Consider the following 56451-nt stretch of genomic DNA (forward strand, 5'->3'; position numbering starts at 1 on the left):
GACCAGAAGACGATCCAAACCATTATCAGCCGTCAGGCGACCTGTCCGATATGCACCCTGGCGGCCATGGGAACACGAGCGGCCACGACCTCTTCGACGGGCTCGCGATCGACACCAGCCACCTAGGTCAGCGTACTGTCCGCGCATGAGCGGCGCTTAGGACAATCTGGCAGGCGGCCGAGCGCGCGCCGCGACCTCGACCGTCGGGCACCTTCGCCACGCCCCCCGGGGGGCACTCCTCCAGGGGGGGCCGCGCGAACGAAACTCTATTGGCGCGCTATCGCAGCCAACAGCTTGCCGACCGCCGCGTGTGCGTCGTGCGCAGCCTCGATCGAGGGATTTCCAACGGGCATCCCTTGGAGCAATGGCGTCGCCGCATCGTGCGCGACGACTGCCACGTCATGAGCGGAGGCGGAGGCGGAGGCGGAGGCGGGGGCGGAGGCGGAAGCGGCAACAGGAATCTGTTTGTGTACCGTTCTTGAGGAAGGCGGGGGCAGGTCGAGCGTCAGGTGGGCGGTGGACCTTGCCAGGTGTGGCGACCGCCATGGCGGAGGGGGGCGGCCGCCAGGGAAGATCGGGGAAGTGCTCGGTAATCGGCGTCCCTTTCTTTTGGCATGGCGCGCGCGATGGGGACGCGCGTGGGGCCTTCCGGTTCGCTTTCTGCACTGCATGGCGACGGCGACCGCTACGAGCGGCATCGACCTGAGGAGACGGTTCTCTACCGAGTCGTGCGTTCGTATTGGGACTCGTTTCGGGAGCGCGTGGAGCCGATTGGGAGTTTGCCGCGATTCGTCGTGCGCGAGGTCGAGGAGTATCTGCGCTGCGGGATTCTCGAATACGGCTTCATGCGCGTGGAATGCGAAGGGTGCGGATTCGAGCGACTGGTCGCATTTTCGTGCAAGCGACGTGGGTTCTGTCCATCATGCCTCGGACGGCGGATGAGCGATGGCGCTGTGCATCTGACCGAGGAGGTATTGCCGGAGGTACAACTTCGCCAATGGGGCTCGACTTTCCGCGCGAGGCCCACGCGTGGTGGCGTCATGCCGTAGTCGGGGATACGGCCGCGGCGGGGGGCGGCGGGGCGACGGTTCCTGCTCGAGGGTGAAATTGGCTGGTTATTTGCCCTAAGCGCTGATTGGTTGCCCTAAGCGCTCGAGTTTGCCGCCGCGCATTGCGCGCTCGCCGCGGCGAAGCTCCTTCCGAGCTCAATACCGCGAAGTGCAGACTCCGTCTTTACAAATGGGCACGAGCATAGGGCACGAGGGAATCGGAATGGGTACGAGCTTGTCGCAGCCGCTCTTGGTCCAAGATTCACAAGCTGGCTCCGTGATACGTTTTCGGTCCGCCTCGTACGTGGCCCGCGCGGCTTTGGCGATGCTGACGCCGCAGCTCGCGGCCATGCAGATGCCATCCGAAAGAATCTCGCAATCGGCTTCGGTCTTGCAAGCGGCGGATTTGGCTTGCGCTTTGCCCAAAGCGTCGCGGACCTCGGCACGAAGCGTATCGCATGCTGCGGTGGAGGGCGGCGCAGCGGCCGGCGGTGAGGAGCCTGCTTTTGTTTCGGCGGACGGCGTCACGGGGGCGTTTTCCGAAGGCGGCTTGGCGCCTGCTTTTGTTTCGGTGGACGGCGTCACGGGGGCGTTTCCCGAAGGCGGCTCGGCGCAGGCTACCCAAACGAGGGGCGTAAGCACGGCGAGCCCGACGAACATGAGGGGGGACAACGATCGCATCGGCGAGAGATAGCCGGTCGGGACGGCAAAGTCGAGCCGCCCGCTTACGGTTTGGTCGCCTCCGCAAACGCCTTCCAAGTCACCTCGGCGGGGCCCACGGCCGCGCGGGCGCCGTCGCGTACGATGGGCGTGCGAAGCAACATCGCATCCTCCAAAAATAGCTCCGCGAGGCGTGTTTCGCTCGGGTCGAGGTATTGAAGGCCGCGTTCTTTCACGCGAGGCCTGTCTTCGGCATAAAGCGCGCGCATGCCGCCCACGGCGGGCGGCGCGTCTTGCGCAGGCCGTGGAAGCGCCCCTTGGGATCGACCTCGTTAAAGGAAGCGGAGGCGGGAGCGGAGGCGGAGGCGGGGGCGGAGGCGGAGGCGGAGGCGGAGGCGCAAACGTAAAACGCAAACGCAAACGCAAACGCGAGTGGGACGGGTTTGCATGGATTCCGCTCGGGGACGGCGATCGTACCGTCGTGCTCGGCCTCTTCAAGGCCAAGCCGTGCTCGCCGTCCTCGCGCTTCGCGCTCCGGGCGGCTCCGCGCGGTGCTGCGCAGCCTTGAAGAGGCCTGCGCGCGACGGAATGGGGCAGAACAGGATCCTGACGATCGGCGTCGCAACACAGTGGATCGCAGAGCTCGGCGGCTACACGGGTAAGTCCTCTGGTGGCCCGCCAGGATCCATCACCATCGGTCGAGGGCTCGAACGCTTGGCTCCCGCAGCAGAAACGCTGCGACAGCTCGATGAGGCAGGGCTGTTGCGATGAGATGAATGGTCAGGGCCAACGAGAAGTGCGATGTCAAGCCATCGCCTATCATCAAGGCCGGAGGAACGAAGATCACGGAATGGGAGACTGGCGCGCTCGCCTGCCGGTCGAGCCTCGACACGTCGCTCTGTGGCTCGGGGGATAAGCTCTGCGTTCCGAAGGTGCTCTACCCCTACCGTCAATGCATCTGGCAGAAGGGGAAGCATACGAAATGCCCCAAGCCCTACAATTGGGAGCTTCCCCGGACCATGTACCCGTTTCAGCCGAAGGACTCGCGCGAATGCACGGCATGCACGTGCGGCGCGCCGCAAGGGGGTGCGTGTGTTGCCACGTTGCGGCTGTTCGATGATGGGGCGTGCGCTTCGGAGTTCCTGAAGCAGCCGATTTCCTCGCTCGGTGGAGACTGCGATCCGATCTTCCCCGCGGGCCGTGCGATGGGCGGAAAGTCGGTCACGGATCACGCGTACGTCGCGGGGACATGCGAGGCCGGCGGGGGGGAGCCCATCGGGGAGGCGGTCGAAGACGACGAGAACGCAGTGACGGTTTGTTGTCGACAATCGTACATTTTTGATTTCTGACGAGTAGGCACCGCGTTGCATGGCGCCCAGCCGACGCTCCCTCGTTCATGTTCTCGATGCAAGCAGCCTGCCGTATACTGAGCTTATGAGCGGCCGGAAGATCGTCCTCGACAGTACAGGTCTCGGGCCAAACCCACAGGCGGCATGTCCCCAGTGCGGCGCGGCTCTGTCTTCCGTGAGCCCCGCGACGCTGCGGCCAATCGCGCACAATCTCTTTCGGTGCGCTTCGGGCCAGCATCCTCGCCTATTCGAGGCCCGCTGCGGGGGCTGTGGTCGCATCCTCATTGTACAGAGGAGCGATGGCAGCCTCGTCCTGGTTCCCGGGGACCAAGACGGACTCTTGCGTCAGATCCGTGAACTCGATCGCGAAGACGTTCCACTCGGCCGTCGTGGCGGTCACGACGACTGACGGAGGCTTGGCGCCGCGCGTCGCGAGCGCCCCGACGACCATGCCTGCCGTGCGCCCTGCGTCCGCGCCGAGTGCCGAGCGCCCCGAGGGCTGCGCCAAGCGCCCGCAAGGCTTCCGCCCGTGACCGGATGGATCATGCAAATCTTGTTGAAGATCGCGTCCTTAGTCCTCGCTCTGGCCTCCGAAACGGTACACAAACAGATTTCGCTTGCCGCCTCCGCTTCCGCTCCCGCTTCCGCTTCCGTCGAGGTCGCGCCGGAGCCTGCGCCCGCGATCGATCCGGAGACCGTCACGATCGAGCGTTACGCCACCATCTCGGCCGAGATTGGGGCCCATCACGCACTTCGAGATCCGGCACCACGACGGCTCGGATGCGGGGACTACGTTCGCGCCTTCACGAGAAGTACGTGCTGTGCGACACGTCCTTCCAGGCTTGGTACTCCGCGCGCTGGGCGTCTAGCTTCGCCATGATGCCTGTCCAGCTGTCAGCGCCGAGGCTGAGCCGCTGCGGCATCTCTCCAGAATCCACGAGTTTGACGAGGATGTCGGCCATGCGAGCCGGATCGCCTGGCGCGAGAGAGCCGTCCTTGTCGTTCACCAGCATATCCATGACGGCATGGGCCGTGGCGCCATATGCATCGATCCTCGGGCTCCGGAGATTCCGTTCGACGATGCCCGTTCGGAAGCCGCCCGGTTCGACCAACATGACCTTGAGACCAAGCGGCGCGACCTCTTGCGACAGGGCTTCCGTGAGTCCTTCGAGTGCGAACTTCGAAGCGCTGTAATAGCCGAGGGCAGGCATGGCGACGACGCCGTTCATGGACGAGATGTTCATGATCGTGCCGCGCCCCCGAGCGCGCATGCCGGCGAGAGCTGCCCGTAGGGTCGACGCGACGCCGAAGAAGTTCGTCTCGAAGACCGTCCGAATCTTCTGGTCTTCTCCCTCTTCAATCGCGGCGAGGTAGCCGAGTGCGGCGTTGTTCACGAGCACGTCGATGCCGCCACGCCACGCCTCGGCGGTAGCCACCGCAGCCTCGATCTCGGATGGTCTGGTGAGGTCCATCGAGAGGGGGAGCACAGCGTCGGGATAGGCCTCCACCAGCGCGTTGAGGCGGGAGCTATCGCGCGCGGTGACGGCCACATGATGACCAGAGCGAAGGGCGGCGCTCGCGATTGCGGCTCCCAGCCCGCTTGATGCTCCGGTGATGAACCACGTCTGGATGCTCATCTTTCTGTTCCTTTCGATTGCGGCGTTTTCGCCTAGGCTCGGACGCGCACGACGACCTTCCCGAAGGCGCCGGCCTGCAGATGGTTCATGGCCGCCTGGAGATCGGCGAAGTCATAGGTCGCCGCCACCGCAGGGCGGATCTCGAGGCTGTCGATCGCCCGGATCATGTCCTCGAGCGCTCGCCGCGGTCCGACGCCGATGGCGTTGATCGTCGCACGACGCAGAAGCAGGGGGCCGACCGGGGTCGAGACGCGGTCACTGTCCAGCAGCCCGACCAGCAAGATCCTTCCGCCGTAGGCCAGGGCCTCGACGGACGTCGCGAGGTTCTCGCCCGCCGCCATCTCGATCACCGCGTCGGCTCCGCGCCCCCTCGTGAGCGCCATCACTTCTCGATCCCAATCGGGATGGGTGCGGTAGTTGACGCCGGCGCGCGCGCCGAGGGTCAAGCCGAGGGCCAATTTCTCGTCGCTGCTGGAGGTCAGGATCACCGTCGCCCCGTGCGCCGCCGCGAACTGGAGCGCGAAGAGCGAAACCCCGCCCGTGCCCTGGACGACCCAGGTCTGCCCCGCCCGGACGCGACCCGTTTCGACCACAGCCATCCAGGCGGTCAGCCCCGCGGTCGGAAGCGTGCTCGCCTCCTCCGGGCTGAGGGTTTGGGGCGCCGCGACCAGCATGTCTTCGCTGACGACCACGAACTCCGAAAGGCGGCCGGAGACGGCGATGGTGTTGGTGTGGCGCCCGGGCGCCGCGCCGTCGATCCAGTCTTCGATGTCGACGCCGATCACCCGCTCGCCGATGGAAAACCGCGTCGCAAACGGCCCGAGCTCCACGACCTCTCCAGCAAAGTCGCTTCCGGGGACGAACGGTTGGGCCAACTCGCCCATGCGTCCTTCCCACATCAGGATATCGCGGTAGTTCAGCGACACCGCCTGGATTCTCACCAGGACCTCGCGAAGCCCAGGCCGCGGCCTGGGAACATCGCGGAGCGCCAGGTTTCGCACGCCTGGGGCGTCGAGCTCCCAGCGCCGCATAGGGGGATCGAGCGGTGCCTGGGCGTTTTCAGAATACATGGGCGTCGCAAGGACTGTACTCGTCATGTCGCGCCTCCTGCGCATCGATGAGCCTTTGTCGTCGCCAGATGTAGCTGTCGGAGCTGCGGCGCGGCAGTGGGCTAGATTGTGATGCTCCCTCTCGAAATGTGAGAGGCTGGGGTGGCCTCGACGAGCCGCCAGGCGCCTAGCGTCTCGGCGGCCCCGCGGGCGCCCCGACACCTTCAGCGGTCAATCGGCCGCGCAGCCGGGGCGCCATCCAGTCCAAAAAGGCGCGCACCTTGAGCGGTAGGCGGCCCTGACCGGAGAAGACGAGGTGGATCGGAAGAGGAGCCACTTCGAAGGCTTCCAGGAGCGGCGTGAGCGCTCCGGTCCGCAGCTCCGGCGTGATCTGGTAGTCCAGGGCTCTCGTGATCCCGAGGCCGGCCTTTGCCGCCACCAGCGCCGCGGCGGGCGAATTGACGGCGACCCGCGCGCGGGGTTCCGCGACCACCTCCGCGGCGTCCCGCACGTACCGCCAGCGTGAGGGCACGAATCCGCGATAGGTCACCCCATCGCGCTCCGTCAGGTCCTCCGGCGTCTGGGGCTCGCCGAACGCGCGCAGGTAGCTCGGGCTCGCACAGGTGATGGAGCGCGTGGCCCCGACACGTCTCGCCATCAATGAATTGTCCTCGATCTCTCCGATCCGGACCGCCACATGCACGTGCTCCTCGACGACGTTCACGATGACGTCCGTCAGGAAGAGGCGCAGATCGATCCTCGGGTGCGCCGCAAGAAACTCGCTGGCGATCGGCAGTACGTACAACTCGCCGAACATGGTCGGTGCCGTGACGGTCAGCTCCCCTCGGGGCTCCTGATATTCGCCTGCGGCGGCCTGCTCGGCTTCTTGCAATTGCTCGAGTATGTGCCGCACCGCAATGGCGTACTCGCGCCCGGCCTCGGTCAACTCCACGCGGCGGCTGGTGCGGATCAGAAGCTGCGTGCCGAGATGACGTTCGAGTTCCGCGACCTTACGGCTGACGGTAGGCAGCGGCGCCCGCAGCCGCCGCCCCGCCGCCGACAGGCTGCCAGTTTCGACCACGGCCAGGAAAACGAACATGGCGTCGAGCCGGTCCATGGCCTCTCATAGCACGGAAGGGCGGTGCCGGACTGAGGGTTCGCGATGGGTCGGCCGAACCTTTCGCGCAGGCGAGAGTCAGGAGCGGTCATCGGCTCCGATCGGAAGAATCGCAAGAACGACGCTCCTTCGACCGGCGGACCTTCGCACGTGCTCGCACGTGGCCGATGCGCTGGCTTTCGGTAAAGACGTCCCGACCCTTTCCATATGGCCACAATTCAACCGTAAGTTGATTGGTAGGCATTTTTCGCCCGCGCCGCTATGGTGACGTTGAACGCCGTTCGGCGGCCCTCCCGGGCGGTGCTCGAACGGGTGTCGGCAAACGATGCGAATCTCGGGGATCAACCGCGCAGGGGGCCTGCCTGCAGGTCGCCGAGGCGCTCGGGTACGTGGACGCGCTCGATGACGAGATCATGGGCTCGCTCGACCGCGCCCGCCTCCGCTTCCGCTATCCCAGCCACAGCATAACCTGCTGGTGCAATGTTATTCGCAGCCGCAGGCATTGGAGAAGAAGTTCTGCGGCGGCTCGCAGCGATACTTGATGAGCATGCACTTTTCCCTGTCGCCGAGGTATCTGCGGTGCGGTTCTTTGGCTGGATCGCACCCGCTGGCCGCGGGGACCTGCGTGCCTGCTGTATTCGTGGGTGCGGTCTGCTGCTCGCCGACCGTCGCGGTGGGCTGCGGCTCAGGCGCCTGGGTTGGCTGCGGGTCGAATGCGTGCTGCACGGGGAAAGGCCCCCGCGCGCGCACCGACGCGCCGTGCGTGGTGTCGTTCGCCGCGCACCCCGCTGCCGCTGCCGCATCCGCTGCCGCTTCCACTCCCGCATCCGCGTCCGCTTTCTCCGGTCGATGCCGCTCGTACGGTCGCCGTCGTTATGCACTGCGGGACGCGCGGCTTATGTTGTTCGAATGATGGGCCGTCTCTGTTGGTGCTGCCTGCTCTTGGCGCTCCCGTCGTGCGGCCAAGCTTCCACCCCGCCTGCCCCCGAGGACGAGCCGCCGGACGCCCGCATCGAGAGCGTCTCTGCGCCGCCGCCCGCCGTCCGCGACGACTCTGCCGAGGCGCGCACCCTGCGCGAGGACCTCGTCCGCGAGATCCTCCGCAGCTCGCCCTGGAGCGGCGCCACGTGGGACGGGCGCGTGCTCGGCGCCTTGCAAGCGACCCCCCGCCACCTGTTCGTGCCGGACGCACCCCTCGCCCTTGCGTACGAGGACCGCCCGCTGCCCATTGGCCATGGCCAGACGATCTCCCAGCCGACCGTCGTCGCGATCACGACGAACGCCCTCGAGCTCCGGAGTACGGAGCGCGTGCTGGAGATCGGCACGGGTTCGGGATACCAGACGGCCGTGCTCGCGCTCCTGGCGCGGCGGGTCTTCACGATCGAGCTCGTCGCGCCCCTCGGCGAGGTCGCGCGAGAGCGTCTCGAAGAGCTCGGTTACTCCAATGTCGAGGTCTGCATCGGCGATGGATACGCAGGCTGGCCCGAGCAAGCGCCGTTCGATCGGATCCTGCTCACGGCCGCGCCACCGGAGATCCCGCGCGCCCTCCTCGACCAGCTCGCAGAGGGCGGGATTCTGGTGGCGCCGGTGGGCGGGGAGGACGAGCCACAGGAGCTCGTGCGGTTGACGAAGCGCAGCGGGCGAATCGCGAAGGAAAACCTGGCGCTGGTGAGGTTCGTGCCGATGGTGCCGGGCAACGCGAAGCCGAACCCCTGAGCTGCCCGGACCGAGGAAGAGGCGGAGGAAAGGGCATCACGCACGCGGCGGGGGCCGGGACGTCAATCCCCGCTGGATCCGCGTCCTGCTGACGGCGGATCGGCGCCTCTGTCCCGTTCACCAGGGGGCTCATCATGCGCTCGGGAACCGAGCGTCCAATGACGGTGGCCGGGGCGGGGGGAGCCGCGGGAGCGGTACACAATCAGATTTCGCTTGCCGCCTCCGTTCCCGTAGAGGTTGAGCGGCCATGCGCGGGGCTGTCGAGGGACGGGGCCTCGAGAGGCGACCTCAGGAAGGCGCTTTTTTCTCGTCGCGATAGGCCGCCGTCGCGACGTACCGAAGGATTCTTCCGCAATCGTGCGTGCTGGACCGTCCCGGGCAAGACCGCTCGCCTTCGAAGACGGTGCGGCGATATGCGAGCGCAGCGAGGAACTCGGCCGTCACGTCATAACCGCCATTTTCGCACCGCGGATCGGAGCACGGCAGCTCGAAGAGGGCGGGCGCCGATGCGATGACGACGCGCCGGATGTAGCGCGTGCCGCCGACGGCGGTGCCGCTCCTCGGCGTCTCGTCGATCGAAATGTAGAAGTCTTTCAAATCGGGAGCGTGCACGGAGAGCTTGCCTGCCGCGTCTTCGCGAGCCAGCCGCTCTGCATGACGGGCTTTGCGCTCGAGGTTCTTGCGGTAATTCATCATCCCCCCTCCATCGACGCGGGTTCGACACTCATCGAGCGAGCGGCCGAAGCTGTTTCCTCATCTTTTGATGAAGGTCTCGGGGCATTTCAGCCATGGGTCACTTCTCGGCCGCGGACATGGAAAACGGCGCGGGCGCGGCTGCTCTTGCGAGCTGCCGCGGCCCGCGCCGCACGTCATGCTTTTTCGATCAGTATCGGCCGCCGCCGCGACCACCGCGACCACCGCCGCCGCCGTAGCCGCCGCCACCGCGACCACCGCCGCCACCGTAGCCGCCGCCACCGCCGCCGCCGCCCGTGCGCGGGGGACGCTCTTGCGCCTCGTTGACCTTGAGCGCGCGCCCGTCGAGCATGAGCCCGTTGAGCTGAGAGATCGCGTTGAGCGCCTCGTGCGCGTTCCCCATCGTGACGAAGGCGAAGCCGCGGGGTTGCCCGGTCTCGCGATCGATCGGCATCGCGACCTCGCGAACCTGGCCGGCCGCGGCAAAGGCGCTCTCGAGCGAGGTCTGGGTGGTGCTGTACGAGAGGTTTCCGACGTAGAGACGATTTCCCATGGTGTTTTCCTGTGGCTTCTCAAAGCGTCCAGGGAGACGCCTTCACACCGACCGTTCGAAGAAGCCGCATCAAAGCCGAACGGGGTGTGCAGAGACGCGCGAAGCACCCAACTTGGGAACGTCACTCGCCTCGGCGCACGTTTGCGTCATCCAGTCTTCCGAGCGAGCCGCATTCTGGAAGAGGAGCGACGTGCCGAGAGCGAGCCAGAAACGTTTGCGTGTCGGCCGACAACTTACCTCATCGGCCGACCTTTGGCAAGGTGAAAGATGCTCGTCGCCCAAGATCATCCAGAGCGGCGTGCGTTCGCCCCGAGCAGGCGGGCGAGACGGAAGGGCGCGGGCCGCGTGTCGAGGGCTTCACGACACACCCAATGCCGCCGGGCCCGCGCTCCTGCAGAATCCTCGTCGCTTGCACGAAAACGCGACCGAACGATTACATTCCACGTGCATGAAGCCGTACTCGAGGATCCCGCCATGCAATGCGGAAAGCGCGTTGGAAGAACCCACGCGCGGTGCCATCGCGAGCCCGCTTGCCACCTCCGCCTCCGCCTCCGCCCCCGCGGCGAGCGGAAGCGGAGGCAGAAGCGTCAGCACCTAGCCCACCGGCATCTCGGCCGTCGGCTCTTCCGCCTTCTTCTTCGACCGTCGCGTCGCGCGGGTGGCAGCGACCGCCTTGGCGTGCGCCATCGCGTCCGTCAGCGGAGCGAGGAGCGTCCGACCTTCGAGGGACCGCTCGACCTCCCCCGCGGACGCGCGGCTCTCCACGTACTTGCGCAGCCGACCCACCACATCGAGCCAATCGGCCTCCGCGTCTTTCCCGAGATTCACGTGATGACCGGCCGTCCCTCGCGCCGAAGCCCGCTCGGCATAGGCCAGGTCGCTCTCGCCGACCGCGAATTCGAGGCGGTCGATCCACTCCATCGGGAACGAGATCCCGGCGAGCGTCGCCGCGTGCTCCGGGGCGCGCAGGATGGCGAGGATCCGGCGGATCTCGGCGTTTTCCTCGGGGACGCGCGCGTCGAGGAACGCGCGACCCGCGGGGAATGCGGCGGCGTGAATCGCTCGGACCGCGGCGACGTGGGGCCCCTGGCGGCGACGGCTTTCGTTGCCGAGGTAACTTTCGATGTGGCAGGCCACGGTATCGACCTCGTCGTCGGCCTTCTCGACGCGGTCGGCATGCGCGGCGCGCGCGGCGCTGGCGGCGTGTTTGCCGGCCACGTGGGCGTCGAGCCGCGTGGCGGTGGCGTCGAGCTGCGGGATGAACGCGTCGAGCGCGGGCTCGGCGGGGCCCATCTGGGCGCGGGCGACGAGGTTGTCGTGCAGCTTGCGGCAGATGGCGGCTTTTTCGGCGCGGGAGAGCTTGGCGGTAGAGGGATGACTGGCCATGGGAAACACCTCGCTGGTTCCGGCGCGACGGGATGTCGCGCGGCGGGTTCGGGAGGTGTCATGGCAAGAGCCGTGCCCCTCCGGAATCCACGGAAATCCAGGTCGATGCTCCAAAACGGAGCGGGGAGGTGCTCCAAAACGGAGCGCGGGGTGCTCCAAAACGGAGCGGGGAGGCCCCAAAGTGAGGTCCCGGCGGTGGGAGTGCATCATGGGGAGCCCCCAAAGCGAGGTCCCCGCGCTCGGAGTGCGTCATGGGGAGGCCCCAAAGCGAGGTCCCGGCGTTGGGAGTGCGTCATGGGGAGGCCCCGAAGCGAGGTCCCGGCGGTCGGAGTGCGTCATGGGGAGGCCCCAAAGCGAGGTCCCAGCGTTCGGAGTGCGTCATGGGGAGGCCCCGAAGCGAGGTCCCGGCGCTGGGAGTGCATCATGGGGAGGCCCCGAAGCGAGGTCCCGGCGCTGGGAGTGCATCATGGGGAGGCCCCAAAGCGAGGTCCCGGCGGCGGGAGTGCATCATGGGGAGGCCCCAAAGCGGAGTGACCCTACGCAACCGGAATTTGGGGTGACACTTTGCCGTGGCGAAAGGTCGCGCTCACACCGGGTGCGATTCGCGAAGGCTTGGCGCGTGCAGGGCGTTTCTCCCGAGCGCCGGTCGTCGGTGTACGATGGGCAATGGTCCGGATGCCGGGGGAGTCCTTCGACGACAGCATCTACAGCATCGAGCGGCAGCGGCACGAGGGCTTCGTTCTGTTTTTGGCCGCCACCCCGGGGGGACCGTCCGGATCGCGCTCGACGAGGAGGCGCGCGCGATCCAGGAGGCGCTGGAGCGCAGCCGGTTCCGGGACCGCTTCGAGCTGGTGACGCGCTGGGCGACGCAGCCCGACGATCTGCTCCGCGAGCTCGTCAACCTCCAGCCAACGGTGGTCCACTTCAGCGGTCACGGCGGCGGGGACGCCGGCGGCGAGCACCGGACCGGTCCGCGCAGAGAGTTCGTCGCAGAGCCCGCGACGGCCGGCGGCCGGGAGCAGGGTCTGGTCTTCCATCACGGCGAGGGCCGCGCCCAGCTCGTCTCGAGCGACGCACTCGCGAAGGCGTTCAGCGCAGCGGGGGCCTCGGTGCGGCTGGTGCTCCTCAACGCCTGTCACAGCGAGGACCACGTCGAGGTGCTGCGAGCGCACGTCGACTGCGTCATCGGGATGAGCGGTTCAATCCACGACGTCGCCGCGCGGCGATACGCGAGCAGCTTCTACACCGGCCTCGACGCGCGTCAGTCGGTCGCGGCGGCACACGCCCAGGGGTGCGCCGCGATCAGTCTGGCAGGGCTGCCCGACGCAGACCTCCCGCGCCTCTGCGTGCGCGCCGGCGTCTCGGCAGAGCGGCTCGTTCTCGCCGAGGGTTGTCCGTAGGCGCGTGCAGCGTCTCTTCTGGGAGGCGCTTCGCCGGGGCTCTGCCCCGGGCCCCGCGGGGGCTGTCCGCCCCTCGACCCGGACCAGCGCAAGCGCTGGACCTCAGGGGGAAGAACTGCGCGATGCGCAGTTCTTCCCACAGGTCGGTGGCAAGACCAGGGACGGCGTTGCCGGTCACGGCGGTCTTGGTTGGGTAGTGGCGGGATATCAGCAAGAGTGGCTGGATACCGTCGCGGGTCCTAGAGCCGGCTATCGGCTGGCAAGCGCTCGGAATGACCGAAAGTGCATGATTCCTATGGCGATGGTGTGCTGAGCGGAGCCACACGAAGGGGCACGAGTCTTGCGGCCTGTCCTTTTCGAGGAGGTCTCTATGGGCATCTCGATACAGGCGAATAAGATCTGCATGAGCGCTGTGGCAAGTCTCGTCATGGCGTTTGCGTCTGGATCAGCCAGCGCCGCCGATCTAACCGGCTGCTGGTCTGTCAACGGAGGTGGCACCTACTATATCGCCCAGCATGGCTCATCTTTGTTTTGGATGGGGATGAGCGATGATGGAGGGCGTCAATGGACGAACGTCTATTACGGCACCATCTCTGGCAACGCGATCACGGGGAACTGGTCCGACGTCCCGCGTGGCCGCAACGCCCTCTGGGGGACGCTCTCGCTTCACATCGACAATGATTCTAGTTTCTCCACGACAAGCCAGACGGGAGGGTTTGGAGGACTATCATGGAGGAAGATCACCTGCCCGTAAGCCGTGGATGGCAATGCCTCACGCCGCGTCGGCGCCGAGGCGTATGTCGATGAGTGGGGGCACGGCCGAGCACTCGTAGACAAAGCCGCGTGGGGGTCGTGGTCAAGGTGCGCCGAGTGGTCATCCTCCACCCTCCCGCTCCCCTTGCCTCGACCTGCTCGATGAACTGCGCATCGCGCAGTTCATCGACCCCGGGTCCAGCGCTTGCGCTGGTCCGGGTCCAGGGGTGGACAACCCCTGGTGGGGCCTGGGGCAACGCCCCAGCGCAGCGGCCCCAATGGGCGCCGCCGCAGCTCGTTTGCTCTCGGCTGGACGCGGTCTCGAGAGTCCGATACGGGGGGCCATGCGAGCCATCCGTCCTCCTCGGATCGTGGCCTGGCGCAGCGGTCGACGCCCTGTTGGGCCCTCGCTGCTCGGGGTGGCGCTCGCGCTGACGACGGGCTTCGCCCTCGGTGACGAGCTGAAGAGCACAGGCCCCGCGGTCGAGGACGCGGCGGCGCGGCCCGTGCTCGTCCTGCTCGTCGCGAAAGGCGTGCGCTCGCCGCTCGAGGAGCGGGCTGTGACGCTCGTCGCTGCGCATGTCCGCTCCGCCGGCGTGACGTTGAAGCGGGTCGAGCGCCCCGTGAGCTCCCCCGATACGGGCGACCGTATCGCCGACGCGCGCGCGGTCGCGGATGACGAGGGCGCGAAGGGGGTGCTCTGGGTGGGGATCGGGAAAGGGGACGAGCTCGTCCTCCATCTCCTCGAAAAGGAAGGCGGGCGCGTGTTTCGCCGCGGCGTCCCCGCGCCCGCCGGCCAGACCTCCGCGGCGCTCGAGGCGCTCGCGAACATCGCCGGCTCGGCCGCGGCGGAGCTGGTCGTCGAAGGGCACGTCGTCACGATGACGTCCCTGGAGGTCGCCGACCCCGCGTCCTCTCCCGCGCCCGCCGCCGAGGCAGCCCCGGTCTCCGCGCCGCCTCCGCCTCCGCCACCCCCTCCGCCACCCCCTGCCACGACGGCGCCTGCGCCTCGGGTGATGCCTCCGCCGGAGGCTCCCGCGCGGCCGAGCTTTCGGCGGCTGCTCCTCTCCGCGGGATATACGGGCGGCACCTTCGCGCGCGAGGCCTCCTGGCAGAGCGCCCTCGCGCTCTCCGCGTGGTGGGCGCCCGCGCCGAACGCGCGCGTCGGCCTCGGCTACGAGATGATCTTCGAAGAGTACGTCAAGGGCTCGAGCTCCGCGCTCGACGTCGACCTGTCCCGTCACCCCATCGTCTTCGGCGGCGGATATCGCTTCCTCTTCGGCGGCCGCTGGGACGTCGATCTGGGCGCGCGTAGCACGGTCGACATCGTCGTTCGCGACCCGCACCCCGTTTCTTCTTCGGCTCCTCCTGCTCCCACGCCGCCGCCGCCGACCCCGCTGCGGCACGCGGTCGACGCGCTCGTGAGCATCGCCCCCACGGTGGGCCTCGGCTTCCGGATCGTCGACCGGCTCCGCGTCGGCGCCTGGGCCGGCGTGGACGTGCCGCTGAACCGGCTCTCCACGACGAATCAGCCCCCGGTCGACCTCCAGACCGACCCGGCGAGGTTCCTCGGCGGCCTCGAGCTCCAGGTGGATCTGATCGAGCCCACGATCCCGCGTCCTGCCCGGGCGGGACGATGACGAAAAAAAATGACCCGCTCCCGGGGGCGCGCGGAACCATGCGCCCGTGCCTGCGGGTGGAAAGTCGAGCTTGATGAGCGCGAGCGTCCTCGGGCGGTCACAGGCCGGCCGAGACGAGGCCGCGGTCGTGGCCTCGCCCCTGGATCTCGATCGGGCTCGCCGCGCCGGCGCGGGCGAGCCCGCGGCCCAGGCGTGGCTCGTGATGGAGCTGCTCCCGAGCGTCCGGCGGATCGCGCGGGCCTTCCTGCAGAGCCCCGCCGACGCGGACGACGTCGCCCAGCTCGCGCTGCTCGCGATCCTGAGGAGCGCCGCGACCTACCGCGGCGAGGCCAGCCTCGCGACCTGGGGGCGGCGCATCGCCGTGAGGACCGCGCTCAAGTACGTCCGCGCGGGGCGGCAGCGCGAGGCCTTGATCGCCGGTGACGAGTCGGCCGCCGACGACGTGCCCGCGTCGTCGCCCGGTCGCGACGCCGAGGCCCTGCCTCGCCATGTGCGCGAGTACCTGGACGAGCTGCCCGAGGCGCAGCGCGAAGTGATCATCCTCCACGTCGCGCTGGAGCACACGGTGGACGAGGTCGCCGAGATGACGGAGGCCAGCCGCGATACCGTGAAGAGCCGGCTGCGCCTCGGGATCGAGGCGCTGCGAAAGCAGGTCCGACAGGATATCGCCGTCGGCCGCAGGAGGTCCGCATGAAGCCGATGAAGCGTGCCTCGGACGAGGAGCGCTGGATCTCCCTCGTGGCGGCCCGGGGCCGTGGGCAGCCGCTCACGCCCGAGGAGGTCGAGTTCGTCCGTCATCAGGAAGAGGCCGATCCGGAGCTCGCCGACGAAGCGGCGTTGTGGGCCGAGATCGGCCGGCTGGGGTCGCCGCGCGGGGAAGGCGCCGAGGTCGACGACGGCGTGATGGCCTCACGGGTCCTCGCGAAGATGCAGGAGGAGCGTGCCCCGTCGTCCGTGGAGCTCTTTCCGGAGCCGCGCCCGCGATCCCTCACGCGCCCCATGACGAGGCGCGGGGTCGCGGGGCTCGCCGCCGCGGTCGCCTTCGCGGCGGCGCTGGGCGCCTTCGCGGCCACGTGGGTGAACACGCGCTTCGGGGGGCCGGAGCCGCGCCCGATCGAGGGCACCGACGCCGGACCGCCTCCGTCTGCTCACACGACCGCGCCGCCGAAGCCGGTCGAGGTCGTGGCGCCGATGCCTTCCTCGGTCGAGGCGCCCGTCGCGAGCGTGGCCGAGGCGCCCGTCGCGGCGGCCCCGCCCCGGGTGGCGGATCAGGACGGGAAGCGCGGCAAGGTGAGCGCAGGATCGAGCGCCGACGAGCTCCTGGGCGAAGCGCAGGCCGCGCTCGCCGCGGGCCGGACCCGGGACGCGATCACGACGTATCAAACGCTGCTCGCGCGTTACCCCGAGAGCTCCGAGGCGCGGGCCGCGCTGGTATCGCTCGGGCGCCTCTCACTCGCGGGCGGGAGCGCAACCTCCGCGCTCGGCTATTTCGATCGTTACCTGGCGAGCGGGGGCGGCGCGCTCGTGATCGAGGCCCACTACGGTCGCATCCAGGCGCTCCAGCAGCTCGGGCGCGCCGGCGAGGCGCAGGCGGCGATCGACGATTTCCTCACTCGTCACGGCGACAGCGTGTACGCGACCCGGCTGCGCGAGCAGCGCAAAGGGCATTAGAGCTCTCGACGAGATTCGAGCGCCCTCGGTTCTTTTTTTGACCCGCTCTCGCGCCCCCCGGGCACGAGGGCGGCACAGAGCGGCGGGGGCATGTCCGAACACGCCTGTCGAGCGTCACGCTCCAAAGGACCCGAGGAAGCATGGTCATGTTCAACAAGTTCACGATGCAGGGGATTTTCGCATTGGCGCTGGGTTCGTCGCTCGCCGCGTGCGGCGCCGAGGAGACGGGTGTAGGGGACACCGAGAACGTCGGAGAGAATGCCCAAAAGCTCCAGTCCTTCGCCGCGCCGTTCCGGGACGGGTCGACGATGCGCGGCAGCTCCGCGGATTGGGATCCCCAACACGGCAAGGCTTCTTGCGCCCCCGGCGAGGTGGTGAGCGGCATCAGCGTGTCGCCCACGGATCACCAAGGCCGGAGCGCGCTCTGCAAGGAGGGCGACGCCGCGAAATTCACGGGGAACGTGGTGGAGACGATGGTGCTCGCCGACGCGGACGAGCGCCGGGCGTCGCGCCTCGGCGACTGGGCGCCCGGGTTCTACAAGCTCGAGTGCGGCTACGGCGAGTACGTGAGCGGCGTCAGCGAGAACGCCGCGCAGTACCAGGGCAACAACAAGTTCCACGGGCTCCAGTGCGCGCAGGGGGTGGGGTTCACCGAGGACACGGCCTGCACCGTGCGGACCTTCGACACCCGCGACGATCGCGGAGACTGGACGCGCTTGGAATGGGACTACGGCGGGTACAAGGGCGAGTGCGCGATCAATGAGCACGTGGCCGGCGTGAGCATTTCGCCCTCGAGTGGTGGCCCGCATTCGATCCTGTGCTGCCAGAGCTCCGGGCCCGCGCCCACGATGTCGCCCGGCGCGACGTTCTGGGGAACGGGCCCGCTCATGACGTTCACCGCGCAGACGGCGACGGAGTGTTACACCCCCTGCCTCGAAGACGCGTCGTGCACGGGCGGTACCTTCAATCCGGACAAGCAGGCCTGCTGGCTCCGCACGGGGAGCGCGACCGTCGGCGACGGGCTCGTGTCGGACAACGCGTTCACGGTGTCGTCGAGCCTGCGCGACGCGTATTACCTGTCGCTGATGCACGCGGGTCGGACCTTCTGGGGGGCGGGGGGGACGGCGAGCCCGGGGCTCCGCACCTTCTCCACGCCGAGCGCGGCGGTGTGTTATCAGGCCTGTCTCGTGGACCCGTCGTGCGCGGGCGGTACCTTCAATCCGGACAAGCAGGCCTGCTGGCTCCGCGCGGGGCAGGCGGACATCGGCGACGGGCTCGTGTCGGACTTCGCGTTCGTGATGCCCTCCGCCCAGCGCGACGAGGCGCTGCGCTTCTTGGGTGAAAAGTTCGCGCCGCGGCTGCGCTTCGACGGGGCGGCCAACGGTTACCCCATGTCCGCGCAGGCGTTCTACGACAAGGCCATCACCCAGAACGCGGGCATCAGCGTGAACGACGACGCCGCCTCGCTGTCCACGGGCGCCATCCCGACGTATTACCAGACCATCACTTGCGGCGCGCAGGTGCGGCTCATGTACTGGTTCTTCTACGGCTACCAGGAGGACTGCGACGGGAGCTCCGGCTCCCACCCCGGCGACTGGGAGCGGGTCATGGTGACCCTGAGCGAGGATCGGAGCCGGATCGCCGCCGTCACCTACTGGATGCACGGCAAGTCCTACACGCGGCTCCCGGCGCGCGGCTCGGTCGCCATCGAAGATGTCACCCACCCCGTCATCTACATAGGCAAAGACTCGCACGCGGCCTTCTACAACCAGGGCGGGAGCAGCAACACCTGCCTGCCCTGGGAGGAGTTCCGCAACAACAGCACCGGCGTTCACCTCGATACATGGAACAAGCTCGTCAGTCTCGACGGGAACGAGGAGCCCTGGATGCTCCACGACCGGCAGGGCGGCTTCTCCTGGGGCAACGGCGGCGTGGGCACCCACCCGACCCAGGCCGGACCGAGCTGCAACATGGCCGCGGCCACCTGGGACGACGCTATCCCCACCTGGTGGCACGCCGACTGCGAGTACGGGGATACGGAGGCATTGGGCACCTGCTGGACGTCGGGTTGGGACTCGTACACCAAAGCCTGGACCATCGGCATCACGGACCGAGGCCTCATCGTGGGGAACTGAGCGACCACGCGCCCACGGTTCGTATGGGCGAAATCGGCGGGCGTCAGGGCAAACGCGCCGTCGCCTTGGCAGCCAGGCGCTCGAGTGCGTCGAACACGCACGTCTGCTGCCGCGCATTGAGGGTCACGACCATGCTGACGCGGCCCTTCGCCACCGCCACACGGCACAACGAGCCCGTCACGAGATGTTGTGCCGCGTCGCCCAGGCCGGACACGAGTTTCACCTGCGTCGCCTGCTCGTGAGGACCTGTCACCATGGCCGTGGCTTCCGTCGCGGTCCGGTGCGATCGAAGATAAACGATCACGAATCGCCCATCCTCCGCGTGGAAGTCTCGACTGCAGTTGTTTTCCGTCGAGGGCGGCTCTTCGTCGGCTGACGGCCTCACGGAAATGCCGAGGTCCGCTTGGATGTCCTCCGGCGTGAGCAATCGATCGCAATCGAGGGGAACGCTCGCAAAGGGGTGGCTTTCTTCGCAGGCGAGGACGGCGTCGCCTGTCTTCGCGGCGAGGAAGCAGGCGGCACGGCCTGCCCAGCGGTCCTTGTCATCAGCCCGTCCAGCCGACTCCTCCTCCAGACACTCCCGAATGAACTCTTGCTCTTTGCCTTCGTTCTCCGGGCGCCCGGCGGTCGAGAGCTCCTGCGAAATGACGGAACGCAGGTGCTCACATACCTCCCGCGGGCCCGGCGGTTGGGCTGTGGGAGCGCCCGTCGCATCCGTGGCGTCCGCGGGGGGAGGGGGCGCAGCGCCGCCGCACGCACTGAAAGCCGCGGGGAGCACGAGGACACACGCCAGGAGCCTCACGAGTGTTCGCCGACAGACCGTGTCAATGCATTCGGAGGAGCGATGAAAGAAGCCGTATGAAAGGCTGTTCGTCATGGCGGCGCCATGGGTAGCACGGCACACGCAAAAAGGACACGCATATCGCCCCCCAAGAAGAGACCAAGGGCGACGGCTCGGGCCGATCCTCGCGCGCCCATGCTATAGGTTCGCGCATGCAGGTGTACATCAGCGTCGACATGGAAGGGGTCGCCGGGGTGGTCCACGTGGACCAGACGCGGCGGACGGGGGCCGATTACGAGCGGGCGCGCCGGTGGATGACGGACGAGGCCAACGCTGCCGTGATGGGGGCATTCGAGGGCGGCGCGACGAGCGTGCTCGTGAATGATTCGCATGGCGACATGCGGAATCTCCTGCTCGACGAGCTCGATCCGCGGGCGGAGATCGTCACGGGATCGCTGAAGCCGCTCTCGATGGTGCAGGGCATCGCGCCCGGCTTCGGTTGCGCGCTCTTCGTCGGGTACCACGCGGGCGCTGGGAGTCGCGCGGGCATCCTCGACCATACGTTTTTTGGTCGGGTGGTGGCGCGCTGTCGCGTCGGCGGACGCGATTTCAACGAGACGGCCATCAATGCGGCCGTGTGCGGCGCGCTGGGGATCCCCGTGGCGCTCGTGACGGGGGATCAGACGGTATGCGCGCAGGCGCGGGACATCCTGGGCGAGGTGGAGACGGTGCAGGTGAAGGAGGCGATCACCCGGTATGCGGCGCGGAGCCTGTCCCCGATTGCCGCGCGGAAGCGCATTCGTGATGGAGCGTCGCGGGCCGTGCAGCGTGCGGGCGAAGGGGCGTTTTCGCCGTTCCGTCCGGCTTTGCCGCTCGATCTGGAGATCGACTTCGTCAATTCGGCGTGCGCGGACGTGGCGGAGCTCGTGCCGTTCACGGAACGGCGGTCCGGTACGGCGTGCGGGTATCGGGCGCCGGATGCGGCGACGGTGGTGCAGGTGATCGAGGCGTGGACGATTCTGGCGGCGTCGACGATGATTTGACGGGTGGGATCGACGCGCGACGTCGGAAGTCAAGCTGCAAGCAGCCTTCGTTTTTGCATTCCACCTCCGCTGCCGGAGGACGACGGTGGTGCAATGCGTAGGCGACCTTTTCGGCGGATTCTCCACCTCGAGCCACTTCACGTCGCGCGCCGCGGTTGACCCGCCTCTCGTCGCTGGGTATTCAAACCGCCATGCGCAACATCGGCTCATTGGCCATTTCGCTCCTTCTCTACGCCTCGATCGTCGGATGCGGCAGCTCGAACGAGAATCCACCTTCGTCAACGGATGGAAGCGGGGGGAATGGGGGCGCGGGCGGCTCCATGGGCGAAGGGGGCGCGGGCGGCGCGGGCGGTGAAGCCGGCGCGGGCAGCGTGTGGGGGACCTTCGAAAAACCCTTCGCTGCGGACTCGCTCTGGAACAGCCACCCCAAGAACCCCGTCCTGGGCGACTACCAGATTCCGCCGACGCCCAATCCGGCCTTTTATCCCTCGGTGGGCGGAGGCGCTTTCTCGACGACCATCTTCCGCGCGTCGGAGAGCGACCCGCCGATGCAGGTGCTCGGCCAAGGCGGCGCCGCGGGCCCGAGCTGCCCCGACGTCGGCGGATCGTGCACCGTGACCATTCCCCACTGGCCCGCCTCGGTCGAGGGCGCGTCGGGGAGCGATGGGCACGCCGACATCGTCGACGAGAAGGCGGGCATCATTCATTCGTTCTGGCAGCTCAAGAAAGACGCCGCGGGCGCCTGGACCGCGGCCATGTATTCATGGTCCCCCCTCGGCGGCTCGGGCTGGGGCGATCCGGCGCATTACTCCCAGGGGGCGCGCGCTTCCGGCGTGTGCACCGCCGCCGGCCTCATTCGCGTGCACGAGGCCGACGACGGGGAAGAGATGTTCCACCACGCGCTGGCCCTGTCGCTGGATGGCACCGCGATGAAGACGGGCTTCGTCTTTCCGGCCACCCTCGAGGACGGCGATAGCGCGTCGGGCTACAAGGGGCAGATTCCGATGGGCTCGCTCCTGATGCTGCCGCCGGATTACGACACGTCGAACGTCACGTCGCCGGGTCTCTTGAAGGTCATCAAGACGCTCCAGGTCTACGGGGCCCGCCTCGTCGACAGGAACACCGATACGCCGTTCGTCATCTACGTGGAGAACGGCAGCAAGTTCACGGTCTCGACGAAGCCGCCCGGCGAGTGGGACAGCGTGGTGGCCCATCAGCTCTTCGACGTCGCCCACGCGCTGCGCGTGATGACGGGCTCCGACGGGTACATCGACGGCGACGGCAAGGAGTTCGTGCCGAACATGAACCTCAATCGCATGTCGATGCGGGGCCCCTGGAATGGCGCCGGTGGGGCCTTCGGCTTCGTCATGCCCGCGGACAACGGGTATCCGATCCTCATCGCGAAGAGCGGCGTCGGTCAGGCGTCCTCGGTGCGGGGCATTCTCGTCGCCGAGTGAGGCGTCGCCGTTCCAGCCGATTTCGAGCCCGTCGAAGTTCCAGCTCTTCTCGATCCGGTAGCGCATGATCGAGGAAGGATCGAACTTCGTATCGTTCGTATCCTCATCATGTCCCCTTGGAAACTGCGGAGAGCCTCGTTGACGTGAGGCGCCGCGCTGGGGCGTTGCCCCAGGCCCCACCAGGGGTTGTCCACCCCTGGACCCGGACCAGCGCAAGCGCTGGACCCGGGGTCGATGAACTGCGCGATGCGCAGTTCATCGAACAGGCCCGAGGCAAGACCAAGGGCGACCCTGCCAGCCAAGACAGCCGCGCTGCCCTTTCGACGGGCAAGGCTCTCTCACGGGCCCGTTGGAAGAACTGCGCATCGCGCAGTTCTTCCACCTTCGGTCCAGGCCGTGCCTGGTCCGGGTCGAGGGGCGGATAGCCCCCGCGGGGTCCGGGGCAGCGCCCCGGCGCGGCGTCCCCCAAAGGCGCGCGCTGGATTTTCGGGGAGAGCCCATTGCGCCGTGAAGGCCGGACACAACATTCGGAAATGGGAAAGGGGGTGCCGTATGGCCGTGAGAGGTCAAAAGGAAAGGTCCGCTCTTCGGAGCGCCAAACGATTCGTCGCCGAGGAACTGGACGAGAGGCTCGAAGCGGAGCCCGTCGTGCTGGACGAGGTCGATCCCTCCGAGGGCACGCAGCCGCCCGAGGATTGGGACACTCATGCCCACCAGGACGACGAAGACGTCTGGGAGGGCGTGGAGACGAGCGCCGCGCCGGGCAAGTCGAGCTTCGAGGCCGCGCCGGCGAAGGGGCGATCCATCAATGGATTCAGCGTGGGGCCCGCGAAGCGCATCGGGGTCAAGACGTACCGCGTCCCGGGCACGAACGTGTCCTTGTCGGTCCGCGCGATCATCGCCCCGCTGCTCATCGGCTTCGCCAAGGAATTCCACCAGAAGGTGGAGAAGCTCCGCAAGGGCTGGTGCTGGGGGCACGCGAATCGCAACATCCGCGGCTCGAAGCGGCCCTCGTTCCACGCGGCCGGCATCGCGATCGATCTGAACGCGCCGAAGCACCCGCTGGGGCGCGCCAACACGTTCAGCGTGGCCCAGCGCAAGACGATCAACGCGCTTTGCAAGAAATACGGCCTTCGCTGGGGAGGCAACTACCGCCGCCGCAAGGACGACATGCACTTCGAGGTGATCCTGCCCCGCGCGAAGGCGGTGGCGCTGGCGAAGCGGATCCAGAAGGGCGGGGCGCGGTAGCGCCGGAGGTGAATTGAGAGGGGGGGCGGCCATGCGAAGGGGCGCGCAAAACCCGTTCACGATCACGTTGCTCGACGTCGGAGCCGAGCAATACGGGGATGCCGTGCTCTGCCGGTTCGGGGGGATCTCCGTGCTGATCGATGGGGCGCACCCGGGCGATGCCCGCCGCAAGGCGGGCACCTCGCGCTCCAGGAGCAGCTCCGGCCGCTCCTGCCCACGCGGGAGGGCGCGTCCGTGGTGATCCTCCTTCTCATTTCGCACGCACATCAGGACCACATCGGGGGGAGGGGAGCGCGTCATGAACGAGAGGGGAGCATCGCCGAACGAGGCAGGCCGCGTGAGCGGCGGCCACGAATCCCGCGCGAGCGAGCAGGAGCCCGTTTCGTGCACGGCCACGACCGAGGCGGCCGCGGTCGGGAGACCCGCGGGCCTGCTCGAATACGTGCCGGGGTATCAGCGGCCGAGGGACCCTGACGCCGCGGCCCCGGAGCCGTCCGGGAGATTTCTCCTTCCCCCGCGCCTCACCCACAGCGCGGCCCCGATCTTGCGGTCGATCGACGCTCCGCGGGAGGCCACGGAGGCTTTCCGGATGCACGCGGCCAGGGGCCGTCAATTCGTCGTGTTCGGCCCGGATGATCGGGTCCGGATCACGCGGACCCAGGAGGCTCCTTACCGGGCGATCTGCGCGCTCCGGATCACCGGCGCCAATGGCGTGCCGCATGTCGGCACCGGATGGCTCATCAATCCCCGTACCGTGGTCACGGCGGGGCATTGCTTGTACGATTGCGAAAAGATGGGCGGGTGGGCGACGTCGATCGAGGTGATTCCGGCGCTCGACGGGACCCGAAAGCCCTTCGGTTCCGTGGTGGCGAAGCGCTTTCGCCTGGTGTCCGGGTGGCTCGAAGACCGATCCCCGGAGTACGATTACGGCGTGATCCTGCTCGACGAGCCGGTCCGGCTGGACGAGGGCTTTTTCATGCCCGAGGCGCTGCCCGAAGCGGAGCTCGAGGGCGCCCTGGTCAACATCGCGGGATATCCGCAGGAACCCGATTTCGCCACCCGGTTGTATTATCACGCGCGCGCGCTGAAGGGCGTCGGGGCCCGCGTCGTCGAGTACGACATCGACACATTCGGCGGGCAGAGCGGGGCTCCGGTCTGGTTGACACGCCCGAACGGCGAGCGCGTCGTGGTCGCGATTCACACGAGCGGCCCTCGCACCGGTATCCTGTGGAACTCGGGCCTGCGCATCACGCCGCAGGTGCTCGCGAGCCTCAGGCAATGGTCCGAGGAGGCGACACCCGGGCGGCGCGCCCGGCGTCGTGGTTTCTCGGCCCCGATGGCGGACCTCGCGGTCGAAAGCGCGCGCGCGCCGTCACCGGCGGCGCCCGTCAAGGAAATCACGGGTAAAGTCGTCGACCAGAACAACCGCCCGCTCGCCGGCGTCACCGTCACGATCAACCGCCCCCGCCGTCCGGGGCCCACGATTGCCACGACCTCCGCCGCGGACGGCTCCTTCTCCTTGCCCATCACCCATCCTGGGCCTCATATCCTGAAAGCGGTTTCCAGCGATGCGGTTGCCCTCAAGAGGGTCACGGAAAGGCAAGCGTTGCCGGTGACGCTCGTCCTCGAGCCGCTGGCCGAGATTCCGGCGAAGAGCACCGAGGCGGCCGCGGCGAAGCCTGCCGGTCCGCTGGCCGGAACGACGTTGCCCGGGACCAACCTGAAACGCGGCGCGAAAGGCGCGGGCGTGAAGGCCCTGCAAGCCGCGCTCGTGAAGCTCGGCCACATGACGCAAGCCGAGATGAACACGGCCCCGGGAAGGTTCGGCCCGAAGACGGAGGCGGCGCTGAAGAAGTTCCAGGCCCGACGCGGCGTCCCGAGCACGGGCACTTATGGGCCGAAGACGCGCGCCGCATTCGCGAAGCTCGGCGCGAAGATGGGCCCGGCCAAGCCCGCGCCCCCGAAGAAGGGCCCGGCGCGGGGCAAGGTCACGCTGGCGGAGCTGCGCGCCATCATGCCGAACCTCGCGGCGGCGCGGGCGCGAAAATGCTTGCCGCACCTGAACAAGGCCATGAAAGAGTTCGCCATCGACACGAAGAAACGAATGGCGGCTTTCCTCGCGCAGCTCGCGCACGAGAGCGGCGAGTTCCGGTATTTCGAGGAGCTCGCGTCCGGCGCTGCCTACGAGGGGCGCAAGGATCTCGGGAACACCCACCCCGGCGACGGCAAGCGGTACAAGGGTCGAGGCCCGATCCAGATCACGGGGCGCAGCAACTACCGCGCAGCAGGCAAGGCCCTGAAGATCGACCTGGAAAAGAGCCCGAAGCTCGCCGCTCGTATCGACGTGGGCTTCCGCATCGCAGGGTGGTACTGGAAGTCCCGCAAGCTGAATGCCCTCGCGGACCGGGGTGACTTCAAGAAAATCACGTACCGCATCAACGGCGGTTACCGCGGGCTCGCGCAACGGACCGCGTATTACCGTCGTGCGTTGCGGGTCCTCGCCTGAACGAGCCGCGTTTCGCTGGGGCCTGCTCAGTGCGTAACCGAACTGGAAAAGACGTTGACGACGATGACCCCCACGACGATGAGGCCGAGTCCAATCACCGCGGCCAGGTCGAGGCGCTGGCGAAACACGACGTAGCCCACCATCGAAATGAGGACGATGCCGAGGCCGCTCCAGATGGCGTAGGCAATGCCTATGGGAATGCTCTTGAGCGCATGCGAAAGAAAGTAAAATGCGCCGAAGTAGCAGGCGGCCATGATTGCGGTCGGAATCGGCTTGGTGAACTGCTCCGACTTCTGCAAGCACGACGTGCCGACGACCTCGAGCAGGATCGCGAGCCCCAGCGCCCCGTAGGCTACGTGTGAATGGTTCATGGCAGGTAGGAGCGGCATGGTGGCACCGCAGCGCGTTTCACGCCAGCCTGCGGCCGATCCTCAATCGGGCGGGCGCTCGCACTCGAAGATGTGCCCCCAGCGTGGATCGAGCGACAGCCAGACCGGAGACGAGCTGGGGGTGAGCGCTCCGCTGCCGAGCGGGAGCGCGCCCTCCCAGACACGCTCCGTGATGCATCCGTCGAGGCCGAGGTCCGCGGGGGTCGCGCGGAAGGTCGATCCATCGGGGCACACGAGCGTGAGGGGCATGCCCGACGTGAACGAAATCGTCGCGCCGCTCGGCCCCTCGAGGACGTGTACCCGGGGAGTATCCTGCGCCAACCCCGTCTCCGGGCCCGTGTCGCGATAGCGGAAGCAGGTCTTGTTCGCGACACGGACCTCGATGTCGAGCGCCCAGGGGCTCGCTCTCGCCAACTCGGGCCGAAAGAGCACCTCCGCGTTCGAGGCCGCGCAGGTCTTTCCGTCACGCGCGAGCATGCCCTCGATCGGGAGAGGGCCGAGGCAGGCGCGGATCTCGCGTTTCATCGGCTGCCAGCAGTTGTCCTCGTCGCGGACCCATTCGCAATCGAGCGGCTTCGAGGCGTCGTTCGGCGCCGGAGGCGCGGGCGTTTCGTCGGAGAGCGGGGGCGGCGCGCCCCGCGGAACGGCGTCTCTCGTGCAGCCGAGGAAGGACGCGGTGAGCCAGAGGATGGGGGCGAGCAGGGCTCTCGAGCGCGGATGCATGGTAGGTCGTGGCCGAGGAGAGCCCTAGCAAAGCTACCGCGAGGAGGGAACGTTCCTGGTTGCCGCCAAGCCAGGCTAGGAGCCCGGGGGGAACGTTCCGGGGAGCTTCCGAGCCTAGCTACAAGCCCGGGGGGAACGTTCCGGGGAGCTTCCGAGCCTAGCTACAAGCCCGGAGGGAACGTTCCGGGGAGCTTCCGAGCTTGGGGAGGAGACCGGGGGGAACGTTCCGGGGAGCTTCCGAGCCAGGCTACAAGCCCGGGGGGAACGTTCCAGGGAGCTTCCGAGCTTGGGGAGGAGACCGGGGGGAACGTTCCAGGGAGCTTCCGAGCTTGGGGAGGAGACCGGAGGGAACGTTCCAAGCTGCCTCCTAGCCTCGGGAGAAGGTCGAGGGGAACGTTTCGAGCTCGATTCCAGCGAGGCGAGGAAGGTCCAGCGACCCGCCCACCTCCGCCCACCTGTCCGATTTTTGACGCTCACCCACGGTCTTCGCGTATCGTAGTCGCGTGTCCCTGGAAACGATGCGTGTTCCACCGAGCGAGCGATGGGAGGCCTTTGGCACGCACCTGCACAGGATCGAGCACCCCGACCTGTACTTCGTCCGCATTCGAGGAGACGTGCTGGGCGACGACATGCGCACGCAGATCGCCGCCCTCCGAGCACTCGCCAAGCGCTCCGGGGGCAGCGTCTTCTGGATGGCAGACGTCACGGCGATGGGCACCGTCACGACAGATGCGCGGCGCGCGACCGCAGCGCACGAATTCGCAGCCGTACGCGCAAGCCTCGGTGGCTCGGCCATCATCGGCGCCTCGTTCACGGCGCGCGTCGTGTCAACCCTCATCATGCGCGCCGTACGCGCCCTGGAGCCCCACGGAATCCGCCCCGTGGCATTCGTCGAAACAGAAGCCGAAGCGCGCGCCTTTCTAGACCCGTTCCGAAGGCCCGGCGCCGACGTCGCGATCACCCCGTAGGCCGCCGCGCTGGGGCGTCGCCCCAGGCCCCACCAGGGGCTATCCGCCCCTGGACCCGGACCAGCGCAAGCGCTGGACCCGGGGTCGATGAACTGCGCGATGCGCAGTTCATCGAACAGGCCGAGGAACGACCCCTGCCAATCGAGACAGCCGCGCTGCCATTTCGACCGGCAACGCTGTCCCTGGTCTTCCAACGGGCCCGTTGGAAGAACTGCGCGGAGCGCAGTTCTTCCACCAAAGGTCCAGGGCTTGCCCTGGTCCGGGTCGAGGGGCGGACAGCCCCCGCGGGGTCCGGGGCGGCGCCCCGGCGCGGCGTCCCCAAGCGAGACGCGCGCTACATTCGCGCCGTCATCCACGCGACGATGTCGCGCAGTACGTCTTCCTTGCCGAAGTCGGCCAGGAGATCGTGGAAATGGCCCTCGTAGAGCTTGAGGGTTTTGTCCTTCGAGCCGGCTTTCTCGTGGAAGAGCTGGCTGCCGTGGGGCAAGGTCACGCGGTCCTCGGTGCCGTGCATGATCAGCACGGGCAGCGTGATCTGCGGGAATTCGCGCTTCAGCCGCTCGTCTGCGCGCACCATTTCGGCCACGGTCTGCGTCGGGTAGCCTGCGCGCTCGATGAGCGGATCGTTCTTCATTTGCTCCACGAAGCTCGTGTCGCGCGAAAAATTTTCGTCCTCCAGCTTCAGGACGTGGGCGTGCGGCACGATGTGGCTGAGACCCTTGAGGATGGCCAGCGCGAAATCTGGCGCTGGCACCTCGTGTGCGAAGCTCTCGCAGATGAATCCTGCGAGCTCCTCGCCGTGCTCCAGCGCGTAGATGCTCGAAATCACCCCACCGGCGCTGTGACCCAGCAGGAACACCGGGAGCCCCGGCTCGCGCGATTTCGCCAGACGCACGAGCGTGTGCACGTCGGCCACGTAGTCGCTGAACTTGTCGACGTAGAGCCGCTCGCCCTCCGAGCGCCCGTGCCCGCGGTGATCGAGCGCGTACACCGCGAATCCATGCTCGACGAACTGCTCCGCCGCCCACTCGTACAGACCGCCATGGGCCTTGAAGCCGTGGACCAGCACCAGCACGCCGCGCGGCGTCCCCGGGCGCCACGAGCGCGTGAAAATCTTCAGCCCACCTGTGCCCTCGAACGTCTCTTCTTTTTTCATCTCGACCGTCCCTTGGTTCTCGCGTTCATCACGCGCTCAGGGGCGCGGGTATGGACGGAATCCTCGGCGGAAGAAACCCGACCAAAGGCGGGTGTCATGCCCCTTCGTTCGGACGATCTCGTACAGCTCCGTAGGAAAAACGGGTAAGGTAGGGGTTCGACATGCGCCCCGTTGTGCCAGCGAAAGAAGCCCGCTTGCAGGCTGGAGGCGAGCTACGCGGCATCCTCGACGAGCTGCCTGGCCTCGTCTGGGGCGCCCGTCAGGACGGATCGCTCGAGCTCTTGAGCCGCCGGTGGGGTGAGTACACCGGCAAGGCCGACGCGGCGCTCCTCGGGTGGGCGTGGACGGAGACGGACCTGTTCCACCTCGACGATCGCGCGAGGGTCATCGAGACGTGGGCCGCGTTCCGCGCCTCCGGCAAGGAGGGGCGCATGGAGGCGCGTCTCCGACGCGCCGACGGGGTCTATCGCTGGTTCCAGATCCAGGCCGGGCCCGTGCTCGACGACCACGGCGACGTCGTGGCGTGGTGGGGCCTCAACACCGACATCGACGATCAAAAGCAGGCCCAGGCCCAGGCCAGAGGCGAGCAACACCTCCTCGAGATGGTCACCCGCGGCGAGCCGACCTCCGCCATCCTCGAAGGCGTCGTGCACCTCGTGGAGCGTGGTTCGGGTGGCCTCCGTGCCTCGATCCTCCTGCTCGACGAGAATGGGCGCACGTTGCGGCACGCCGCGGCGCTCACCCTGCCGCGGAGCTACACCGAGGTCATCGACGGCGCCCCGATCGGCCCCGAGGCGTTCTCGTGCGGCACGGCGGTGTGGCGGCGCGAGCTCGTGGTCATCGCCGACATCGAGACGGATCCGCTCGGCGCTCTCTTTCGCGCGAACGCGCTGGCCCACGGCCTGCGCGCCTGCTGGTCGCTGCCGATGCTCTCGTCCGACGGCCGGGTGCTCGGCGCGTTCGGCATCTACGCCACGGAGCCACGAACGCCGTCGAAGCCCGACCTCGAGCTGCTCGAGCGATGCTGCCGCGTCACGAGCATCGCGATCGAGCGCAGCCAGTCGGAAGACGCGCTGCGGCGCAGCGAGGCCTACCGCGCCGAGGCGGAGCGCTTGAGCCGCACCGGGACCTTCAGCGTCGACCTCCGGCGCCGCGAATTCGCCATGTCCGACGGCATCTGCGAGATCGTCGGCTTTCCGAGCAAATCCAGGCCCACGCTCGAGCAGATCTTGAGCCGCATCCACGACGACGACCGCGAGCGCATCGCGGACGTCGTGCGGCAAGCGCTGCGCGAGGGCGCCAACTTCGATTACGAGCACCGCCTCGTGATGGAGGATGGAACCGTCAAGCTCGTCCGCGTCGTCGGCCGATCCCGCGTCAACGCCGCGGGGCAACCCGAGATCGTCGGCGCCGCGACGGACATCACGGCGAGCCGGCAGGCGGCCGACGAGCTGCAACGCGCGCAGGCGGCCCTCACGCACGTCTCGCGCGTCACGACCCTCGGCGAGCTCGCGGCGTCGATCGCCCACGAGGTCAACCAGCCGCTCGCGGCGATCATCGCCGACGCGAACGCCGCGATGAACTGGCTCGCCGCCGATCCGCCCAACCTCGCGCGGGTGCGCGAGTCGCTCACCGCGATCATCGGCGACGGCGAGCGCGCCGGCCAGGTGCTCCTGCGGATCCGCTCGCTCCTGTCACGATCGCCGCCCCGCCATCGCCCGTGCTGCCTCAACGACGTCGTCCGCAAGGTCGTCCCGCTCGTCGCGCCCGAGCTCGCGCGCCACGGGCTCGTCGTGAAGCAGGTCCTATCGCCCGATCTGCCGCAGGTGTCGGGGGATCCGGTGCAACTGCAGCAGGTGGTCCTGAACCTGATGCTCAACGCGGCCGAGGCCTCGAAGGACATGCCGCTGGAGCGGCGCCGCGTCGTGATTCGCACCTTCGTCGAGCGGCGCGCGAGCGGGGCCTTCGTGCACGTCGCAGTCGAGGACGCCGGCGCCGGGCTCGACCCCGCGATCGACATGGCGCGCCTCTTCGACGCGTTCTACACGACCAAGGAGAACGGACTCGGCATGGGCCTATCCATCAGCCGCTCGATCCTCGAGCGGCACGGCGGCAAGCTGTGGGCACGCCCGAACGAGACATTCGGCACGACCTTCGCGTTCGCGCTCGGGGCGGCGTCATGAGCTCGAGAGCTCCCGTGGTCTTCATCGTCGACGACGACGAGTCCGTGCGCGACGGGATCGGCCGGCTGCTCGGCTCGATCGGGCTCACGGTCGAGGCCTTCCCGACCGCGGAGGCGTTCCTCGACGCGCGGCGGGACGACACCCCCGGCTGCCTCGTGCTCGACGTGCGGCTGCCGGAGCTCGGCGGGCTCGAATTGCAGCAGCGGCTGCTCGAGGCCGAGGTCCCACGGTCGATCGTGTTCATCACCGGGCACGGCGACATCCCGATGTCCGTCCGCGCGATGAAGGCCGGCGCGATCGAGTTCCTGACGAAGCCGTTCCGCGCCGAGGAGCTCATCCGCGCCATCCGCGAGGCGCTCGCGCAGGATCTGGTCGCGCGGGAAGAGGCGGAGCGGCTCGCCGGGCTCAGGCGCCGGTACGAGAGCCTCTCGGCGCGCGAGCGCGAGGTGATGGCGGGCGTCGTGGCAGGGCGCTTGAACAAGCAGATCGCCGCGGATTTCGGGACGCGCGAGACGACGGTGAAGGAGCAGCGAGCGCAGGTCATGCAGAAGATGCAGGCCTCGTCGGTCGCCGAGCTCGTGCGATTCGCCGCGCAGCTCTCGGAGGACACGCGGCGCTCGCCGTCCTCGCGGCGCGGGTAGGCTTACATCGACACCCGACTTTGGTCGGGTATTCGGAGGCGGTCCGGTTGCGATACACGCTTCCTCCATGACTGCGACCACTGCCATCACCACGCCCAATCTGTTCGTCGAGTCCAATGGCCGGCGGATCGCTTACCGCTCCCTCGGGACGGGCAAGCCGATCGTGCTGTGCACGCGCTTCCGCGGCAACATGGACGTCTGGGATCCGGCCTTCCTCGATGCCCTCGCGGCGCGCGGCTTCCGGGTGATCACGTTCGATTACAGCGGCCTCGGGCTCTCGACCGGCGAGAAGAATTATTCGCCCGTCGCGCTCGCCCAGGACGCGCGGGATCTGATCGAGGCGCTCGATTTGAAGAGCGTGGTGATCAGCGGCTGGTCGCTCGGCGGGCTCGCCGCCCAGGTGGTGGTGGCGCTGTATCCCCACCTCCTGAGCCACGCCGTCCTGATCGGCACCTCGCCGCCCGGCCCGAACGTCAAGCCCGCGGAGCAGCTCTTCTACGACACGGCGGGGAAGCCCGTGAACAGCTTCGAGGACGAGATCATCCTGTTCTTCGAGCCGCGGTCCCAGGCGAGCCGGGAGGCCGCGCGGCGCTCGGCGGATCGAATCGCGCAGCGCACCGAGAATCGCAGCGTCCCGGTCCCCGCCGACTGGGCGGCGTCCGTTCTCGGCGACAAGCCGAAGAGCCCGCTTTTCCCCGCGGATCCCATCCTTCAGGCCTTGAAGGCCACGACCTTGCCGATCCTGCACGTCGGCGGGGATCACGACATCATCTTCCCGGTCGAGAACTGGTACGCGCTGAACCAGGAGCTGCCGACGGTCCAGCTCCTGACCTACCCGCGCGCCGGCCACGGGCCGCACCACGAGTACCCCGAAGCCACGGCCGAGCACATCGCGACCTTCGTGCGCAGCACGTCGTGACGGAGCGGGAGCCATGACCACGAAGGTTTACCCGGCCGACGCGACCGGCATTCTGTTCATCGACCCGTACAACGACTTCCTCAGCGAAGGAGGGAAGCTCTGGCCGCGTCTGAAGGAGACGATCGAGGCGAACAACGTCCTCGAACACCTGCGCCAGATCGTCGCGGCCGCGCGGAGCGCCGGCATTCGCATGTTCGTCGTGCCCCACCACAAGGCCGAGCCCACGGACTTCGCGACCTGGAAGCATCCGACCCCGTACCAGCTCGCGTCCGCCAAGCTGCAGGTCTTCCAGAAGGGCTCGTGGGGAGGGGAGTGGCACCCGGATTTCGCGCCGAAGGAAGGTGACGTCGTCATCAAGGAGCACTGGGCGCAAAACGGATTCGCGAACACCGACCTCGATCAGCAGCTCAAGCAGCACGGCGTTTCGCGGGTCATCCTCATCGGCATGGTGGCAAATACGTGCGTCGAAGCCACGGCGCGATTCGCGATGGAGCTCGGCTATCACGTGACGCTGGTGACAGACGCGACGGGCGCCTTCGGGCCCGAGATGATGCACGCCGCCCACGTGCTCAATGCGCCGACGTTCGCACACGCGATCGTCACCACGTCGGAGCTCTTGGCCTCGCTTTAGTACGCCTTCTCGGACAGCTCCGACTCCGGATATCCCACGCCGGCCCGGTGATACAGGGCCGGCCCGGCATTCTCCAGCAGGCACTCCCGCGTCCAGCCGACCTCGAGGAGGAAGCTCCCCCAGAGCTTTCGGCTCTTCTCGTCCGTGAGCAGATCCGACCGCTGGAAATGCCACCACTCCATCCCGATCGGCTGCCCCGGCGCGGGCACGGTGATCGCGTCGCCGGGCATGATCAGCACGCTCGCCGACACGCCCGCCGGATCCGCCGGCGTCGCATACCCGATCTCGAAGATCGGGTTCAGCGTCACCGTGAAGCTACTGGTCTTCGGCTTGGCCGAAGGCACCGTCGCGCCGGTGTTTTGCTTGACGTTCTGATTCGCGGGCGCCTCTTGCTCCAGCGCTTGCGGCCGCTCCTCGATGTATTTCGCCCACGCCTCGCCCGATTGCACCGGCGGCTGCGACTCGTCGGAGACGATCCCGTAAAACGGCTTGTCCGCGTATTCGCGTAGCTTCGCCGCGACTTTCTTCGCGTCCTCGATCTTCGCCGCCGACCAGGAGAGCGTCACCGTGAGCTGCGGCGTGTTCGTCTTGACGCTCTTGGCGATCTCCTTTTTCGCGTCCTTCAGCGTCCCGGCCCATCGGCGCATGAAGTCGGCGTCCAGCGCGGGCACCGTCGACGCGAGCTTCGTCGATTTCCCGCGCGAGACCCTCACGACGTCGTCGTCCGTCTTGCTCGTCTTCGCCTTGTCGAGCGCGTCGGCGAGCGTGACGAGCTCGGCTGCCTTCACCGTCTTCGTGGTTTGTCCCCAGCCCGATTTGAACGAGCTGATGCGGCCGAGGTTCAAAAGCTCGCCGACGGCCGTGATGTCGAGGTACGCGCCATGATCGCCCGCCTCTGCCGCCTTCGCGGGCTCGTGCTCGGCGAAGAACTCGGACGCGGTCATCGTGGCGCCCTTGATCCCGCCTTCCGGGTGCCAGGCGTCGTACATCCACCGCTCGATCGAGGCCCGGTAATACTTCGCGAAGAAGCCCGCGGGATTCGCCTGGATCTCCGCGAGGAGTTTTTCGAGCGCTGGGAGGAGCATTGCCGCCGCGATGGGCGTCTTCGATTGCTCGTCCCGCAGCGCCACGAGCCGCTCCACGATGGGCGCCGCGTGCGCCGCCGCGTCCGCCGCGCCGGGGAGCGATTGCTTGGCCGAGCCGTGGAGCCGCCATTTCACACGGCCATCCGCGACCTCACGCGTGTACGCCACCGGCCAGCCCGAGACCGTGTCCACGAAGCCGCTCGCGATGCCGAGATCCATGGCGAGGCCCGTCTTGTGAATGGACCGCGCGCTCCGCCCATATCCGGCCTTGCCGATGTCGACCTGCGCGCTGCGGAACGTGTGGTTCACGCAGATCCCGTGCTCGAACCCGAGCGCCTTCACGAGCTCGCTCCAGCCGTGCAGCGATTGCGCCGCCTCGGGCCGCATCCAGTTCAGCCAGCCGCGCGGATCGATCATCGAGACCAGGATCGCCCCCGGCTTGCGCAGGCCCTGCTCGAGCCACGTCTTCAGCGCCTTGCCCGTCGCCGCCGTCACCACGCCGTCGGCCGCGTCCGGTTTGTCCGTCGGCGCCGCGATCTCGCTGCCGTCGAGGTAGGCCCATGCATTCGCGATGTTCGTCGCGGTCTTCACGTCGGCCTGCTCGGCCTTGATCTTCCCGTCGAGCGTGATCTTTTGCTTCTTCTGATCGTCGGTCAGCCCCTTCTGCTTCTTCAGCGCCTTGAGCTCCGCCTGCATCGCCGAGAGCGCGCCGCGATCGACCTTCGGCGCGAAGTTCGCCCCGTAATCGACGTACGCCGCGTGCGGGCCCGAAGCGCCGCCGCCATTCACCTGGAATGCCCGCGACCGCGCGTCCTCTTGATACCGATAGACCGCGTTCATCGTGCGGACGTCGAAGATCCCGTCGTTCACGCCGCCGGATTTGTCGGCGTCCGTGCCCGCGTCCGGCAGGTAAGGGAAGTTCGACGTGCCCACCATGTACCGGAGCGCGCCGAGGTGCGCTTGCAATCGCTGCACCTGCTTTTTCACCGGCTCGCACGCCGCGAAGGGCATGTCCCGGAAGAGCACCCAGCCTTCATAGAGATCCGCGCCGGCCGGCAGGAGGCCCTTCGATTCCTCGGGCACCTCGAGCGTCGGCGCATCCGCGCGCACCGTGAGCGCCCTCGGCTCTCCGAAGGCCTTCGATCCCGCGTTGATCTCCGCTTCGATCCGCGACGCGAGATCGAGGCTCGGGTGCTGGATCAAATACACGTCGTAGGATTGCCCCTGCTGGAGCTTGTACGCGTCGGGGACCTGATCGAAGCACGTGGGCGAGGAATGATCGATGGGCGGGCCGAGATATCCGGTCGCGTCCGTCATACCGAGCACGTACGGCGGCACGGGCCCCGCGGGCGTCTCCTCGCTCGTCCACAGCGCGGCGATCTTGCTGCCAATCGTGGGATCCGCGGGTTTCGGTGGGGTTTTTCGGAACAGGACGAAGAGGTTCGGCAGCACGTGGCCGGCGGTGCACGCGACCTTCGTGATCTTCAGCGTCGGGACGCAATACGTGGTCACGGCGCTCGACGCGCCGCCGCCCGGGGTTCCGCCGTCGCCGCTCATCGCTCACCCTCTTCGAAAAAGCCGTCGTTCACGTCCACGAACTCGCCGAGCTCCTCCTCCTCCGGCGCCTCCTCGGGCGGATCCTCGGCGGGCGCCTCGGCCTTCTCCTCGGCCACGCTCTCGGGTTCGGTCCCGAGCTTCTTGTCGCCGAGGAACGCGCCCTCCTTCGACACCACGAGCCCCGTCACGACGTCGAGCCATTTCTCGGCCCCGATCCGCACGGAAATGCGATACGCGCCCGGCGGCACCAGGCGGAACGTGTAGAGCACGAGCCGCCTCTCGGGGTCGGGCTTCGCGTCCGCGTCGCTCGCGAGGAGGATTTTTTCGTAATGGCCGTCCTCGCTCCGGAGGCGGACCTCGTCGTCCTGGAGCGGATCGTCGTCGAGGTCCATCTCCAGCGGGACCGTGAGATCCACGCCGGAGAGGACGATCGTGTTGAAATCCTTACCCCGCGGGTTTCCGAATGCGACGTCGTGGGTTCGCTCCATCGTGCGTGCCTTTTTGGTTCCGTCAGGAGCCGTGTTTCTCCTCGAGCTTCTTTTTCGTCGCGTCGTCGAGATCGCCCGTGACCTCGAGCTTCTCGTCGTGCTGGAAGAGCGCGAGCGCCGTGCGCGTGCGTTTCCCGAGCACCCCGTCCGCCGGACCCGGATTGTATCCGAGGTTCACGAGCCGCCCTTGCGCCCCGGAGACGCCGCCGTCCTTGGCGTCGAGCGGGTTCAGGTGCCCGAGCCGGAGGTGAATCACGCGCCCCGCGATCGTGAGTTTTCCCGTCGTCTCGGAGACGGGGACCTTCTGTTCGAGTTTCCCGCCGCCGTCGGTCTTGCCCTCGTGTTTCTCGCCCCCGACCTCGAGCACGTACGCCTCGCCCGCGAGGGGGTTCCCGTCGTGGCCTTCGAGCTTCAAGCGGAGCTCTTTTTTCGGCCGGCGCAGGCGGAATCGATGGAGCTTGCCGGTCGCGAGGCCCTCCTCGACCTTGAGCTCCTTGTCGGGGATCACGATGCGATCGCCGGGCTCGAGCACGTTCGGGTTCGCGCGTTTCTTCTTCAGCTCGGCGTTGTCGGGGTGATCGTAGAGGACCCGATAATCACCGAAGCCGTATCGCTCGGCGATCTTGGTAAAGCACTCGCCTTGCTGAACGACGTGGATCGGCATGGTTTTTCCGCTCGCGAGACGGGGGCGAGTCTCTCGACGGTATCATGCCCCCGTCTTCGTCGTAAACGATCGGGGATGTGATCCGCCCCGCGTGGACGAGTCCTCGTGTCAGGAGCGTCGGAACGAATGTGTCAGGAAGCCCCCGGTGCGAACGGTCCGTCGCACTGCTTGTACAACTCCAGGGAAACATTGTAAGGGATGTGGAGGGCATGCAGACCTTGCCGGTGTTGCACGACGCGCCGACCGAGCTTGACGACGCTGTCACGCGTCGTGCGCAGGCGCGCATCGGCACGGTGCTGCGATCCAAGTGGCGCATCGATCGTGTGCTCGGGATCGGCGGCATGGCCACGGTCTACGAGGGCACGCATCGGAACGGCAAGCGCGGCGCCATCAAGATGCTGCATCTCGAGCTCTCGGTGGACCCCGAGGCGCGCGCGCGCTTCCTCCGCGAAGGGTACGTCGCGAACAACGTGGGCCACCCCGGCGCCGTGAGCGTGCTCGACGACGACGTGGCCGAAGACGGCTCGGTCTTCGTCGTGATGGAGCTGCTCGAAGGCAAGACCGTCGAGGCGCTCGCCGCGCAAAGGCCCACGGCTCGCCTCGGGATCACCGAGTCGTTCCGCCTCGCCGATCAGCTGCTCGACACGCTCGCCGCCGCGCACGACAAGGGGATCGTGCACCGCGATCTGAAGCCCGAGAACATGTTCCTCACGAAGGACGGCGCGCTCAAGGTGCTCGACTTCGGGATCGCCCGCATGCGCGAGGTGCAGTCTTCCGCGAAGATGACGAAGACGGGCAACGCGATGGGCACACCCGCGTTCATGCCGCCCGAGCAGGCCCTCGGCGAGTGGAACCGCGTCGACGCGCGCTCGGATCTGTGGGCCGTGGGCGCGTCGCTGTTCACGCTGATGACGGGCCGCCACGTGCACGACGCGCCGACGCTGAACCAGCTCCTGCTCAAGGCGATGACGCAGCCGCCCCAGCCGATCCGCGTGATTCTGCCAGGTTTGCCCGCGGAGGCGGCCGAGGTCGTCGACAAGGCGCTCGCCTTCGACATGAACGCGCGGTACCAGGACGCGCGCAGCATGCAAGCCGCAGTGCGCAAGGCGCTCGCGTGGCTCGACAAGCACGGCGAGCCGCAGAACCTCGCGCCCGTCGCCTCGCCCGGCACGACGAGCCCCGGCGCGGTCGACAGCCACATGGTCACGCTGAGGCGCGATCCCTCGGCGCCGATGCTGACGCCGACGTACGCGACGCCGGCGCGGGGGCTGATGATCGGCGGCGCGATCGGCACGCTCGTGCTCGGCGGCGTGCTCGCGCTCGTGGTCTTCGGGCGTGGATCCGCGGAGGAGCCGACGCCTCTGCCGGCCTCGTCTGCGACGGCGACCGCGACCGCGGGCAGCGCGCGCGTGGAGGCGGCGGCGCCGAGCACGCCTCCTTCGGTTTTGCCGGTCGGTCCGGCGCGCGTGGTGAACGAGGACGCGGGCGCCCCGCCGCCGCCCGTCCCTCCGGCAACGGCCAGCGCGACGAAGAAGGGGCCGAGCGTCAAGAGCGGGGCGGACTTCGGCGAATGGGGAAAATGACCACACCCGTGCGGAGCCTCTTCCGGGGCGCGTGTTTCGTCGCCGCGCCGCTCGCGCTGGCGCTCGTGATCGGCGGCGCCGCGTACGCGGACGAGAAGGACGACAAGGCGCGCGCGCAGAAGCTCTTCGTCGAGGGGCGCAAGGCGATCGAGGCCGGCGACAAGGCCACGGGCTGCGCGAAGATGCGCGAGAGCATGGGGCTCTTCGCCGTGGCGAACACGCTCTTCAACGTGGCGCAATGCGACGAGGGCGAGGGCAAGATCGCCGGGGCGCTCGAGCACTGGGAGCGCGGGCTCGCGCTGATCGACGCCAAGGATCCGCGCGCGAAGGTGGCGAAGGAGCGCATCGGCGAGCTCTCGCCGCGCGTGCCGCGGCTGCGCATCGTGGTGCCGCCGGGGCAGCCGGTGTCGGCCGTCGTGCTCGACGGTACGGAACTCTCGCCCACGACGCTCTCGGCGCCGCTCTACGTGGAGCCCGGGAGCCACACGATCGTGGTGCGCTCCGAGGGGCGCCCGGACCGCAAGCACGAGCTCACGCTGGCCGAGAAGGAGCGCACGGAGTTCGTCGCGACGCCGGCCGCGCCGGGGCCGGCGGCATCGTCGTCGGCGAACGGGGTCCCGACGGCGTCGGCGACGTCGACGGGGGGCGGGACGCCACCGCCGCCTTCGAGCTTCCGGCGCACGGCGGGGTTCATCGTGGGCGGCGTGGGCGTGGCCGGGCTCGTGGCGGCGGGGCTGACGGGGGCCGTCATCATGGCGAAGGCGAGCACCCTCGACGATTGCAAGGCAGTGGGGTGCCCGAACAATCAGGACGACATCAAAACGTACAAGTCGCTCCTCGTGCCGAACACGGTGCTCTGGGGCGTGGGGCTCGCCGGGGTGGGGGCGGGGCTCGTGCTCGTCTTGACGGCGCCGTCGTCGTCGGAGGGGGAGGTGGGGAAGGCGGCCATCGTGCCCGTGCCCATGGTGGTTCCGGGCGGGGGAGGAATGGGTTTGTCCGGGAGGTTCTGATGCGAATATCTCTTGTCTTTGCGGCCGCTTGGAGCCTCGTGACGCTCGGCGGCTGCATTCTCATTTACCACAGCGACGATTACGACGGCGCGGGTGGGGCGGCCGGGGGTGGCGCCGACGGGAGCGGGGCGGCCGGGGCGGGCGCGACGACGATGGCGGGCCCGGGCGGGTCCGGCGGGTCGGGCGGCACCGGCGGCGGGGGCTGCGGCGTCGATTCCGTCGAGCGCTGCGACATGCCCTGCATGTCGAGCGCGTGTCTCACGCCGCAATGGGCCAAGCGATTCGGAAATGCCGAAGACGACCAGGGCGCGCGGGCCGTGGCCGTGGCTGACGACGGCACCATCGCGGTGGTCGGATCCTACAAAAAATCCGGTTTCCTGTTCGGTATGCATTCCCTGACCGGGTTCGCGTCGGGGCAAGAGGGATTCATCGGCCTGCTCGACGCCGAGGGGAATTCGACCTGGGTCGACAACGTGTCCGACAAGGTCAACAGCAACTCGCCGCGCGAGGCGCATGGCATTGCTATCAGCGCGAGCTCGATCTTCGTGGCCGGGTACGTCCTCCCCAACGCGGCCATGGATCTCGACGCGGTCGTCATGCGGTACGACCGGGCGGGCCTCGGAAACGATACGATCATCGCGCACATGTTCGGCGGCGCGGGCGACGACGACGCCGTCGCGGTGAGCACGGACGGGCAAAATGCCTACGTGCTCGGAAAGATGACCGCCCCGGGGGCCAAACCGCCGATCGATTGCAGCGGCAATCCGACCACGCCTGCCGACGGGATGTTCGTGATGAAGCTGAACGGGTTCGGCGGCTGCGAATGGGTCCGGATCTACCCCGGGATGGCCGTCCGGCCCGCCGCGATCTCCGCGCGCAAGGCCAGCACACAAGGCGTCTGGTTCACCGGGGGATTCAAGGGCAACCTCGGCCTCGGCGGACCCTCGCTCGTCACCGGCGCGGAGGACGAAGCGATGTTCCTGATCCAGGTCAACGAGACCGGCGAGCTAGGCCAGTCTTTCAAGTTCGCCGGGATGAAGAATGGCGCGCGCGTGGAGGCGCAGGCTGTCGAGGTGAGCGACGACGGCACGGTGTACGTCGCGGGAGGGCTCGTGGGCCAAACCGACATCGCGTCCATGTCGGCCCCCAAGAGCGCGGCCTTCGTCGCCGCGTTTCCCGGAGCGTCGAACCTGGAGCCCGAATGGTCCGTCGTCTTCCCGGGCGGCGACAACGCCGTCGAAGGCGCGCGCGCGACCGGCGTGGTCATCGCCGACACGCATCTCTTCGTGTCCGGGGTCTTCGGCGGGTCCATTCTGTATCCCCAGGGGAAGGCCGGCGGGATGGTCATTGAGGAGTCCGGGATGGGCGCGCCGTTCCTCGCCCGGGTCGATCGCAACGACCCTCACGGCGTGATCTCGTTCGATCATTTCCCCGGCGGGGGCGAGTCGTTTTTCACGGCAAACATCGCCATGGCGAAGCACCCCCAGGGAGGCGTGGTCCTCGCGGGCGCGTGGCGCAAGACCCTCGATTTCTCGACGCCGACGCAGCCATTGAAGCTCGACGAGCTGCCCAACACCACGAACGGCGACGTCATCGTCGCCAAGCTTCTGCCCTCGCCCTGACGCACGGCCGCCGACCGACGCAGGCTCCAGGGAGGTTTCATGCAAAAGGTTCTCGCGATCCTCGGTGGTTTTTTCCTCTCGGCGCTCAGCGGCTGCATCGTCCTGTACCACCTCGACGCCTACGACGATCCTGCGGCGAACGCCAGCACGGGCGGCGCGGGGGGGCTCGGCGGCGCAGGGGGAGCCGGAGGCGAAGGCGGGCAAGGGGGAGGGACCTGCCGCGTCGAATGGTGCCATACCATGGACCCGGAGGCGTCGCCTTGCGCCGTTGCTTGTCCTTCCTTCGAAAGCAAGCGCATCGAGGCGGCGTCCGATCAGGATGTCCGTGGGATCGCCGTCGGATTGGATACCGGCGACGAGCGCATCTATGTCACCGGGCGCTACCGCAGCACATTGATGATCGGCGGCGTGAGCGTCACGAGCGAGAGCGGACCCGGGGATGACGACGCGTACGTGGCCGCGTTCGACCCCATCCTCGGGGGCGTGAACGTGAAGGGCCTCCATGAAGTGGACGCGCAGGGCACGAAGCTCGACGCGTTCCCCCGGATTGGATTCGACGTCGCCCATGGCGCAGGGAAACAGGTGATCGTCGGAGGCTGGTACAGCAAGGATGGTCATGGGCTGAACGCGTTCGTCCGTGCGTATTCGTCGGACCTCGCGACGGCCTCATGGACGCGGACCCTCGGGGGCATCGGGACCGACGGCGTCGTGGCGGTCGCGACCCATGAAACGAAGGTCTTCGCGCTCGGCTTTCTCGGCTCGGGGGAGATGATGCCGGGCGAAAACAGCGTGCCGTGCGCGGCCGGCTCGACGCTCGTCCCCGCGGGCGAATCCCACATGTTCCTCATCGCCTTCGATTCGGGGGGGACGTGCCAATGGGTCAAGCACTTCTCCGGCGGCGTGCACGAGCCGAAAGCCATGGCCGTGAACGGCAGCGGGGACATCTTCATCACGGGTACGTACAAGAACGAGCTCGACGGGACGGAGAAAAACCCGCCGCCCCCGACCAACATGGGAGGAGCCCCGTCGATGTTCGTGATGAAGCTGGGATCCGAGGACGGGAACGTCGCGTGGGTCCGGAGCCACGGCGGAGGCAGCGATGCGGCGAACCCGCGCGGGATCGCGGCGACCGTGGGTGAATCCGTGCTCGTGACGGGATCCATGACCGGAGCCGTCGATTTCGGCAGAGGTACGATCGTCGCCGACAAGAAGAGCCCGTTCGTCGTGTCGATCCTGGATGGCCAGACCACCCATTGGAGCACGGCCATCACCAGCGCCGACTCTACCGCCACGGGGGATTCCGAGGGGATCAACGTCGTGCCGAACGGCATCGGCGGGGCGCTGATATCGGGCACCTACGCGAGGGATATCGACTTCGATCCCAAGAACCCCGGACCCGACGTCGAGGACCCGCTCCAGGGCGCGTTCCTGGCCCGGTTCGACGACGCCGGGCAACTGCAATGGTTCCAGAACCTCGGCGGGGGTGAAGCGCCGCAGGAGCGCTGGCTCCGGCTGGCCGTCGGCCAGTCGGGAATTTACATGGGCGCGGGCTGGACACCGGCGTTCCTGTTCGAAGAACAGACCGCGCAGACGGGGCTCGATATCGTGATCGCCAAGATCACGCCCTGATCGCGGCCGTTTGCCTCGCTACACGCCTGGAGGTCGTTCCAGCTCTCGTGGTAGCCTCCGCCCTGGTCAACGGAGGTGGTGGAGGGTCGGCAGGGCGGCTCGTGCCGTGGTCCTCGGGGCCCTCGATTTCTGAAGAATCGAGGCGCCCCGGTTTTCCTCGCCGTCAGCGCGCGGCGAACGTCATGTTGAAGACGGGCAATTCCTTGTCGCCGCCTTCGAGCTTCACCGTGCGCTTCGTCGCGTAGAGCGCGTCGAGCACCGCGACGATCTCCCGGAACGGCGTGCGGTTGTCCGTGTGCAAGATCGCCTGATCGAGCTTCTTGTCGCTCGGATCGCGGTGATTCGCGTTCGCCTGCCATTCCGCCGCGAGCTTCTTCTCGAGGTCGGGGTATTGCACGAGCTCGCCGGCCTGCTGCGAGGTCTTCGGAATGCGGATCTCGCTCACGACGGTCGCGCCCTGCTTCCACACGAGCGCGAAATCACTCTCGCCGATGTGCACGTTCAGCACTTTTTCCGGCGGAGTGATGGTGAGCGGGTCCGGGCTCGGAGGCCCGGGGACCTGCGCGTCCGCATTGATGCGGGAGTTCGTCACCCAGACGGCCGTGATGAGCAGGAACGCGATCGTGCACATCAAGAGGTCGATGAACGGGACCATGTTGATCTCCGCATTCGTCGCCTTCTTCTTGCCGCCCTCGCTGCCAACGTCGACGCCGCCCATGGTGAATCTCCTTCTCCTCCGTCGTGCGCGAAGTCCGGTCGCGCTCGGGGAACGGCGAGAAGACACCGACCTCGCCGCCAGGTTCCGCGTTTTTTTCGACATCGGCGGGCCGGGAGATGTTTCCGGTACGGCTACGATTTTCCGCTCGGTCAGGATCGATGCATGTTGGCCATGATGCGGGCGCCATCCATGTCGAAGCGGAAACGCAGCGGGCGCAGGCCCCGGGCGATCATGGTCTCGAGCACGCGGCGCCGATCCTGGGGGCGGACGTAGAACATGAAGAAGCCGCCGCCGCCCGCGCCCATGAGCTTGCCGCCGATCGCGCCGGCGTTCCGCGCCGCCTCGTAATGCTCGTCGATGACCGAGTCCGTCATCTTCGAGGCGAGCTTGCGCTTGTGCGACCAGTGCACGTGGAGGAGCTCGCCGTACTGATCGATGTCGCCGCTCGTGAGGATCCGGTAGGTCTCGTGGCCCATCTCCTTGATGCGGTGCATCGACTCGATCACGGGCGGCTCGAGCTCGCGGAGCCTCTGCCCCTGTTCGCTGAGGACGATGCGCGCCGGGCGCTCGATGCCGGACCAGATGATGACGAGGTTCGATTCGAGCTCGTCGAGCACCTCGTCCCGGACGGGCACGGGCTCGACGTGCACGGTGCCGTCGGGGTTGAAGCGGAAGGCCGTGACGTTGCCGAAGGCCGAGATGTACTGGTCCTGCTTGCCGATGGGCTCGCCGAGCCGCTCGATCTCCAGGGTGCACGCCTCCTCGGCGAGTTTTTCCGAGGAGACGAACTCGCGCTTGTACGTGTGGAGCGCGTTCAGGAGCGCGACCGTGAACGCGCTCGACGAGCCGAGGCCCGAGTTCGCCGGGAGATCGGCCACGCTCGTGAGCTCGATCGAATGGTCGATGCCCGTCATCCGCAAGGCCTCGCGGAAGATCGGGTGCTCGACGCGATCGACGCTGGAGACGATCTCGGTCTTCGAATACGCGAGGCGGATGTCGCGGTGGAACCGCTTGTTCGCCGTGACGTAGATGTATTTGTCGATGGCCGCGGAGACGAGGTATCCCCCGAAGCGCGTCGAATACGCCGGGAGATCGGTGCCGCCGCCGCCGAGCGAGAAGCGCACGGGCGCGCGAGAAATGATCACGTGGAGACCTCCGCCCGGGCGCCGAGATGCGCTTCGAGCTCCTGATAACCGGATTCGGATCCGATTTCGTAAAACCTCTGCGTCACGGCGAGCGCCCGGAGCGCGCCCGACGCGGCGAGCCGCGAGAGCACGGGGGCGAGGTCGCTCGGGCCCTCGGGCAGCGCCGCGATGACCTCGCGGCGGAGCGCGATCGCGCCGTAGTCGATGTGATCCAGGGCAGGATCACGCGCCTCGCCGGGCTTGCGTTTCTGGTAGCGGAGGACGCGGCCGCCCACGATCTCGCAGTTCGAATCGTCCCAGCGATCTTCGTTGCGGTAGACGGACATCGTGCCGCGCGCCTCGGGGTGCGCTTCGAGATCCGCGAGCGGCGCGGCGTAGTCGAAGGGCAGGTACGAGTCGCCGTACGTCACGAGGAACGCCTCGCCGAGATGCGAAAGCGCGCGCCGGAGCGCGCCCGCCGTGCCGAGTCGGGTCTCGCCCTCGTCGGCGTAGGCGACGCGCAGCCCGAAGGCCGCGCCGTCCCCGATGGCCGCGCGGATCGCGTCGCCGAGGTGTCCGATGCAGAGCACGACCTCCTCGTAGCCTGCCTCGGCGAGCCGCGCGAGCAGGTGATGCCCGAACGGACGGCCCGCGATCGGGAGGAGGAACTTCGGCATCTCGAGCGTGCGCGGGTACATGCGCGTGGCGAGGCCTCCGCAGAGGACCACGGCTTGCCGGCGCGCGGGCGGCGCGAGGGGAGCGTTCGAAGGGACGTTCGGCACGGCGCGGGCGGAGCTTAGTCGGGTTTGGCCGCCGAGGAAAAAACACGCGGCACGCCCGGAGCGGTGAAACCCCGTCCAGGCCACAGTCCCGTAGATTTTTCGCTTCGGGGGTCGATACGCGGCGCGGCAAACCGGGAGGGTCGGGCATCGAACGAGAGCGCATGGGCGAGAGAGCTCCGGGGGACGGGAGCGCGGTTCGGCTTTCCGAGCAAAGCCCCCGAGGGTCGAGAGGGGGGACGTGTGCGATGAACGAGCCGTCGTTCGCGCGTGTATCGGTGGGAGACGTGCTCTTTGGAAAGTACCGGGTCGAGCGCGTCCTCGGCGTCGGCGGCATGGGGATCGTGGTCGCGGCGAGGCATACCCAGCTCGACGCGCTCTACGCCGTGAAGCTGATGCACCCGGCCGAGATCGGGAACCGGCAAGCGCTCGCGCGCTTCTTCCGGGAAGCACGGGCGGCCGCGAAGTTACGTAGCGAGCACGTGGCGCGTGTCTTCGACGCAGGCAGGACGCCGAGGGGCATCCCGTACATCTTGCTCGAGTACCTCGAAGGCTGCGATCTGCAGCAGCTCGGCAAGAAGCGCGAGTGTTTGCCCGTGGCCGAAGCCGTGCTCTACGTGATGCACGCCGCGACCGCGCTCGTCGAGGCCCACGCGGCCGGCATCATCCACCGCGATCTGAAGCCGGCAAACCTCTTCCTCACCCACAGACCCGACGGATCGCCCTGCGTCAAGGTGCTCGATTTCGGCATCTCGAAGCGCTGCGACGCCCGCGCGCCCTCGGGGATGACCCGGACGACCGACATCCTCGGCTCGCCGCTCTACATGTCGCCGGAGCAGATGCGCTCGACGCGGGACGTCGACGCGCGGACGGATCTCTGGGCCCTCGGCGCCATCCTGTACAGGTTGCTCGCAGGAGAAGCGCCTTTCGCGGCGCGGAGTCTTTCGGACGTGTACGAGGGGATCCTGGAGCGAGAGCCGCGGCCGCTCTCGGTGCGTCGGCCCGACGTGCCCCCGGCCCTCGACGCGGTGGTGCGCCGCTGCCTGCGGAAAAACCCCGACGATCGTTTTCCCTCGGCGCTCGAGCTCGCCGCGGCGCTCGCGCCGTTCGTGCCCGAGGAGGAGACGCCGCGCAGCCTGCGCAAGCAGAGGGTGTCCTTGCCCTCGTCGCCGGCCGTGACCGTCCTGCCCGCGACGCTCCCGACGGATCCGGCGCCGGACGACGTGCCGACGTCGCCCGACTGCCGCGCCGCGATGAAGAGCGCGCCGACGCTCCGCTCCGTGCAGGAGCCGCCTCCGCCGAGCTCGACGTCCGAGCCGACGGGGGCCGCGTGGGGCGGTACGTGGACGGTTTCGGCGCGGGCGCGGGAGCACGGGTCACGCGTGGTGGTCGCGGCGCTGCTCGTCGCGGCCGTGGTGGGCGGCGGGACGGGGATCTGGGCGTCGCGGGAGGACCGGATCCTCGCAGCGCGTGCGCTCCCCGCGAGCGCCGCGGTGGATGAGGCGCAGGCGGCCCCGATGAACCTCGCGCCCGTCGCCCAGGCGCTCGCCGCACCCGCGGTCCCGTCCGAGAGCCCGAAGGTGCCCGCGCCGCCGACGAGCGTCGGTCTCGACGGATGCACGGACGAGGCGGAAGCGCCCCGGAGCGGGAGCGCGCAAGCCTACAAGAAAGAGCCGCTCAAGCGAGCGGCCGATCCTTTTGGTCGTTCACGCAAATGAAACCTTATCTTCGGAAGAGCTCGATCCTCCTGGTCTCGGTCGTCTCGATGGTCTCGTCGTTCGCGCGGCCCGCGGCGGCCGAGGGGACACGCGAGCCGCTCGCCGAGGAGCGGGCGGAGGCCTTGTTCCGCCGCGCGCTCGAGCTGATGGACGAGGGCAAATACACGCGGGCCTGTCCGATGCTGGAGGAGAGTCGGCGGCTCGATCCAGCGATGGGGACGATGTTCCGCCTGGCCGAGTGTTACGAGCACACGGAGCGGCTCGGCGAGGCGTTCATGCTGTACCAGGATGTGGCCGCGCAGGCGCGGCAGCGTCACGCCGAGGAGCGCGTCGAGGTCGCGCGGGCGCGCCTGTCCGCGCTGAGCCCGCGGGTCGCGGTGGTGAACCTGAGCGTGCCCGAGGAGGTCCTGCGCGATCCGGAGCTCGCCATCACCTGGGATGAGCGCGCGATCGATCGGTCCCTGTGGAACGCGGGCATCGTCGTCACGACGGGGACACACGTGCTCGAAGCGACCGCGCCGGGGAAGCGGTCGTTCCGGCGCGAGATCACGGTGGCGGAGGCGGGGACGCTGGTCGACGTGGAGGTGCCTCCGCTCGTGGACGAGGTCACGCGGCAGCTCATCGTGCTGCACCCCGATCCGCTGCCGCGGCCGATGACCTTCGAGGATCGGCGGTTTCTCTCGCTCGGGGCGCTCGTGGTGGGTCTCGGCGGGCTCACGATGGCCTCGATCGCAGGGCTCTCGACGTGGCTCGAGACGAGCGGGACGGCCGGCGAGCCGGAGGCAGCAGGGGCGCCCGTGACGAACGCAGCGGCGATCGTGGGGATGAGCCTTGCAGGGGCAGGGCTGTTCGCGGCGGGAACGCTTTGGCGCCCAGCGCCGGCCGGGGACGTGCGGTTCGCTATCGCGCCCGGGCCGGGCGGTGGGGCAGGGGTCGTTCAGCTCTCGTTCTGAAGCGCAGCGCCGGGGTTTCACCCCGGGCCCGACCAGGGGCTGTCCGCCCCTGGACCCGGACCAGCGCAAGCGCTGGACCTTTGGTGCATCGGCCGCGATGCGGCCGATGCAAAGGTGCCGTCAGGGCGCGGGGAACCTCGCGAGGTAGAGGTCGCAGTCGCCCGCGGTTTCGAGCGGGCCCTGGCCGAAGTCGATCGTCCCGTAAAACGAGCCCGTGATGGCGGCGGCGCCGGTCCGGTCGACGGCGACGCCGCCGGCGAGCTGGTAGCTCGCATCGCCGATCGCGCGGCTCTGGACGTGTTTGCCCGTGGCGTCGTAGCGCGCGAAGTAGACGTCGGTCTGTCCGGCAGCTTCGAGCGCCAGGCCGCCGAGGTTCACGGCCTCGGTGAACGTCCCCGTCACGACGAGCCCGCCCTTGGGATCGGCCGCGATCCGGGGCGCCGAGTCGTCCCACTCCGCGGAGGTGAGCCGGAACGTGCGCGTCCAGAGCTCGGCGCCGGTGGGATCGAGTTTTCCGAGGAAGAGATCGCGGCCCTGGCTGGCGAGCTCGCCGCTGCCGAAATCGAGCCGGCCCTCGAAGAGCCCGCCGAAGAGGATGTTTCCCTGCGCGTCCGTGGCCACGGCCTGGATGACCTGGTCCGCGACGTCGCCGAAGGTCTTCGTGAAGACGTGGTTGCCGTCCGCGTCGAGCTTCACGAACACGGCGTCCACGCCGCCCGCGATCGTCGTCGGCCCGCCGCCGAAATCGACCGGCGCGAGCATGCCGCCGCCGAGGAGGACGTTTCCGCTCGCGTCCACGGCCACATCCATGCCGGACTCGAGGCCCGCGCTGCCGAAGGATCGAGCCCAGACGACCGCGCCTTTCCCGTCGAGCTTCGCGACGAACACGTCCGTCGCGCCCACGCTCGTGAGCGTCTCGTCGCCGAGGACGAGCGTGCCGCTGAAGCTGCCCGTGACGACCAGCGTGTCGCCCCCGCCGGCGGCCATCCCGGACACGGTCGCGCCGAGCATGGTGCTGTAGACGTGCTTGCCGTCCGCGTCGAGCTTGCCGATCGCCGCGCCCGCCGCGCCCGTGGGCGTGAGCAGCCCGCCGCCGAGATCGAGCTCGGACTGCGTGTTCACCGCGATCACCCACGCGTCCTCGCCGGCGGCGATGATCCGCGGGATGCCGTCTTGCGAGGCCGATCCGAAGCGCATGCTCGCGCCGGGTTTGCCCTCGGCGTCCCACGTGGCGAACGCGATGTCGGTGCTGCCGGCGGAGACGAGCGGGCCGCCGCCGAAGTCGACCGTCCCCTCGAAGGTGCCGACGAGGGCGACGTCGCCGCTTCCGCTCGTGGCCACCTCGATGCCGCGGTCGCAGCTCGTGCTGCCCGCGCGGATGCTGAAGGCGTTTCCCGCGGGCGGCGGGCTCTCTTCGGGAGTGCAGCCGACGGCGAGGGCCGCGCAGGCGAGAAGCAAGGTCGGTATCTTCATCACGCGTATCCTTTCGGAAGAAGGGGGGTGTTCGGCCCCGCGACCGAAGGATACGCGTTTCTCGACGCCCCTCAGGGCGCGGGGAAGCCCTGGGCGAGTTCCGCCGGGCCGACCGGCGTTCCCCAGATCTCACTCACGATCGCGCTCACGAGCTCCGGCCCGGCTTTCATCTGCATCGTTCCGAAGTCGTAGGCGACGACGCGTGGATCGAGCAGGTCCGCGAGCGCGGGCGAGGCGTACGTGATGTCCTTGCCGTCGACCTGGGCGTCGTGGACCGTCTGGAAGAAGACCCGCAGCGCGGCGTCGTCGTAGTAGGCGAGCACCACGTCGGATTCGGTCGCGAGGGAGAGGTGCAGGTGCAGAAACCCGAGCGTTCGTGACGACGGGAAGCCGGGCTCCTGCTCCAGCGCGCCGTGGGCCAGGTGAATCGCCGCGTAGTCCACGGGCGTGCGGCGACGCCAGAAGAGCCCCCGCGCCTTGTCGCCGCACGCGGCCAGGAACGACTCCGTCTGCGCGACCGGCACCAGCGTGTCCCAGTCGTCCTGCGGGATCATCACGTCGCCGTCGAGCCCCGCGCAGAGCGCGTCGCGCCGCCATGTTCCGAATGCCGCCTCGTTTTCCGCCGGCGGGCCGCCCGTGGTCGTCTCGATGCGTCGCCGATATGCCTCGAAGAAGCCGAGCTCGTCCTTGTACGGATACACCGCGGGGAGCGTGCTCTTCCAGTAATCGTAAAAATCGACGAAATCGGTCGGGGGATTGGCCGCGGTCACGGCGCGGATCGATTGCCCCGCGGGGCGCCTGCCGATGCCCGCGAGCGCCATGAAACCGCCCCACGAGTTCCCGTGCACGCCGATGCGCTCCGCGTCGAAATCGGCCGCGTGCGCCGCGATGTAATGGAACGGCGCGGCGGCGTCGGCGGCGTCGTCCGCGAGCGCACCGCCCGCATAAAACCGGCCGAACGCGACGATCACGGAGTGGCCGTTCAGCAAGTGAAATGCCTCGCCCTGGATCTGCGTCTCCGCGGGCACGAAGCCGTACGCGCAGTTCTCGGTCGACGGCGGGTCGAGCGGCGCGTCCGTGTCCGGATAGAAGCTGAAGGGCCCGGCGTGCTCGGTCGCGTGGCGGGTATCGACCTCCTCGCCCGTCCAATCGATCCCCGTGTACGGCGCCATGTCGACGATGACCGGGGCCTTCGTCTTCGCGGCCGGGATCACCATCAGATACGACGTCCCGCCGTCGGATCGATGCGCGGCGACGAGGCTGGCCTCGTAGGTCGTCATGTCCACGGTCGCGCTGCGGGGGCCGATCGTTTCGAATTCGTAGGTGATCGCGTCCGAACCGCCGCCCCCGCCCGCGCCGCCGGCGCCGGAACCGCCCGATCCCGCGGAGCCACCGGCGCCCGAGGGCTCCTTCCCCCCGCACGCCGCGAGGAGCCCGAACAAACCGATCAAGGAAAGGAATCGCATGGCGCGAGCATACCGCGGGCAGGGGAGTCCGAGGTGCGCCCGGTCGCAATGCCTGTTGACTTCCCAGCCTGATCTCTGGTACGCAGGATCTTAACGAACGATCGTTCAGTGATCCGGATCGCGGTCGAGGTGAACGATGCCGCACATCTACGTTGATGGGTGTGAGATCCAGTACGAAGTGAAGGGGCGAGGGGAGGTCGTGCTGCTCTTGCACGGCCTCGGTTCGAGCCTGCTCGATTGGGAGATGCAGGTCCCGGCGCTCGCGGAGCGATACACGGTCGTCGCCGTCGATCTGCGTGGCCACGGCCGCTCGGGGAAGCCCCCGGGTCCGTATCGGATCGCCACGTTCGCCGCCGACGTGGCCGAGCTCCTGCGACGGCTCGCGCTCGGCCCGGCCCACGTCGTCGGCTTCTCGATGGGCGGCATGATCGGCTTTCAGCTCGCCGTCGACGCGCCCTCGCTCGTCCGATCGCTCGTCGTGGTGAACAGCGCCCCGGCCTTCGTGCCGCGCACGTGGCGCGAGCACCTCGCGGTCGTGCAGCGCCTCGTCGCTTTGCGCTTGCTCGGCGTGCGAGGGTTTGCCCGGAAGATCGCCGCCATGAACTTCCCGCGCTCGGACCAGGAGGCGCTGCGCCAGAAGCTCGCCGCGCGCCTCGGGCAGAACGACGAGGCCGCGTATCTCGCCGCGACCAAGGCGATCCTCGGCTGGAGCGTGGCCGAGCGGATCGGCACGATCCGGTGCCCGGTCCTCGTCGTCACGGGAGACAAGGACTACACCCCGGTCGCGGCGAAGGAGGCCTACGCCGCCCGGATTCCGCGTGGCCGCGTGGCCGTCGTCGCCGACTCGCGGCATTGCACACCGATCGATCAACCGGAAGCGTTCAACCGGCTCTTGCTCGATTTTCTGGAGGAGCAGGCGACGGCGCCGGCAGAACACGAGGAGGTTTGTCATGGTGCGTGAAGTTTTCCGTTTCTTGATGCCGCTCGTCGTCCTCGCCGGCGGATGCAACATCAACATCGAGCCGCCCGGCGAAGGCTCCGAGGCCTCGAGCTCCAGCAGCAGCGTCGGCGCAGGCGGGGGAAGCGGCGGCGTCGGCGGAAGCGGAGGCGGCGGTGTCGGGGGAAGCGGCGTCGGCGGAAGCGGCGGCGTCGGCGGAAGCGGCGGTTCCGCGGGCGCGGGCGGCGGCGCCGAATCGCGCTGTACGGTCTCGCCGCAAGAGGTCGCGTGTCCTTACGAGACCCAGAGCATCCCGGCGCAATCGGGGATTCTGCGGGACGTCGCCTGGCAGGTGCCGCTCGGGACGCCGCCCGCGAAGGGGTTTCCCGTCGTGCTCCTGTTCCAGGGCTCGTTTTATGGTCCCCCGAAGATGTTCAAGGGCGCCGTGGACGGCCCCCACGGGGTCTATCACCTGGCGCTCACCATCAAGGGGCTCCTCGACGCGGGTTATGCCGTGCTCGCTCCGGAGGCGCATGCGGAGGGCTCGACGTTCTGGGACACGAACGTCCCTCCATATTCGATCGCCTGGTCGACCGCGCCGGACCACGACTTCATGCTCTCGATCTTCGATTCGATCGCCGCGGGCTCGTTCGGCCCGCTCGACAGCGCGCGCATGTACGCGACGGGGATCTCGAGCGGCGGCTACATGACGAGCCGGATGGCCGTGAGCTACCAGGGGAAGTTCCGCGCGCTCGCGATCCACTCCGGGTCCTACGCGACGTGCAGCGGCCCGCTTTGCGTCCTGCCCGACGCGCTGCCGGCGGATCACCCGCCGACGCTCTTCCTCCACGGAGAGGCCGATCTCGTCGTCCCCATCGGCACGATGGAGAAGTACAACGCGCGCCTCGTCACGGAGGGCAAGGAGACGCGCGTCGTCACCGAGCCGGGCGTGGGGCACGATTGGCTCGCGGCCGGTCCCGAAGAGGTCGTCGCCTGGTTCGATGCGCATCCCTGAGGCGAACCCGTTGACAGAAACGAACGTTCGTTCCGACAATCGGCCCATGAGCTCCCTCAGGGCCTCTCGTTTGCGGGCTGCAAAGGCGACCCTCCCTCCGTCCTCCGTGCCCGACGGCACGCGGCGGCGCATCCTGGAGGTCGCCTTGCAGCTCTTCGCGAACGAGGGCTTCCACGGCACCTCGGTCCGCGACGTGGCGAAGGCGCTGGATCTGCAGCCGAGCGCGCTCTACGCACACTTTCCCTCGAAGGACCACGTCCTCGCGGAGCTCGTCCGCGTGGGCCACGAGGTGCACGCATCCGGCCTGCGGGCGGCGCTGGCCGGCGCGTGCGACGATCCCATCGATCAAATCTGCGCGCTCGTCCGGGCCCACACCCTCGTGCACGCGTGTTATCCGCACCTGGCCGTGGTGGTCAATGAGGAAATCTACGCCCTGACCGCCGATCTCGCCGCGCCGGCGCTCGCGATTCGCGCGCAATCGATGGCGCTCCTCCACGGGGTCCTCGAGCGCGGGGTGGCGATGGGGCGGTTTTCCGTGCCCGACAAGGCGGCGACCGCCGCGGCGCTCTCCGCGATCGGCGTGCGGATCCCGTATTGGTACGAGCCGACCGAGGCGCTCTCGCTCGACGCGCTCGCCGACGTACATGTCGAACTCTCGCTTCGAATGTTGCGCGCCTACAGGAGCCCTGACGGACGGAGGGCCTGACGGACGCGCGTCGAATTCGAGGGGAACGACGGCGAAAGCCAGCAAAGAGGACACCGGTTTCCATGAACGGCGAACGATTGCTTGTCGGGCCGTGGCCGCGCCACGCCCTCTTCCTTACCATGTGCTTGACGATCGCGGGCTGCGGCGGTGAAACCCCGTCCGCGCCTTTCATCGCCCCGGCCGAGGAGGCGCAGGAGGCGGATTTCCCGGTGGGGATCGATTCGCTCGTCGCCACGCAGCAGGCGAAGCTCCTGGCGAGCGACGGGGCCATGAACAACCGTATGGGCGGCGTGGTCGCGCTCGCGGGGGACACGGCGCTCGTGGGGGGCTACGGCGGTGCAAACGCGGCCTACGTGTTCGTGCGGAGCGGCGGCGTCTGGACCGAGCAGGCGAAGCTCGTGGCGAACGACGGCACGGGGGTCGATCAATTCGGCAGCGCGGTCGCGCTCGTGGGGGACATGGCGCTCGTGGGCGCCCTCGGCAAGGGCCCCGGCGCAGCGTACGTGTTCGTGCGGAATGCGGGCGTCTGGACCCAGCAGGCGAAGCTCGTCGCGAGCGACGGGACGACGGGTGATTCGTTTGGCAATCACGTCGCGCTGTCGGAGGACACGGCGCTCGTGGGGGCGTTCGGGGACGACCCCAAGGGCGGAAACAGTGGCTCGGCCTACGTGTTCGTGCGGAATGGGGGCGCCTGGACCCAGCAGGCGAAGCTCGTGGCGAGCGACGGGGCCATGCAGGACTATTTCGGCGATTCGGTCGCGCTGTCGGGGGACACGGCGCTCGTGGGCGCGCTCGGCGACGACGACAAGGGATCGTACTCCGGCTCGGCCTACGTGTTCACGCGGAGCGGCGGCGTCTGGACCGAGCAGGCGAAGCTCCTGGCGAACGACGGGGCGGCGAACGATGCATTCGGCGATTCGGTCGCGCTGTCGGGGGACACGGCGCTCGTGGGCGCATATGGGGACGATGACAAGGGCATGGATTCCGGCGCGGCGTACGTGTTCGTGCGGAATGGGGCGACGTGGGCGCCGCAGGGGAAGCTCGTGGCCCAGGACGGGGCGGCTGGGGACCAGTTCGGCGCGTCCGTCGCGCTGTCGGGGGAAACGGCGCTCGTGGGGGCGTACCTCGACAGCGACCAGGGCGCGGAGGCCGGCTCGGCCTACGTGTTCGTGCGGAGCGGCGGGGCGTGGGTCGAGGAGGCGAAGCTCCTCGTGCAGGGCGGGGCGGGGGACCAGCTTGCTTCGTCGGTCGCGCTTTCGGGAAATACGGCGCTCCTCGGAGCGCCCAGCGACGCGGACAAAGGCCAGAATGCCGGCGCTGCATACACGTTCGTCCTGGCGTCGAGCCTGGGGGATGCGTGTGCGGCCGCGGCGGAATGCGCGAGCGGCTTCTGCGTGGACGGCGTCTGCTGCGACACGGCGTGCGGCGGAGGCGCGACCGGCGATTGCCAGGCGTGTAGCGTCGCGGCGGGAGCGGCGATGGACGGGACGTGCGCGCCGCTGTCGGCCGGTGTCGAATGTCGTGCTTCCGCAGGCGTGTGCGACGTGGCCGAGGCGTGTGACGGGCAAACCGTGGCGTGTCCCGCGGACGGTTTCGTGGTGGATGGAACGCCCTGCGCGGACGGCGTGTGTGAAGCCGGCGCGTGCATGACCGGTATGGGCGGCATGGGCGGCGCTGGTGGTATGGGCGGCGCGGGCGGTGCCGGTGGCATGGGCGGCGCCGGTGGCGCCGGTGGCGCAGGCGGCGCAGGCGGTATGGGTGGCACCGGCGGCGCAGGCGGTGCGGGCGGCGCAGGCGGCGCAGGCGGCGCAGGCGGCGCAGGCGGCGGCCAAACCTCCGAGGAGGGCGGCTGTGGATGCCGAACCTCCCCGCAGACGGGAAGCGCCCCCGCGCTCTCCATGCTCGCGCTCGGGCTCCTCCTTGCCTCGCGGAGGCGCGTCCGGCGCGCGTGACGCGCCTGCCCCTCGGCTCGTCAGCTCCCGTCCTCGCCCCGGGCGAATCGCTCGATCGCCCGCACCTCGTCTGCCGGCAGAAACGGTAAAACCTCTTCCACCGCGCCCGGCTGCATCGGCGCCGCGCCGAGCCGGAGCGCCGCCGCCTTGCCCACGGCCGCGACGAACGGGCTCGGGCTCATGCAGAGCGTGAGCACCTCCGAAAGCAGCTCCCGCGTTCCCAGCATGGCCGCGAGCATCGCGGCGAGCGGCCCCTCGTCCACGGCGCGCCGATGCCCCACGAGCGCGCCCCGCAGGATGGACGCCGTCTCGTGCCCCGGCGTCCGCGACGCCACCCCTCGATACCCCGCCGCTGGCATTCCGAGCTGCGCCGCTCCATCCGGCGACTCCAGCATCCGCCGCGCCCGGCCCCAAAGCTCCGCGAACGTCGCCCGCGTTCCTTCGATCGACACCGCGCCGTCGAGATCCAGCGCCACGGGCCGCTCCGCCGCCGCGACGTACCCCGGGAAAGCCACGGGC

General features: G+C 68.5%; 50 protein-coding genes (1 of these 50 only partly in view). 27 read left to right on the forward strand and 23 right to left on the reverse strand.

Features of this window, described 5'->3' with window-relative positions:
- Positions 1-1205 precede the first annotated feature (1205 nt).
- Both QHF83_RS33030 and QHF83_RS33035 read right to left on the reverse strand, forming a co-directional pair.
- Complete coding sequence (locus QHF83_RS33030; RefSeq protein WP_282421987.1) at positions 1206-1634, reverse strand: hypothetical protein; 429 nt, start codon at positions 1632-1634, stop codon at positions 1206-1208.
- 140 nt (positions 1635-1774) lie between these two features.
- Complete coding sequence (locus QHF83_RS33035; protein ID WP_348980495.1) at positions 1775-1978, reverse strand: ArsC/Spx/MgsR family protein; 204 nt, start codon at positions 1976-1978, stop codon at positions 1775-1777.
- A 507-nt stretch (positions 1979-2485) separates the two neighbouring features.
- Here QHF83_RS33035 and QHF83_RS33040 point away from each other — a divergent pair.
- A complete protein-coding gene (locus tag QHF83_RS33040) occupies positions 2486-3058 on the forward strand; it encodes a hypothetical protein (protein ID WP_282421989.1) in 573 nt (190 codons plus the stop codon).
- A gap of 244 nt (positions 3059-3302) precedes the next feature.
- Here the strand turns inward: QHF83_RS33040 and QHF83_RS33045 are convergent, their stop codons facing one another.
- The 5 genes from QHF83_RS33045 to QHF83_RS33065 form a co-directional block, all read right to left on the reverse strand.
- The gene (locus QHF83_RS33045) at positions 3303-3566 is read right to left on the reverse strand and encodes a hypothetical protein (RefSeq protein ID WP_282421990.1); all 264 of its coding nucleotides are present in this window, start codon (positions 3564-3566) and stop codon (positions 3303-3305) included.
- A 295-nt stretch (positions 3567-3861) separates the two neighbouring features.
- The gene (locus QHF83_RS33050) at positions 3862-4695 is read right to left on the reverse strand and encodes an SDR family NAD(P)-dependent oxidoreductase (protein ID WP_282421991.1); all 834 of its coding nucleotides are present in this window, start codon (positions 4693-4695) and stop codon (positions 3862-3864) included.
- Positions 4696-4727: 32 nt separating this feature from the next.
- The gene (locus tag QHF83_RS33055; RefSeq protein ID WP_348980494.1) at positions 4728-5765 is read right to left on the reverse strand and encodes an NAD(P)-dependent alcohol dehydrogenase; all 1038 of its coding nucleotides are present in this window, start codon (positions 5763-5765) and stop codon (positions 4728-4730) included.
- Positions 5766-5931: 166 nt separating this feature from the next.
- Positions 5932-6861 (reverse strand): LysR family transcriptional regulator, encoded by a 930-nt coding sequence (locus QHF83_RS33060; protein ID WP_282421993.1) that lies wholly within the window; start codon positions 6859-6861, stop codon positions 5932-5934.
- Positions 6862-7344: 483 nt separating this feature from the next.
- The gene (locus QHF83_RS33065) at positions 7345-7680 is read right to left on the reverse strand and encodes a hypothetical protein (protein ID WP_282421994.1); all 336 of its coding nucleotides are present in this window, start codon (positions 7678-7680) and stop codon (positions 7345-7347) included.
- A 90-nt stretch (positions 7681-7770) separates the two neighbouring features.
- Here QHF83_RS33065 and QHF83_RS33070 point away from each other — a divergent pair, with 90 nt between their 5' ends.
- Positions 7771-8577 (forward strand): protein-L-isoaspartate(D-aspartate) O-methyltransferase, encoded by an 807-nt coding sequence (locus QHF83_RS33070; protein ID WP_282421995.1) that lies wholly within the window; start codon positions 7771-7773, stop codon positions 8575-8577.
- Between the two features lie 288 nt (positions 8578-8865).
- Here QHF83_RS33070 and QHF83_RS33075 read toward each other — a convergent pair whose 3' ends face one another.
- The 3 genes from QHF83_RS33075 to QHF83_RS33085 all read right to left on the reverse strand — a co-directional run bounded on the left by QHF83_RS33075 (position 8866) and on the right by QHF83_RS33085 (position 11209).
- A complete protein-coding gene (locus QHF83_RS33075) occupies positions 8866-9270 on the reverse strand; it encodes a hypothetical protein (protein ID WP_282421996.1) in 405 nt (134 codons plus the stop codon).
- A 190-nt stretch (positions 9271-9460) separates the two neighbouring features.
- Positions 9461-9823, reverse strand: a complete 363-nt coding sequence (locus tag QHF83_RS33080) for an RNA-binding protein (RefSeq protein WP_282421997.1) — start codon at positions 9821-9823, stop codon at positions 9461-9463.
- A 594-nt stretch (positions 9824-10417) separates the two neighbouring features.
- A complete protein-coding gene (locus QHF83_RS33085) occupies positions 10418-11209 on the reverse strand; it encodes a hypothetical protein (protein ID WP_282421998.1) in 792 nt (263 codons plus the stop codon).
- 659 nt (positions 11210-11868) lie between these two features.
- Between QHF83_RS33085 and QHF83_RS33090 the strand changes: the two genes are divergently transcribed.
- The 5 genes from QHF83_RS33090 (at position 11869) to QHF83_RS33110 (ending at position 18808) form a co-directional block, all read left to right on the forward strand.
- Positions 11869-12609 (forward strand): CHAT domain-containing protein, encoded by a 741-nt coding sequence (locus QHF83_RS33090; protein WP_282421999.1) that lies wholly within the window; start codon positions 11869-11871, stop codon positions 12607-12609.
- A gap of 1097 nt (positions 12610-13706) precedes the next feature.
- Entirely contained in the window at positions 13707-15002 is a 1296-nt protein-coding gene (locus tag QHF83_RS33095) for a hypothetical protein (protein WP_282422000.1), read from the forward strand.
- Between the two features lie 73 nt (positions 15003-15075).
- On the forward strand, positions 15076-15696 hold the full coding sequence (locus tag QHF83_RS33100) for an RNA polymerase sigma factor (protein WP_282422001.1): 621 nt from the start codon (positions 15076-15078) through the stop codon (positions 15694-15696).
- Positions 15693-16673: a tetratricopeptide repeat protein gene (locus QHF83_RS33105; RefSeq protein WP_282422002.1), complete on the forward strand. Its 981-nt coding sequence runs from the start codon at positions 15693-15695 to the stop codon at positions 16671-16673. The genes QHF83_RS33100 and QHF83_RS33105 overlap by 4 nt, the downstream gene beginning before the upstream one ends.
- A 146-nt stretch (positions 16674-16819) precedes the next feature.
- On the forward strand, positions 16820-18808 hold the full coding sequence (locus tag QHF83_RS33110) for a PAN domain-containing protein (RefSeq protein WP_282422003.1): 1989 nt from the start codon (positions 16820-16822) through the stop codon (positions 18806-18808).
- Between the two features lie 43 nt (positions 18809-18851).
- Here the strand turns inward: QHF83_RS33110 and QHF83_RS33115 are convergent, their stop codons facing one another.
- Positions 18852-19112, reverse strand: coding sequence for a hypothetical protein (locus QHF83_RS33115; protein ID WP_282422004.1), 261 nt, complete (start codon positions 19110-19112; stop codon positions 18852-18854).
- A 689-nt stretch (positions 19113-19801) separates the two neighbouring features.
- Between QHF83_RS33115 and QHF83_RS33120 the strand changes: the two genes are divergently transcribed.
- From QHF83_RS33120 to QHF83_RS33140, 5 genes are all read left to right on the forward strand, one after another.
- Positions 19802-20632 (forward strand): M55 family metallopeptidase, encoded by an 831-nt coding sequence (locus tag QHF83_RS33120; RefSeq protein ID WP_282422005.1) that lies wholly within the window; start codon positions 19802-19804, stop codon positions 20630-20632.
- A 191-nt stretch (positions 20633-20823) separates the two neighbouring features.
- A complete protein-coding gene (locus tag QHF83_RS33125; RefSeq protein WP_282422006.1) occupies positions 20824-22089 on the forward strand; it encodes a hypothetical protein in 1266 nt (421 codons plus the stop codon).
- A 648-nt stretch (positions 22090-22737) separates the two neighbouring features.
- On the forward strand, positions 22738-23337 hold the full coding sequence (locus QHF83_RS33130) for a M15 family metallopeptidase (RefSeq protein ID WP_282422007.1): 600 nt from the start codon (positions 22738-22740) through the stop codon (positions 23335-23337).
- Positions 23338-23368: 31 nt separating this feature from the next.
- Entirely contained in the window at positions 23369-23578 is a 210-nt protein-coding gene (locus QHF83_RS33135; protein ID WP_282422008.1) for a hypothetical protein, read from the forward strand.
- A 57-nt stretch (positions 23579-23635) separates the two neighbouring features.
- Positions 23636-25843, forward strand: a complete 2208-nt coding sequence (locus QHF83_RS33140) for a peptidoglycan-binding protein (protein ID WP_282422009.1) — start codon at positions 23636-23638, stop codon at positions 25841-25843.
- Positions 25844-25869: 26 nt separating this feature from the next.
- On the opposite strand, the gene QHF83_RS33145 is transcribed toward QHF83_RS33140, so the two are convergent.
- Positions 25870-26214, reverse strand: a complete 345-nt coding sequence (locus QHF83_RS33145) for a multidrug efflux SMR transporter (protein ID WP_282422010.1) — start codon at positions 26212-26214, stop codon at positions 25870-25872.
- Between the two features lie 60 nt (positions 26215-26274).
- Positions 26275-26955 (reverse strand): hypothetical protein, encoded by a 681-nt coding sequence (locus QHF83_RS33150; protein WP_282422011.1) that lies wholly within the window; start codon positions 26953-26955, stop codon positions 26275-26277.
- A 518-nt stretch (positions 26956-27473) separates the two neighbouring features.
- On the opposite strand from QHF83_RS33150, the gene QHF83_RS33155 reads away from it, so the two are divergent.
- Positions 27474-27923 (forward strand): STAS/SEC14 domain-containing protein, encoded by a 450-nt coding sequence (locus tag QHF83_RS33155; protein WP_282422053.1) that lies wholly within the window; start codon positions 27474-27476, stop codon positions 27921-27923.
- A gap of 334 nt (positions 27924-28257) precedes the next feature.
- Here QHF83_RS33155 and QHF83_RS33160 read toward each other — a convergent pair whose 3' ends face one another.
- Complete coding sequence (locus tag QHF83_RS33160) at positions 28258-29079, reverse strand: alpha/beta hydrolase (protein WP_282422012.1); 822 nt, start codon at positions 29077-29079, stop codon at positions 28258-28260.
- A gap of 161 nt (positions 29080-29240) precedes the next feature.
- Here QHF83_RS33160 and QHF83_RS33165 point away from each other — a divergent pair, with 161 nt between their 5' ends.
- From QHF83_RS33165 to QHF83_RS33180, 4 genes are all read left to right on the forward strand, one after another.
- Entirely contained in the window at positions 29241-31262 is a 2022-nt protein-coding gene (locus QHF83_RS33165) for a PAS domain-containing protein (protein ID WP_282422013.1), read from the forward strand.
- Entirely contained in the window at positions 31259-31903 is a 645-nt protein-coding gene (locus tag QHF83_RS33170; RefSeq protein ID WP_282422014.1) for a response regulator, read from the forward strand. Before QHF83_RS33165 ends, QHF83_RS33170 begins: the two co-directional genes overlap by 4 nt.
- A gap of 67 nt (positions 31904-31970) precedes the next feature.
- A complete protein-coding gene (locus tag QHF83_RS33175) occupies positions 31971-32822 on the forward strand; it encodes an alpha/beta hydrolase (protein WP_282422015.1) in 852 nt (283 codons plus the stop codon).
- A gap of 13 nt (positions 32823-32835) precedes the next feature.
- Positions 32836-33453: a cysteine hydrolase gene (locus QHF83_RS33180; RefSeq protein WP_282422016.1), complete on the forward strand. Its 618-nt coding sequence runs from the start codon at positions 32836-32838 to the stop codon at positions 33451-33453.
- On the opposite strand, the gene QHF83_RS33185 is transcribed toward QHF83_RS33180, so the two are convergent.
- The 3 genes from QHF83_RS33185 to QHF83_RS33195 are packed head-to-tail and all read right to left on the reverse strand — an operon-like array spanning position 33450 to position 37247.
- On the reverse strand, positions 33450-36095 hold the full coding sequence (locus QHF83_RS33185) for a hypothetical protein (protein ID WP_282422017.1): 2646 nt from the start codon (positions 36093-36095) through the stop codon (positions 33450-33452). The genes QHF83_RS33180 and QHF83_RS33185 overlap by 4 nt on opposite strands.
- The gene (locus tag QHF83_RS33190; RefSeq protein WP_282422018.1) at positions 36092-36583 is read right to left on the reverse strand and encodes a hypothetical protein; all 492 of its coding nucleotides are present in this window, start codon (positions 36581-36583) and stop codon (positions 36092-36094) included. The genes QHF83_RS33185 and QHF83_RS33190 overlap by 4 nt, the downstream gene beginning before the upstream one ends.
- 22 nt (positions 36584-36605) lie before the next feature.
- A complete protein-coding gene (locus QHF83_RS33195) occupies positions 36606-37247 on the reverse strand; it encodes a peptidoglycan-binding protein (protein ID WP_282422019.1) in 642 nt (213 codons plus the stop codon).
- 209 nt (positions 37248-37456) lie between these two features.
- Here QHF83_RS33195 and QHF83_RS33200 point away from each other — a divergent pair, with 209 nt between their 5' ends.
- From QHF83_RS33200 to QHF83_RS33215, 4 genes are read left to right on the forward strand one after another with little or no spacing between them, the layout of a single operon-like run.
- On the forward strand, positions 37457-38830 hold the full coding sequence (locus QHF83_RS33200; protein ID WP_282422020.1) for a serine/threonine-protein kinase: 1374 nt from the start codon (positions 37457-37459) through the stop codon (positions 38828-38830).
- Positions 38827-39840 carry a hypothetical protein gene (locus QHF83_RS33205; protein ID WP_282422021.1) on the forward strand — a complete coding sequence of 338 codons (1014 nt, stop codon included), beginning with the start codon at positions 38827-38829 and terminating at the stop codon, positions 39838-39840. Before QHF83_RS33200 ends, QHF83_RS33205 begins: the two co-directional genes overlap by 4 nt.
- Entirely contained in the window at positions 39840-41462 is a 1623-nt protein-coding gene (locus tag QHF83_RS33210; RefSeq protein WP_282422022.1) for a hypothetical protein, read from the forward strand. Before QHF83_RS33205 ends, QHF83_RS33210 begins: the two co-directional genes overlap by 1 nt.
- A 39-nt stretch (positions 41463-41501) precedes the next feature.
- On the forward strand, positions 41502-43091 hold the full coding sequence (locus QHF83_RS33215; protein WP_282422023.1) for a hypothetical protein: 1590 nt from the start codon (positions 41502-41504) through the stop codon (positions 43089-43091).
- 163 nt (positions 43092-43254) lie between these two features.
- Here QHF83_RS33215 and QHF83_RS33220 read toward each other — a convergent pair whose 3' ends face one another.
- From QHF83_RS33220 to QHF83_RS33230, 3 genes are all read right to left on the reverse strand, one after another.
- Positions 43255-43809, reverse strand: a complete 555-nt coding sequence (locus QHF83_RS33220; protein ID WP_282422024.1) for a biopolymer transporter ExbD — start codon at positions 43807-43809, stop codon at positions 43255-43257.
- 149 nt (positions 43810-43958) lie between these two features.
- Positions 43959-44954 (reverse strand): sugar kinase, encoded by a 996-nt coding sequence (locus tag QHF83_RS33225; protein ID WP_282422025.1) that lies wholly within the window; start codon positions 44952-44954, stop codon positions 43959-43961.
- A complete protein-coding gene (locus QHF83_RS33230; RefSeq protein ID WP_282422026.1) occupies positions 44951-45715 on the reverse strand; it encodes a sugar phosphate nucleotidyltransferase in 765 nt (254 codons plus the stop codon). The genes QHF83_RS33225 and QHF83_RS33230 overlap by 4 nt, the downstream gene beginning before the upstream one ends.
- A 245-nt stretch (positions 45716-45960) precedes the next feature.
- Here QHF83_RS33230 and QHF83_RS33235 point away from each other — a divergent pair, with 245 nt between their 5' ends.
- Positions 45961-47430 (forward strand): serine/threonine-protein kinase, encoded by a 1470-nt coding sequence (locus QHF83_RS33235; protein ID WP_282422027.1) that lies wholly within the window; start codon positions 45961-45963, stop codon positions 47428-47430.
- Complete coding sequence (locus QHF83_RS33240) at positions 47427-48383, forward strand: hypothetical protein (RefSeq protein ID WP_282422028.1); 957 nt, start codon at positions 47427-47429, stop codon at positions 48381-48383. Before QHF83_RS33235 ends, QHF83_RS33240 begins: the two co-directional genes overlap by 4 nt.
- Before the next feature lie 120 nt (positions 48384-48503).
- Here QHF83_RS33240 and QHF83_RS33245 read toward each other — a convergent pair whose 3' ends face one another.
- Positions 48504-49856, reverse strand: a complete 1353-nt coding sequence (locus QHF83_RS33245; protein ID WP_282422029.1) for a hypothetical protein — start codon at positions 49854-49856, stop codon at positions 48504-48506.
- A gap of 71 nt (positions 49857-49927) precedes the next feature.
- The gene (locus tag QHF83_RS33250) at positions 49928-51322 is read right to left on the reverse strand and encodes a CocE/NonD family hydrolase (RefSeq protein ID WP_282422030.1); all 1395 of its coding nucleotides are present in this window, start codon (positions 51320-51322) and stop codon (positions 49928-49930) included.
- Between the two features lie 136 nt (positions 51323-51458).
- Between QHF83_RS33250 and QHF83_RS33255 the strand changes: the two genes are divergently transcribed.
- From QHF83_RS33255 to QHF83_RS33270, 4 genes are all read left to right on the forward strand, one after another.
- Positions 51459-52283, forward strand: coding sequence for an alpha/beta hydrolase (locus QHF83_RS33255; protein WP_282422031.1), 825 nt, complete (start codon positions 51459-51461; stop codon positions 52281-52283).
- The gene (locus tag QHF83_RS33260) at positions 52273-53274 is read left to right on the forward strand and encodes a prolyl oligopeptidase family serine peptidase (RefSeq protein WP_282422032.1); all 1002 of its coding nucleotides are present in this window, start codon (positions 52273-52275) and stop codon (positions 53272-53274) included. Before QHF83_RS33255 ends, QHF83_RS33260 begins: the two co-directional genes overlap by 11 nt.
- A gap of 46 nt (positions 53275-53320) precedes the next feature.
- Positions 53321-53980, forward strand: a complete 660-nt coding sequence (locus QHF83_RS33265) for a TetR/AcrR family transcriptional regulator (RefSeq protein WP_282422033.1) — start codon at positions 53321-53323, stop codon at positions 53978-53980.
- 119 nt (positions 53981-54099) lie between these two features.
- On the forward strand, positions 54100-55932 hold the full coding sequence (locus tag QHF83_RS33270; protein WP_282422034.1) for an MYXO-CTERM sorting domain-containing protein: 1833 nt from the start codon (positions 54100-54102) through the stop codon (positions 55930-55932).
- Positions 55933-55952: 20 nt separating this feature from the next.
- Here QHF83_RS33270 and QHF83_RS33275 read toward each other — a convergent pair whose 3' ends face one another.
- Positions 55953-56451 carry the 3' portion of a hypothetical protein gene (locus QHF83_RS33275; protein WP_282422035.1) on the reverse strand. It continues 449 nt past the right edge of the window, so the window shows 499 of its 948 coding nt (coding positions 450-948); the start codon falls outside the window, past its right edge; the stop codon is at positions 55953-55955.

The organism is Polyangium sp. 15x6 (assembly GCF_029960785.1).
In the GTDB taxonomy this organism is placed as follows: domain Bacteria; phylum Myxococcota_A; class Polyangia; order Polyangiales; family Polyangiaceae; genus Polyangium.

What these genes read in the sequence shown, in the direction of transcription:
- QHF83_RS33235 (WP_282422027.1), top strand. Translation starts at nt 45,961, where the DNA reads ATGAACGAGCCGTCGTTCGCGCGTGTATCGGTGGGAGACGTGCTCTTT.
- QHF83_RS33070 (WP_282421995.1), top strand. Translation starts at nt 7,771, where the DNA reads ATGATGGGCCGTCTCTGTTGGTGCTGCCTGCTCTTGGCGCTCCCGTCG.
- QHF83_RS33040 (WP_282421989.1), top strand. Translation starts at nt 2,486, where the DNA reads ATGGTCAGGGCCAACGAGAAGTGCGATGTCAAGCCATCGCCTATCATC.
- QHF83_RS33080 (WP_282421997.1), bottom strand. Translation starts at nt 9,823, where the DNA reads ATGGGAAATCGTCTCTACGTCGGAAACCTCTCGTACAGCACCACCCAG.
- QHF83_RS33265 (WP_282422033.1), top strand. Translation starts at nt 53,321, where the DNA reads ATGAGCTCCCTCAGGGCCTCTCGTTTGCGGGCTGCAAAGGCGACCCTC.
- QHF83_RS33110 (WP_282422003.1), top strand. Translation starts at nt 16,820, where the DNA reads ATGTTCAACAAGTTCACGATGCAGGGGATTTTCGCATTGGCGCTGGGT.
- QHF83_RS33150 (WP_282422011.1), bottom strand. Translation starts at nt 26,955, where the DNA reads ATGCATCCGCGCTCGAGAGCCCTGCTCGCCCCCATCCTCTGGCTCACC.
- QHF83_RS33035 (WP_348980495.1), bottom strand. Translation starts at nt 1,978, where the DNA reads ATGCGCGCGCTTTATGCCGAAGACAGGCCTCGCGTGAAAGAACGCGGC.
- QHF83_RS33240 (WP_282422028.1), top strand. Translation starts at nt 47,427, where the DNA reads ATGAAACCTTATCTTCGGAAGAGCTCGATCCTCCTGGTCTCGGTCGTC.
- QHF83_RS33135 (WP_282422008.1), top strand. Translation starts at nt 23,369, where the DNA reads ATGCGAAGGGGCGCGCAAAACCCGTTCACGATCACGTTGCTCGACGTC.
- QHF83_RS33140 (WP_282422009.1), top strand. Translation starts at nt 23,636, where the DNA reads ATGAACGAGAGGGGAGCATCGCCGAACGAGGCAGGCCGCGTGAGCGGC.
- QHF83_RS33210 (WP_282422022.1), top strand. Translation starts at nt 39,840, where the DNA reads ATGCGAATATCTCTTGTCTTTGCGGCCGCTTGGAGCCTCGTGACGCTC.
- QHF83_RS33050 (WP_282421991.1), bottom strand. Translation starts at nt 4,695, where the DNA reads ATGAGCATCCAGACGTGGTTCATCACCGGAGCATCAAGCGGGCTGGGA.
- QHF83_RS33060 (WP_282421993.1), bottom strand. Translation starts at nt 6,861, where the DNA reads ATGGACCGGCTCGACGCCATGTTCGTTTTCCTGGCCGTGGTCGAAACT.
- QHF83_RS33125 (WP_282422006.1), top strand. Translation starts at nt 20,824, where the DNA reads ATGCGCAACATCGGCTCATTGGCCATTTCGCTCCTTCTCTACGCCTCG.
- QHF83_RS33260 (WP_282422032.1), top strand. Translation starts at nt 52,273, where the DNA reads ATGGTGCGTGAAGTTTTCCGTTTCTTGATGCCGCTCGTCGTCCTCGCC.
- QHF83_RS33090 (WP_282421999.1), top strand. Translation starts at nt 11,869, where the DNA reads ATGGGCAATGGTCCGGATGCCGGGGGAGTCCTTCGACGACAGCATCTA.
- QHF83_RS33190 (WP_282422018.1), bottom strand. Translation starts at nt 36,583, where the DNA reads ATGGAGCGAACCCACGACGTCGCATTCGGAAACCCGCGGGGTAAGGAT.
- QHF83_RS33180 (WP_282422016.1), top strand. Translation starts at nt 32,836, where the DNA reads ATGACCACGAAGGTTTACCCGGCCGACGCGACCGGCATTCTGTTCATC.
- QHF83_RS33160 (WP_282422012.1), bottom strand. Translation starts at nt 29,079, where the DNA reads ATGAAAAAAGAAGAGACGTTCGAGGGCACAGGTGGGCTGAAGATTTTC.
- QHF83_RS33245 (WP_282422029.1), bottom strand. Translation starts at nt 49,856, where the DNA reads ATGAAGATACCGACCTTGCTTCTCGCCTGCGCGGCCCTCGCCGTCGGC.
- QHF83_RS33215 (WP_282422023.1), top strand. Translation starts at nt 41,502, where the DNA reads ATGCAAAAGGTTCTCGCGATCCTCGGTGGTTTTTTCCTCTCGGCGCTC.
- QHF83_RS33085 (WP_282421998.1), bottom strand. Translation starts at nt 11,209, where the DNA reads ATGGCCAGTCATCCCTCTACCGCCAAGCTCTCCCGCGCCGAAAAAGCC.
- QHF83_RS33175 (WP_282422015.1), top strand. Translation starts at nt 31,971, where the DNA reads ATGACTGCGACCACTGCCATCACCACGCCCAATCTGTTCGTCGAGTCC.
- QHF83_RS33220 (WP_282422024.1), bottom strand. Translation starts at nt 43,809, where the DNA reads ATGGGCGGCGTCGACGTTGGCAGCGAGGGCGGCAAGAAGAAGGCGACG.
- QHF83_RS33170 (WP_282422014.1), top strand. Translation starts at nt 31,259, where the DNA reads ATGAGCTCGAGAGCTCCCGTGGTCTTCATCGTCGACGACGACGAGTCC.
- QHF83_RS33100 (WP_282422001.1), top strand. Translation starts at nt 15,076, where the DNA reads ATGAGCGCGAGCGTCCTCGGGCGGTCACAGGCCGGCCGAGACGAGGCC.
- QHF83_RS33205 (WP_282422021.1), top strand. Translation starts at nt 38,827, where the DNA reads ATGACCACACCCGTGCGGAGCCTCTTCCGGGGCGCGTGTTTCGTCGCC.
- QHF83_RS33185 (WP_282422017.1), bottom strand. Translation starts at nt 36,095, where the DNA reads ATGAGCGGCGACGGCGGAACCCCGGGCGGCGGCGCGTCGAGCGCCGTG.
- QHF83_RS33145 (WP_282422010.1), bottom strand. Translation starts at nt 26,214, where the DNA reads ATGAACCATTCACACGTAGCCTACGGGGCGCTGGGGCTCGCGATCCTG.
- QHF83_RS33120 (WP_282422005.1), top strand. Translation starts at nt 19,802, where the DNA reads ATGCAGGTGTACATCAGCGTCGACATGGAAGGGGTCGCCGGGGTGGTC.
- QHF83_RS33165 (WP_282422013.1), top strand. Translation starts at nt 29,241, where the DNA reads ATGCGCCCCGTTGTGCCAGCGAAAGAAGCCCGCTTGCAGGCTGGAGGC.
- QHF83_RS33155 (WP_282422053.1), top strand. Translation starts at nt 27,474, where the DNA reads ATGCGTGTTCCACCGAGCGAGCGATGGGAGGCCTTTGGCACGCACCTG.
- QHF83_RS33255 (WP_282422031.1), top strand. Translation starts at nt 51,459, where the DNA reads ATGCCGCACATCTACGTTGATGGGTGTGAGATCCAGTACGAAGTGAAG.
- QHF83_RS33105 (WP_282422002.1), top strand. Translation starts at nt 15,693, where the DNA reads ATGAAGCCGATGAAGCGTGCCTCGGACGAGGAGCGCTGGATCTCCCTC.
- QHF83_RS33075 (WP_282421996.1), bottom strand. Translation starts at nt 9,270, where the DNA reads ATGAATTACCGCAAGAACCTCGAGCGCAAAGCCCGTCATGCAGAGCGG.
- QHF83_RS33250 (WP_282422030.1), bottom strand. Translation starts at nt 51,322, where the DNA reads ATGCGATTCCTTTCCTTGATCGGTTTGTTCGGGCTCCTCGCGGCGTGC.
- QHF83_RS33200 (WP_282422020.1), top strand. Translation starts at nt 37,457, where the DNA reads ATGCAGACCTTGCCGGTGTTGCACGACGCGCCGACCGAGCTTGACGAC.
- QHF83_RS33195 (WP_282422019.1), bottom strand. Translation starts at nt 37,247, where the DNA reads ATGCCGATCCACGTCGTTCAGCAAGGCGAGTGCTTTACCAAGATCGCC.
- QHF83_RS33270 (WP_282422034.1), top strand. Translation starts at nt 54,100, where the DNA reads ATGTGCTTGACGATCGCGGGCTGCGGCGGTGAAACCCCGTCCGCGCCT.
- QHF83_RS33055 (WP_348980494.1), bottom strand. Translation starts at nt 5,765, where the DNA reads ATGTATTCTGAAAACGCCCAGGCACCGCTCGATCCCCCTATGCGGCGC.
- QHF83_RS33095 (WP_282422000.1), top strand. Translation starts at nt 13,707, where the DNA reads ATGCGAGCCATCCGTCCTCCTCGGATCGTGGCCTGGCGCAGCGGTCGA.